The sequence below is a fragment of the Chryseobacterium sp. L12 genome, from assembly GCF_056133985.1.
This window is the reverse complement of the sequence record NZ_JBVYOF010000014.1, coordinates 1-57,671: the sequence shown is the minus strand read 5'-3', so window position 1 is coordinate 57,671 and position 57,671 is coordinate 1. Positions and strand designations below refer to the sequence as shown.

The window sequence follows — 57,671 nt, the reverse complement described above, 5'->3', positions numbered from 1 at the left end:
TGGTAAAGATGATTCTGAAATAATTAATGTGTATATAGATGGAGAAAGTAATGATTTACATCAATTAGGGGATGGAATTCAGGCATTATTTATTTTGATGTATAAAATTTATACTTGTGAGAACGATAGTCTAATTTTTATTGATGAACCAGAAATTAACCTTCACCCAGGAATGCAACGTCTATTCTTAGAACAAATTACCACAAACAAATTTTTAAAAGAAAAGAATCTAACGTATTTTATTTCTACGCATTCCAATCACTTTTTAGATTTGACCATTGAAAAAGATGACATTTCTATTTTCCTGTTTAATAAAGTTAATAAAGATAAATTTGTCGTTAAAAACGTTAATCATGGAGATAATTCTGCACTTCAATATTTAGGAGTTACTAATTCTTCAGTGTTTCTTGCAAACTGTTCAATTTGGGTTGAAGGAATTTCCGACCGCAATTATCTGAAAGCATTTTTGAAGGCATACTGTAGAGATAAAAAGATTACTTATCCCAAAGAAGATATTGAATTTGCTTTTATTGAATATGCTGGAAGTAATATTGACCACTATAATTTTGATGAAGAAGAATTGAAAGAAAAAATTAATGCTTTTTCAATTAATAATAAGATATTCTTGATTTCTGATTATGACGGTGAATACAAGGATAATAAACATCAAATTTATCAGCAGATAGCAGATGAAAATGAAAATTTTATTTATCAAACTACTAAAGATTATAAAGAAATAGAAAATGTATTACCGTTTAAAGTCTGGGATAAAATCTTAATTCATTTTTGTAACAAAAGAAAAGTAAAAACAAAAGAAGAAATTGAAAGAATTCAGAATCTAATATCGAATTCTCTAAAAAGGAAAAAGGAAGAAACTTATAAAGATTCATATATTGGAAAACTCTTGAAAAATATTAAAGCAAATGTTCCTGAATTAAATAAAATTTGGGATAAAGCTGAAGGAACTTTGATGAATAAGTCTGAAGTAAGTTATAAAGTTTTAGAATTGACAGAAAAAGAAGAAATCACTTGGGATGATTTTAAAGACAATGATAAAATTGTTTCTATTACTCATGAAATGTACAACTTCATCCAAAAATCCAATTATAAGTAAATCATTTTTTAATACGCCGCAAAATAAGTATATTTGCACGCTGAAAGCGAAAGGTGAAAACAGCCTTAAACTTTAAACCCAAACTTTGAATCTAACGTTATGAAATGTGGAATCGTAGGCTTACCGAATGTAGGTAAATCAACTCTTTTTAACTGCTTGAGCAATGCTAAAGCACAATCGGCGAATTATCCTTTCTGTACCATCGAGCCGAATTTAGGAACGGTTTCTGTACCGGATCATAGATTATTCGAGCTTGAAAAGCTGGTAAATCCTGAAAGAGTTTTGCCTGCCGTTGTAGAGATTGTAGATATTGCAGGTCTTGTAAAAGGAGCCAGTAAGGGGGAAGGTTTAGGAAATCAGTTTCTTGCCAATATTCGTGAGTGTGAGGCGATTATCCATGTTTTAAGATGTTTTGATAACGGAAATATTGTGCATGTTGAAGGCTCGGTAGATCCGTTAAGAGATAAAGAAATTATAGATATTGAACTTCAGCTGAAAGACATGGAAACAGTGGGAAAAGCTGTTGAAAAAGCAAAGAAGTTTATCAAATCCGGAAAAAAAGAAGATATTCTGACTTATGAAACACTTCAAAAGTTGCAAAAACATCTTGAAGACGGTAGAAATGCAAGAGAATTTGCAGTTGATGATCTGACAAAATCTATCATTGGCGATGTTCAGCTTTTGACCAACAAGCCGGTGTTGTATGTTTGTAATGTGGATGAAAATTCTATAAAAAACGGAAACGAGTGGGTTGGGAAGATTGAAGAAATGGCAAAAAATGAAGGTGCTGAAACTGTTGTTTTGGCAGCTCAGATTGAAGCCGATATCAACGAACTGGAAACCTATGAAGAAAGAGAAATTTTTCTTGACGAATTAGGTCTTACAGAACCCGGAGTTAATCGTTTGATAAGAAAAGCTTATGATTTGCTAAAGCTACAGACGTATTTTACGGCGGGTGTAAAAGAAGTAAGAGCCTGGACGATCGGGCAGGGTTGGACGGCTCCTCAAGCTGCAGGCGTTATTCATACCGATTTTGAAAAAGGTTTTATCCGTGCAGAAGTTATTAAGTATAATGATTACGTGAATTACGGTTCAGAAGCGAAAGTAAAAGAAGCCGGAAAACTTTCCGTAGAAGGTAAAGAATACATCGTGCAGGACGGCGATATTATGCATTTCAGATTTAATGTTTAAAAATATTAAAAGTTAGTTATATAATATTTTAAATACGCTTCCATGAATTTGGGAGCGTTTTTTTTAATGATTGTCCATAATTTATCATGACTGAAATATTTTGAGTTCTTGTTGAGTGAATCTAAGGTTCGATGAAGTCAAAAGCTTTTGCGAAATAAAGAATTGTTTATATATAAAAGAATCTTAGTGCCTTTTATGTTTAATAAAGAATTATGATTAATAAAGGATAATCAATTTTATTTTAAATTAAATCAAAATTCAAAAAATTTAGGCAATACCTTCATTTTAAGAAATACATAAATGTTATAGTTCTCGGATGAATTTACACCTGAATGTATGTGATTTTAAAAAGTAGAAGTATAATAATTGTGTTTACAAAGGTTTTAACAACTGTTTTTTAGTGCAGAACCGTATTTTAACTTATTATAATAAAATGAATGACTTATTTTAATAAAAAATTCATATTTTTGCAACCTAAAATTTTAATCGATAATGAACGTTACAGCTCAAAATCATGATGATGTAAGTGCATTGCTTACAGTTACATTAGAAAAATCTGACTACAAAGATAAAGTAGAAAAGCAATTGATTAACTATGCGAAAAACGCACAGGTTCCTGGTTTCAGAAAAGGAAAAGTGCCTTTGAGTATGGTAAGAAAGCAATATGAAGCAGGTATTGCATTTGAAGAGATCAACAAGCAGGTTTCTGATGCTTTGAACAATTATATCAACGAAAATAAGTTGAGATTGGTTGGTCAGCCGGTTCCGCAGCCTGTAAATGATTTTAATCATAATGCAGAGAAACTGGAAGTGGCTTTTGAAGTAGGTTTCGAGCCTGAATTTTCTATCGATCTTTCTAAATATGAAGCGCCACATTACAAAGTAGAAGCTTCTGAAAAAGAAATCAGCAAGAGTATTGAAAACATGCAGAAACGTTTTGCTGAGCAGGTTCCGCAAGACAAAATTACAAAAGACTCTTATGTTTCTTTAGAAATTACTCAGGTAGTTGAGGAAGGCGCAGAAGGAGAGCATAATCACGCTCCGAAAATGGCTACGATTACTGCTGAAAACAAAGCAGCTTTCAAGCTGGTGAAGTCATTGAAAATGGATGAGTCTGTAAAAGTTTCTAAAGAAACACTTACAGGTGATGAAACTTTAGCAAAAGAATTAGGATTTTCTAAAGAAGAAGCTGAACATTTACACCATGCTGAGGTTGAGGTAAAAGTAAAAGATTTTTATTCTTTGAACCTTGCAGAGCTTAATCAGGAATTGTTTGATAAAGTTTATGGTGAAGGAAACATCAAAACTGAAGAAGAGCTTAAAGAAAAAGTAAAATCTGAATTGGATGAATATTTTCAGCAAAATGCAGATGTACATTTTGTAAACAAAATTCTTGAGCAGGTTTCTGAAAAAGAAGAAGTAAAGCTTCCTGAAGATTTTCTGGTAAAATGGTTATTATTTTCTAATCAGAACATCCAGAATGAAGATCAGGCGAAAGAAATTCTTGCTGCTGAGAAAAACCAGTTAAAATATCAGATCATTGAAGGTAAACTGATGAGTGAGAACGAAATTCAGCTGGATTATGCTGATGTTTTGGCTCAGGCAGAGCAATTAGTGAAAAATCAATTGGCAATCTACGGAATTCATCATTTAGGAGATGAAGAAATTCAAAAATATGCTGTTGAAATGTTAAAAGATCAGGAGCAGGTAAGACAGATTTCTTCTGAAGTTGCGATGACTAAATTGAAAGATGTAATTCTTGAAAAAGCTACAAAAAAAGAAACTCAGATCTCTCATGACGAGTTTTTAGAAGAGTTGAAGAAATAATTTTTCTACATATATAATATTAGCCTCCGAAATTTTCGGAGGTTTTTTTGTTCTATGAAGCAGGTTTCAGCATATATCTTTTACACCTATGTGTGATTTTGAATGCAATGCATAATATTGATATTTTTTTGTATCTTACTGATTATAAAAAACTTCACATTATGATTAAACCTTTACTTATTTTTAATTCACAAAAAAACAATTTTACTTTTGCGGTCGAGCAATATAATTTGCTTATTTGTTTTTTCGTACTTCTTTTTACGTCAGGAAATACATTTGCTCAAAATTCTAAAGTTGTCCCTGAAAACTTTGTTACCGGTGCATTTTTAGGACCACTTGCCAACAGTACAAGAAGCAATCAGTTATTAATTGATGATTCACAGCTTACCACACTTTCGGGTAAATACATTACTTCAATTTCGTTTCGGCTGCCAACAACTGTATCAAATCCGTGGCCTGCAACTAATACTACGTTTTCGGATTATCAGATTTATCTGAGCAACAGTGTAGATCCGGCTAACAGACAGCTTAATTTTGCAGCCAATGTGGTTGGAACTCAAACCCAGGTTCGCTCAGGAAGCCTTGTAATTCCGGCGGGATCGTTAACTGCCGGAGGAAATCCTAATAATTTTACTTTTGACATCGTTTTTGATACTCCCTATCTGTATACCGGAACCAATCTTTTAATAGAAATTCGACATACAGGAAGTGACGGAAGTTCTGCTTCCACTCACGCTGCCGGAACTTCTTCTGCAGGATACGGAACACTTTTCAGTGCATGCTGGTTACAGTCAACAGGAAGTGTGGCTAATGCAAATTTTTCGTATGTTAAAATTAATGCCTTAGACGCACTTGGTGTTAAGTCTGTAGAATTTGATGATTCTTTATCAATTTATCCTAACCCGGCAAAAGATTTTGTGTACATAAAATCTTCCCGTGATGTGGTAGAGCTTAATGTCTTTAATATGGTGGGTCAAAAAATATATTCACAAAAAAATATTTCCGAAACTACACATCTTAATGTGAGCAGCTTTTCCAAAGGGAATTATATCTTACAAATGATAGACAGAGACGGGAACACAAAGACAACAAAATTCATCAAAGAATAACATTATTTCCATATTCTAATATTATTATCTGAAACCTTAGGATGTTCTTAAGGCTTTTTTGATGTTCAGATTGAGCTTATAAATCATTATTTCATATATTTACTCTTAAAATTTTAAAATGAAAAAGATAATCATTCCATTTTTCTGTGCAATATTGATGTCTTCAACTATGAGTGCAAAGTGTACAGAAACTGATATAACAGTTGTAAAAACAAAATATCAGCTTACACCACAACAGATTATAGATAAATATATTGAAGCGGTAGGCGGTAAATCTAAACTTGAATCTGTAAAATCTTCCGTCAGCGAGGATGTGATTTCTACACAGGGCGTAGAAATCAGCTCGGTTACTAAAAAGATGGGCAATAAATTTAAGTCTGTGCAGACCATTATGGGGAGAGAAATTGTAAGTGTATTTGATGGGGAAAAAGGATATTCTAATCAGACAGGACAAAGAATGGACTTTACCTCTGACAGGATTTTGGAACTGAAAAAGGGAAGAACAATTGATGCGCTGGGCTTTGAAGCTTCAAAATATACTGCAGCTTCAGAATCATCAGAAGGTAAAGACTATAATGTTTTGATTTCTAATGGAACTAAGCTTTACTTTGATAGTTCTACAGGTCTGCTTTACAAAACAGTTAATGCGCTAAGCAGTGCTGTAATCAAGAGTTATATCAGTGTTGATGGCATAAAGTTTCCCGAAGTAATTGAAGCAGAAGGCGGCGGTCAGAAAGTAGTTATTAAAACCAACAAAGTAACCCTGAACTCAGGAGTAAGTGAAACAGACTTTAAATGAAAATTATTAATTTAACATAATATAACCGGATTTATTCCGGTTTTTTTATTATATGAGGTACTTTAACTAATATTTAACTATAAACAAACCGTTAGTTTGTTTAAGATTGTTCTATTTTTGTCTGAAATTAATAAATGATGAAAAAATACCTTACAGTCTACATTAGAACATTCTGTTTCTGAATTTATCTCTCTTTATATAACAACTAAAATTACATATTCAATTTGAATATAATATTGTTATTATTTCTTCGTTAAGTGAATAGTATATTTAAACCATAAAATAAATAATAAACATCTATGAAAAAAATGTTTTTGTCTGCAGTCGCCATTGTAGTGATGTCGGCTAGTGCTTTTGCACAGAACATACCGATGGATCCCTCTGTGAGAACGGGTACTCTTTCCAACGGAATGAAGTTTTATATCAAAAAAAATGTAAAGCCTGAAAAAAAAGTAGAAATGCGTCTTGCTATAGATGCTGGTTCTATTTTGGAAGATGAGGATCAGCAAGGCCTGGCTCACTTCATGGAACACATGAATTTTAACGGAACTAAAAACTTTCCAGGAAACAAATTGGTTGATGCTTTAGAATCCATAGGAATTAAGTTTGGTCAGCATCTTAATGCCTATACCAGTTTTGACGAAACGGTTTATATGCTCCCCGTTCCTTTAGATAAGCCGGGTAATCTGGATACAGGTCTTAAAGTAATGGAAGACTGGGCTTTTAATGCGCTTCTTACCGACAAAGAGATCAACAAAGAAAGAGGAGTAGTTTTGGAAGAACTTCGTTTGGGATTAGGTGCAGATAAAAGAATGATGGATAAATGGCTGCCAAAAATGATGTATAATTCTGCATATGCAAAAAGGCTTCCAATAGGGAAAAAAGAAATTTTAGAAAAATTTAATCCAGATGTACTGAGAAGATTTCATAAAGATTGGTATCGTCCGGATCTAATGGCATTGGTAGTGGTAGGAGATATTAATGTAGATGAGATTGAGCAGAAGATAAAAGCTAATTTTGGTAAATATAAAAATCCTGCGTCTCCAAGAAAACGAAATGTTTTTGAAATTCCCAATCACAAGGAAACTTTAGTTTCTATTGAAAGTGATCCCGATGCTACAGGCTCAAGCGTTCAGTTTGTGATGAAAGACACTGAAAATTATACGCCGGATCTTACTGTGGAAGATTTTAATAAGAGTATTTTGGATAATGTAGTTACTACAATGATAAACAACCGCTACAATGATATGGTGGAATCTAATAATCCTCCGTTTACTTTTGGATATGTTTATCACGGCGGATCTTGGGGAAGAACCAAGGAGGCATTTCAAGGATATGCTATGACCAAAGAAGGGGGTCAGCTGGAAGCTTTGAAAGTTTTGCTGGAAGAGGTAGAAAGAGCCAACAGATTTGGATTTACTGCATCTGAATTGGAAAGAGCAAAAACCGAATTACTTTCAGGATATGAAGAATCTTACAACAACAGAGACAAAACCGAAAGCGGAAGATTGATTGGCGAATACGTAAGAAATTTCTTAGAAAAGGAATCTATTCCTGGTATTTCTTGGGAATACGAACAGTACAAAAAAGAACTGCCAAAAATTACTCTTGAACAAACCAATAATGTTTTGAAGAAGTATGTGAAAGAAGACAGTAGAGTTATTGTTATTACCGGACCTAAAAAAGAGACGATAAAATATCCTGCTGAGGCAGATGTTTTGAAAGTATTTTCTGATTTAAAAATGGCAAAAATAGAGCCTTATCAGGAAAAGGAAAGCATTAAAAATCTTGTGAATCCGTTTCAGTCAACTGGAAGTATTGCTAAAACAGAAACAGACAGCAAATTAGGAACTACAACTTTTACCCTAAGTAACGGAGCAAAAGTTACTTACAAGAAAACTGATTTTAAAGATGATGAAATTATGTTTTCTGCAAGAAGCTTAGGAGGAACTTCTCTTCTTTCTGATTCTGATGTTCTGAAAACACAGCACGCTTTCGCTGCTTTAACAGAAGCCGGGGTTAACGGATTTACACAAAACGATGTAACCAGATATTTGGCAGGAAAACAGGTTTATGTAAATCCTACAATCAGCAGTTTATTTGAAGGGTTCACAGGAAGATCCACCAAAAAAGATTTTGCAGCGATGATGGAGCTTTTGTATGCTTATTTCACGGGGCTTAATAATGATCCGGCAAGTTTCAATGCTTTCAGAACGAAGCAGTCTGCTTTCTTAGATAATATGCTTTCAAATCCTCAGTTCTATTTCATGAACGAGCATATGAAGTATATGAACCAGAAAAATCCAAGATTTACCAATATTATTCCTCTAAAAGAAGATTGGGATAATACAGATTATAACAAAGCATACAATATTTATAAAGAAAAATTTGGTAATGCCGGTAATTTCCATTTCTATTTTGTAGGAAATATTGATGAAGCGGAACTTAAACAATTAGTAACGCAATATATTGCAAGTCTGCCTACAAAAGGAACAAGCACAACATTTAAAGATGTTGGATACAGACAGTTGAAAGGAGAAATTAATAAGACTTACAAAAAAGGAAAGGATCCTAAAAGTATGGTTCAGATTACTTATTCAGGAGAAGCTCCTTACAATGAAAAAGAAGATCTTGCACTAAGAGCGTTAGGCGGAGTGGTAAAAATAAAATTAACTGAACAGTTGAGAGAAGAAGCAGGAGGTGTTTATACAACGAGTGCAAACGGCGGAATGGGCAGAATTCCTTATTCTTCATATTCTTTCAGTATGCAGTTTCCTTGTGGTCCTGAAAATGCGGATAAATTGACAAAGATTGCATTAGCTGAGCTGGATAAAATTGTTAAAAAAGGACCAGAACAAAAAGATCTCAACAAATATAAAGAAGGAGAGCTTAATGATTATAAGACCAGACTGAAAGAAAATAATTTCTGGTTGGGGCAGATCTCTCAGCCACAATTGGATGGAAGAGATAAATATGCTTTCCTAAACATGGAATCTGCTTTTGCCAATCTCACAACTGCAGATTTGCAGAATGTAGCTAAGAAATATTTAACTAAAGAAAAAGTGATTGCTACACTAATGCCTGAAGACGGATGGGAAAAAGCTTCAAAAAGCGAAGTTGCTGGAACGAAAATGGAAGCTGTTAAATAATTTTTGAATATTAGTAATTAATTATATCGAAAATCTTTGCAAACTTCAATAAGTTTTAACGACTTTACGAGTTGAGAAGTGAAAGTAAAGCATTTGTGAGTCTAGGACTCTTTGCAGGGTTTACATTAAAGTTTTTTATATAATTGAAAGTAATAATCTTAAATATTTAGCCCATTACTAAAAGCAAAAAACAGCCACTGAATTTTCAGTGGTTGTTTTTTTATGTAAAATATTTACCCTACTAATTTGGTAGACTAATTATTTTTTATATTTTTGCTAAGAATTAATGATTAAAAATGTAATTGAAGTGTAACCTAAAAATGTTTTAGTGATGATTATTCCAATTGTGCAGACAAAATCTGAAATAGCCAACAGTATCAAGAAGGATCTTATTCTTGAGGTAGAATTGAACGGAAAGATGAAATTTGATCAGATTCTGGATATTATAAATCAGAAAATGGGCATTTGTTACAGATTACTCAATGCAAATGTGGAGTATATTGACGGAAACAATTTCGGTTCATTTCAATTACGTATTTATGCAACTCATGAAGAATCTCAACAGGTTGAGTTTTTCCTTAATAAAAACAAGCTTTTAAATACCACGGTAGAGTATACCTGCCGAAAATATTCATAAATGTAAGTCCATATAGTTTGATAAGCGTTCCAATAATATTGGGCGCTTTTTTTTCATAAAAAGATTAATAATAAGCAAAAGTAAGAAAAACGATTAAGACCGTTGCTATACAGTGATTTGTAAAATTATAGTCTAAGAATGGAATGCTCTGTCTTACCGGTTTTGGACTTGAAATGACAAGGTTTGGTTACTAATTCGTTACTTGTTGATAGCTTGTAATTTTGTGGTAACTGATTATAATTCAGTGTTTTGCATTTGTTTTCATAATCCCTTGTAACTCAATGTAATTTAATTTTAATCATTAAACATTTGAGTTATGGAACAGACAAAAAAGTCAACGTTCAAACTACTTTTCTATTTGAAAAAGAATGAACTGAAAAAGAATGGAAATGCCCCCATTATGGCACGTATTACCATTGACGGAACAGCTAAAACTTTGGGAACAAAGCTAGAAATCAATCCAAATAATTGGAATTTGAAATTTGGGAGAGTTGAGGGAAAAAGTTCAGTTGCTTTAAACATCAATCAAAAGTTGGATAACATTCGTGGGCGCATCGACAAGATTTATGAAGATATGCTGAAACACGAAGGTTTTGCTACATCACAAAAAGTGAAACTGTCATTTTTAGGTGTCGGCGTAATGAATGATGCCATTTTAAAAGTTTTTAACGAACAGAATTCAGAATTTAAAAATTTAGTCGATAAGGGAGAACGTGCAGAAAGCACCTACTACAAATACAATATTGTTTATACTCACCTTTCAGATTTCATAAGCCAACGATTTCATAGAGACGATATGGCTTTCCGTGAGTTAACTGGCGACTTTATCAGAGAATTTGATTTTTATCTTCGATATGATAAACAATGTAGCCACAACACGGTTTGGGTTTACACGATGCCAGTTTTAAGCTTAATTGAACTGGCGATGAAAAAAGGTTTGATACGTAACAGTCCTTTTGAGGATTACGAAATCAGTATGGAAGAAACCGATAGAGGTTATCTTCTGAAAGAGAATGTTGAAAAATTAATGAAGTGCAAACCATCGCATCCTCGATATGAGCTGGTAAAAGATTTGTTTATTTTCAGTTGTTTTACAGGGTTATCGTATGTAGATATTAAAAAACTGACCGTTAGAAATATCCAATCTTTTTTTGATGGTCATCAATGGATTATCAGCAGAAGAAAGAAGTCTGATGTTGCATCCAATGTTCGCTTAATGGATATTCCAAAACGAATAATTGAAAAATACCAAGGCACCTCACGCAATGAATTTATTTTTCCGGTTCCTGGCAATACAACTTGCAATAATCACATTAAAATATTAATGGAAGATGCCGAGATTATTACTGAACAGAAAGTTACCTTTCATACTGCGAGACATACATTTGGAACAATGTTTTTGACCGAAGGTGTGCCTTTGGAAAGTCTTAGTAAAATGATGGGGCATAAAAATATTGCTACTACACAGATTTATGCCAAAATCACAAGCCAAAAAATTAGCAAGGATATGGATTTGGTTGCGCCTAAATTTCTTGCTATGGAAGAAGCTTTTTCAACAACTATTTAAACCATTTTTATTTTATCATTAGGCAGAACTTAACGGTTCTGCTTTTTTTTGGGCTTTAATTTTAAAAGCAAAAGCACATTTACTCTCCTCTGCATATCCCAACGCTGTAAAAGAGCTTTCTGCTTCTTTTGAAACAGAAAATTGAAAAATGCAATTCCCTTTCTCATCCCCTCGTCGATTTCATTTTTCAATTCCCTGTCGCAGGCTTTCTTAGCCTGTATTTAGTTCCAAAAAAAAATTATTAGAAAATGATTTTCCATAAGCAACCGGTAAAAAGGCAGCTAAGGTATAGCGGGCTGCCACCGCCCCTGTCCAACCAAAAGACTACGGCATAATGGCAAGGCAAAATGATGGCTTCGCCGAGTGGTAGTGTGTTGCCTTGCCACCCTTCGGGACTTATTCCGTTTCCTTTTGGTTTTTCGCTTAGCCCGCTAAGATTATCTGCTTTCTTTTTTCCGGTTTTTCTTTTGGAAAAATTATTTGAGAAGCGAAGCGAAACAAACCACTACGATTGCAGGAAACGAGAAAAGTGAACCTAACAAAAATGTACAACTTTTTAAAAATTATGGTTATGAACATCATTGGAAGACTGACAAAAGATGCGGAAGTACGCACATTGTCAAATGAAAAACAGGTAGTGAATTTTTCTGTAGCAACCAACGAAAGCTACAAAAACAAGCAAGGCGACCGCATAGAACAAACAACCTATTTCGATTGCGCTTATTGGATTTCTGCAAAGGTAGCCACACTACTCACCAAGGGTAAATTGGTTGAACTCACAGGCAGAGTAAGCACAAGAGCGTGGATAGGAAAAGACGGAGAAGCGCATTCTGGGTTAAACTTTCATACCTCGCAAATCAAACTGCACGGAGGTGGCAGGAAAACCGAAACCGTGCAAGTTACTGGAGAAGGAAAAACGGATGACCTTCCATTTTAATCAAGTATACAAATCATTTTTTAACATCAAAATTTTATCAAAATGGCACACAACATTAATTTCAACGAGAGAACAGGACGTTATTCATTTTTTAGCGTTCAGCAAAAAGCGTGGCACGGTTTAGGGCAAATCGTGGAGCAATTCCCAACCAGTGAAGAAGCGATTAAATACGCTGGATTAGACTATGAAGTCGTAAAATCCCCAATTTTCACTAAAAATTCGGGCATTATCGAAACTGCAAGCGGTATCGAAATAGGCAGTAGCGAATTGGAAGTACCTAATTATTTTGCCAACATACGAACCGATAACAATGCCGTTTTGGGTGTAGTTGGTAAAGATTATCACATTGTACAAAACCGTGAAGCTTTTAATTTCTTTGATGCTATTGTAGGCGGTGGCGAAGGTATTCTGTACGAAACCGCAGGCGCATTGGGCAACGGAGAACGTATTTTTATTACAGCTAAATTACCCGATTATATTCGTGTTGGCAATGGCGATGATGTTACGGAAAAGTATATTTTTCTAACCACTTCGCACGATGGTAGCGGAAGCATTACAGCCGCATTTACACCTATCCGTATTGTTTGTCAAAATACCTTAAATGCTTCATTGCGAAATATGACCAATGTAGTCCGCATCAAACACACATCGGGAGCAAAACAGCGTATCGAGAATGCCCACAAGATTATGGGATTGGCAAACACATTAAGCAATCAATTAGAGCGCATTTTCAACGATTGGGCAAAAGTAAAGGTAACAGACCAAGAAGTAAAAAAGCTAATTCAATTGGCACTTTGTCCGAACAAGGAAACTTTTGATTTGCTTAAAAAAGGTGCAGAAGATGAAATTTCAACCCTCTTTAAAAATACGGTTGATGATGCTTTTGCCTATGCAATGATAAGCGACACACAGCAAATGGAAACAACCAAAGGCACATTGTTCGGAGCGTACAACGCTGTTACAGGCTACTATCAGAATGTAAGAAATTACAAAAACGATGAAGCCAAATTGCAGAGTATTGTATTGGGCGGAACTGCCCAACTAAAATCGCAGAAAGCATTTGAATTGTGTACTGCATTTGCTTTAGACGGTGCGGAAATTTTAAATCTTAATTAATTAATAACAGGCTACCGCTTTAATCGGTGGTAGCCTACTAAAAATAAAAGTTATGGCAAATTGGTGCAATAATACGGTTGTTTTTGAGGGAAAACCTGAAGCAATCGAACAGATACAGCAGCTTTTCCAAATGATGAAAAGCAAAGAAGAAAAAGAAAAACAAGGGCAATTGCCCGATTTTGTTCCCGACACAAACGGCGGTTATTTCTTCAATATTTATTGGAATGAAAGCGATGAAGGCGTTTTTCAATATGAAACAAAATGGTCGCCTAATCTTGAAATTATTCAAAAGATAGCAAAACAGTACAAAGTAAATTTCATACAGGATTATGAAGAACTGGGCAATATGGTCTATGGCAGGGCAACATTTTCTGACGGGATTGTCACAGATATTTATTTGGAAGATGAAGATTTTGCCAATTATCATTATGACGAAGAAACCGACAATTATCATTTTGAAGGCGAAATTTATGAGAGTGATTATGAAATTTTGGAAACTCTTTTAGACCGAAAAATTTCCAAGAGCAATATTTAAAATTTACGATTAAATCGGTTCAGCAAAAAAGACACTTCCTTCCTTTGGTCGGAAATGTCTTTTTGCATTCAATAAAGATGCAACCCGTTTGATGAAAATGTTTGCTCCGCCATTTTATCAAACCAGTTGCGAGTTTTTTGCGTGGGATATTCGTTATCCCATTCTTTAATTTTGGATTGACTTCTTTTCTTTTCACATAGCGACCAAAGAAAAGAAGCAAAAGAACATCGCCAATTAAGCTTTGTCTATATTTCTATTTGATTAAATTTGAAATCTGTCAAAATAATTAAAATCGCAAATTCAAAGAATGATAGAAACTCAAATTTCAATAACCGTTAACCGAAAATCCGATATTGCTTTATTGGAGCAGAAAATTATCGAAAACCAGTTTCAATTTCCTGTTTACATTCGGGAATATGAATTTAGCTATCAAATAAATTTTACGAGCGATTATGAAGAATGGGAATTGGATACAGCAATTCTCAGTAGTTTTCCGGGCTATGAATTTACTACAGATTTGGAAAGAGGACGAAAGGAAATCAGAATTCAAATAAGCCGTTACCAGTCTGAATTGTCTACTGACGGTTGGGGAAGACGGATTGAAAACCCTTTGAACGAAACGAAATATCTTATAAAAACATCTATAAACAAAGCGGAAGATTTCAATCCTAAAATTAAAGTTTTGTTTGAAGACCAAGAGCAATTTTACCATATCAATATTGTAGATGGCATCAATACAGCTACCGATGAAAAAGGTTTCTTGTTGTTAGATGATTTTAAAACGAACAATGAAAGTAAAAGCGCAGAAATTTTGCCAGATAGACTTTATAAATCTCGCCAAGAAGCTTTCCAGTGGGGATTTGATAAAATATCCGATGTTGTGGAAAATGATTTTACTCTTTACCTTGAAAACAAAAAGAAAGAAATTAGAGAAATACAAAAGTTGCCCCGCAAAATTATCAGGGAATTTATAAAGGCGTGTAATAATTCTGATGAAGATAATATCGTAAAGCAACTTGATGAAGATATAATTTTCGAGGTACGCAAGCATTGGAAAACTATTTTTGAAACCAGAGGAATTCCAAAATTCAAAGAATACCTTAGTTCCTCCGAACAAGAATTAAGCGGTAAGGATTTTAAAATCAGGTCATTGTGGAGTTTTAAATTGCCTTATGTAATGATTGGCGTGAAATATTTTCCTGCTTCTACAGAACTAGAAAAACAACCTTTTCAAAAATTTGAACAGATGAATTTTGTATTAGAAAATAATAAAATTACCAGTATTATCTATGAAATTTAATTTGTTTAAAATCATCATTCGGTGGCGTTTTTAATAGCTTTTTTAAAAATATCTGCATCACTGCCAATTAATAAATAGCTTACAAAACCAATACCCAAAAGACTTTTCGCTACTTTTTCAGCATCAATATCGCTATGGGCAATCAGTTTTATTGTGGGATGAAGTGAAGTTAAATATTGTAGTTGCTCCAGTACATTTTTGTCGTAAAAATTGAGGTCAACAATGCAAACTTGCGGAAGTTTTTTTAATGCCGATAATTCATTTAAAGCATTTGGAAAAGTTTCAGACCGAAACAGAATTTCTATTCCTGAAGAAAGAAGTTCGTTGCAAATCAAATCTAAAATCGGGCTTTTATCATTGATAAAGGCAAGGGAAGTTTTTTGTTGTGCAGTACCAGTTTTCATATCATACCTTTTTAGGTTGATGTAGCCCTGCAAAAAAATAAAGCGCAGGCAACTACACTTACCGACATTGAGGCACTGGTATACCCGACAACGAATAAGCGAGCGCCCACGCCTATCACGTGAGCGTTCCTACTTATTTGTCCCGTTGTCTTAAAAATTACCAGTTTTCAATGTGGGACTTAAAGCAAAAACACTTTAAGTATTTCTATATTTTAGATAGCAAAGATACTAAAGTCGTTCTGATAGAAGCATAGCTAGAAGAAAATTTATTATAAACAATGTTTGCCTTTGGCTATATAGTTCTGTTCCAAGACAGTTAGAATATCACTTTCCTTGTAAATAATCTTGCCACCAATTTGTATAAATGGTAAAATATTATCATCGCGATATTGTTGTAAGGTTCTTTTGCTGATGTGAAGTATTCTGCACAAATCATCGCCTGAGAGATAAATTTCGCCATTCATTACAGGACGATAATTTTTTAGTATGACTTCGATATAGCTTCTCAACTGCATTATCATTTGCTGATGGGCAATTATTTCTTCGGTTTCATTCGTTAGTAAATCCATTTTCGTTGGTATTGTAAGATTGTCGAGCTTCAAGCAAAGCCTGCACATCCGAGAGTTTGTAATAGTTTTTGCGGTTTAATTTGGAATATGGCAATAGCCCTTTGTCCTTATAAGTCTGTAAAGTTCGTTTGGTAATGTTCATCATCAGACATACTTCCTGGTTATCGAGCCATTTTTCTGCTTTGAAAATCTGAATGTATTTTGTGGTAGCATTTTCTGTCAGTTCCAAAAGTGATTTTAACTCATTGTTTATTCTATCTAATGCAGATTTTTGTATTGCGATAACTTCCATAGCTTGCTTCATTTTTCTTTGGAAGTCGAATTTATAGAGGCTTATTATGGGATTAGGAAAGATTGTATTGGTTGGCTTTGAAAGGCTGTATTTGGCTTTGAAACAGCAATTTGATAGGAATTAATTTTGTAGATTTGGAGAAAATAAATCCTATTGATTATTATGCAAAATAGGCATTGTTTATATGTTGGTATTAATTGCAAGTGTAACAAAACAATACGTAATAAGAAACTATGAATAGAAAACTTACGACAAATTCAAGATTAGTCAATGAATTATTTGCTAATTATATCAGTACGTTTGCTGCATTCTGCGAATTATTAAATAACTCTATTCAAGCCAAGAGTAAAAATATTTGGATTGAAATTGACTATACTTTAGAAACTGAAATACATCCTCTTTTAATCAAAAAAATCTCTGTAAAAGATGACGGTAATGGAGTTCATATGTCTGACATTGAAAGGAAACTATTGGACATTGGAACGGCAAATAAAGATGGTGGTAAAGGAATTGGAAGATTTGCAAGTTTTCAAATCGGTCAAGAAATTGAAATTGAAACTATTGGATATTCACAAGAAGATAAGACATTTACTGAAACATATATCCCGTTATCATTCAATAGTTTTGGGAAAAACATCAATGTTTCTGAAATTGAATTAGCTACAAAAGAAAATATCTTAGAAGGAAATAATCATAATACTTTTTACAAGGTAACAATTTCCAGTTTGTACCCACATTCAACCACAGAAAATGAACCAAAAAAGAAAATTATTGACAAATTTCTTAAAGACAATCTTTCAGATGCAATTTTTGAGAGATACCCCTTAAAGATTTTTAATAAAGAAGTTACATTTCACATAAACGGTAAAGCTTTAAATCCTACTGATTTTGTAATAGATAATCCGATTAAAATAGCTAAAACTTATACAGACACAAAAGGTAAAGAACATAAAGTTCTTTTTGACTTTATGCAAATTAAGAAAATGGATAAAATCAAAGTCTTTTTAACAGCGCAAAATGCGGGTCTGAATACTATAGCGGGAAGTTTAGAATATGATGCAAGTTGGTTGAGCCCAAAAATTGGAGGATGGTTTATTTATGTGTCTTCCTCTACATTATCATCTGACATTTACAGAAATATAGATTTAGATGACTTAGACCCTGATTGGAGAAAAGTAAGAGAATTTATTAAAGATAAACTGAACACATTTTTTAAAGACAGAAATTTTGAATTTGACAATTTTTCCGACAATCTTAAAAATGATGATTTTTATCCATACAAAGAGAGGGCAAGCTCTAAATCAAAAGTTATCCTGTTTGATAAATTAGCCTATTTAGTAGAAGATAAATACCATATCTTAAAAGACAATAATCAGTTAAGAGAAATTATTTATCCCCTTATTGATAGAACAATATCAAATGGAGAATTAAATAACATTTTACGAAGTGTTCTAAAATTAAATAACAAAATGATATCTAAATTTTCCGATTTATTGGAAAAAACCGATTTAGATAATATTGTTGAGTTTTCAGATAAAGTTGCTTCAAAGATTGAAGATATTGAATTCCTCGAAAAATTGGTATATAGCGAAATATCAAAAAATGTAAAAGAGCGAAAAGAATTACATAAATTTTTAGAAAAAATGTTATGGGTTTTTGGAGAAGAATATTCAGAAAGCACTAAACTTTTGTCTGATAAGAATTTAGAAAAAAATTTAACTCAATTAAGACAAGACTGTTTAATGTTTAAGCCCTCAAAAGATGGAGATAATATTAATGTTATTGATGAAAAACCAGTAAAATCAATTACTGACCTTTTTATGTATAATGAAAGAGTTTTAGATGCTAAAAGAAGAGAAGTTTTAGTTGTTGAACTAAAAGCACCCAAAGTAAAAATAAGCCCTAAAGAAATAGAACAAGTAATGAAGTATGCCAGAGAAATTGAAAAACTTGACGCCTCAAGCTCCAATATTCATTATAAAATTTTGTTGATTAGCTCAAAAATAAATTCCGATGCTGAATTCCAAATAAAAGGTAATCAAAGAAATGAAGACAACCCCTATTTCTACTTCAGAAATGAAAATAAAAATATTGAAATATGGATTATGAAATGGTCTGATTTGTTAGAAAATGTAAAAAGGAAGCTAAAGTATATGTCAGCAATTTTAAATACTAAAGATATCGATGTTCAAGAAAAGGCAGAGAAAGACTTCGCAGATATTGAGTTTAATAAAGTGAGTTCCTCTTTAAAAAGAGTTGCGATGTAAAATGGAAACGAATACAATTATATTAAAAAAATCGGGTAACCGTTTCGTTATCCGATTTTAAAAGAATTATAGTGAGAATAATTATCAACGCTCTACAGGCTGTTCCGTTTTAACCTCAGTTTGTTTTTTCTCTTTCTTCATTTGCCAATGCGACCAAATAGAAAGTATGCCGATAATAATCAAAGCATAGGCAAGCCATTTGCCAATACGCTCTATAAAACGTGTAAATACTGATGCCTCAAAGCTGGAAAACCCTTCGGCTCCAACAGCATTACGCCTGTAAAATTTTCTGCGACTTATCCAATAAACAAGCCCTATTCCGATAACAAGCGGAATAATACCAAGTACTAACTGAGCCGTAACCGCATCCATAAAAATTCAAATTAGGTTATCTAAATTTAAGAAAAAAAATAATTTACGAAAAGTAAAAAAGCAAAAAACCGACCTTTAAAGTCGGTTTTTACATTCAATTACTATGCTGTTAATCACTGCTATTAAACTGAAAAGTCAGTTGCTTTTCATTCCCAAAACTATCCGAAATCCACACATCAAAAGATTGCGAAACGGCAGAGGCAGATGTGTAATACAACCTGAATTGCTCTGTTGGTAACAGATACAAATCGTTCGGCAAGTATGGCGTTTCATCATAATAACGTAGCGAACCTTGCCCATCAAATTGAAAATAGCGGAGATAGTATTGCGTGTTGCTGTAATTTCCTGTTCGTTGTATGGTAACACGTATTTCCACCGTTTGTCCATTGGCAACATCTTTCGGAACCGGCATTACTTTTACCTCAAAAGGAAAATTGTTCTGTATTTCGAGGTCGTCATCTTTCCTGCAAGATACCAAAGAAACCGAAGCTGTAAGGATTGCCAGCATTAGATATACCGGCAATAATCCTATTCTGAATTTATTGAATATTGTTATCATTTTTCTGTTTTTAAAAGTTAAACCTTAATCCCACACCAGCAGACGGACGGAACTGCTCTAAGTCTGTGCCCCAAAAGACTTTTGTACGTCCTTGCAACACTAATACAAACCGGTCTGACAAATACGTTTCAAAAGTTATTCTTCCGCCAGCTCCGTAGATGAAATTGTCTTCGCTCAAAATTTTTGCACCGTCATACAATATCGCTTCGCCACGGTTGATGCTTTCGTAACCGACCACGCCTGTTATTCCTAAATTAATCGTGATATTTTTTCGGGCATCGCCTAATAAAAATAAGCTGTAACCACCTTCTGCAGTAAACGTTTCCTGCGGTATGCGAACATTTTTGTAGTCGTGGTATTGGTGTGTATATTCCAAAGCCCAAAGCTGGTAATTACCGTTTTTACCGTTCACGGTCATTCCGATGTTGAGGTAATAATCATTGCCTATTTTATCTTTGGACAAAATACCTGCATTCAGTTCAATTCCTTTTTGCTTCGGGAGCATTCTTTGCGCTTGTGCAACCGTGATGCCTACTAAAACGAGCATTACGGTGTAGATATATTTTTTCATATCATTGTTTTAAAAGGTTATTAAAATTTCAGGTGCATATCATTTATCAATCGGGCTTTTATCAAATCCGAATTTTCTATCTGAAGCGTTTGATGTCTGCCACCGTTTTTCTCGAAAATTTCAATCAGTAAAATTTTGTCATCATCAATGGTAAACTGGTCTAGCAAAAACACGTTTTGCTCGATTGCCTTCCCGCCAATTTCATCCAAAGGTTTGTAGGTTCTAAGCGGTATCATTGGTCTTTCCTGCACTACGGTACGCTTTGCTATTTTTTTATCTACGACTTTGAAATTCACAAAATCTATCTGGAAAGGAACATTGGTACGGTTTCTCAATTCTGTATGGAAATAATATTTGCCGTTGTGAATGTAAATTCCTTTCAAAATAAACTGGATGCCGAAACTTTTAGCACCAATATGTTTTACAATGCGTTTGTCCATATTGTAAATGGTTTCCAAAAGCAAACCTGCCAATGACGGAGAATTATTACCCAATTCTTCAAAAAGTACATCGTTTCCATTCGCTTTATCCACTGCTTTTTGCATTGTTAAAAGGTCATAGCTTAATACTTCGGGATAAGAACTGTAATACACATTGAAACTGTAAAAACGACCATCATTTGTGATTACGGAAAAATTGGTTTCAGGCTCGAAAGCTCTTACCGATGCTTTTACACGCAGTACGTTTTCTGCATCTTCTGCTTTTCCTGCGATTAAGTATTCGCTACCCAAATCCACATAACGAATAGCGCTTGGGAAAATCAGATGCGAAGTTTTATCGTAAGTAACTTCCATTTTGTAAGGTTCTATCTTGCCGAGTTCAAGCGGTGTTCTGATGCTGTCTTGCGCATAAGAATGCACGGCCAAGCCCAATATCAGGGCAATAGCCCAAAAGGTTTTTATGTATTTTTTCATCTTATTTAATATTTATTTTTAATTGTGATGAAGCTTGTCTAGGACAGGTTTCATTTTTTATAAATTTTAATTGAACATTATTTTTTAGATACCAAAAAGACTTGATGTCCAGCTTTTAAAGTAACTTTTGGTGCTCTCACTTTTTTAGCGAAATAACCCGAAATACCCTGAACTGCGCTTTTGCTGAGGTCGGAAGCAATTTGTTGTCCCGTTGAAGAATTCATACTAAAGCTTGAACCGGTAGCGTTGCCCATATTGGCAACAATATCTGTAATGGCACTTCGTTCGGGAGAATTGGGTACGTTCAATCCTTGTTGTCCATCCAAATCATAAATGGTTATCTCAACAGGAATAATGTTACCTTCTAATTCTATGGAAGTTACTTTTAGCTGTAATCTGCCATTCTGAAATTTAGCATTTGCCGTTACAATAGTTCCTTTCGGAATAGTTCTTTGTGGTGTTTGTGCCGTTTCCAACAATCGTAAACGTACGCCAGTTTCGCCTGTTACCGTCTGTGCATCGTGTACACAGGCTTTGATACTATTTTTCGGTTGAACTACTTGTTCTTTAGACCCTGCGGTAAAAAATCCACGGTTTTTAATTTCGCTCCAGTCTGCGGAAAAGGCACTGTCTGATGGTTCTCGATACAAAGCAGAAACGGTATTTTTTCTTGCCGGTGCAAATGCTACAAAATGCTCTTTTTCTGATGCGGATGTTGTTTGGTTTGATGCATTGTCAGGAGCAGCATTTCCCGTATTTGTATTTTGAGGAAGATATTTTGCTGCCATTTGATAGGATTTTTCCATCAACGCCAATTGGTCATCAACTGTGGTAGCACGAGGAACATCTCTTTCCGCGAGCCTGTCTCTCAATTCGTCTACCTGCCTGCGAAGTTGCATCGTTTCTGAATTATCATTTTGATAAAATGAACCCAATGTATTTTGCGCATTTTGGTAACTATTGAGTGCAGGATTAGCAGATTTATCTTTACCCAAAACATTACTTTCCTCTTCTTGAGATAAGCTTTCTTCACTACTTTGCGTGCTGTCTGTATTCCAATAATCGGCAAGCGTAGTAAGGGCATTTCTTTTTGCCTGCTCTTGCTTTTCCAGCATTTCCTGTTCATACGCTTTTTGTTTGTCAGATTGCATTCCGGCATCAGTTGCTTGCGGAACGGCATCATTCAAACCGAGATTTTCGATTTCATCCTTATCCGAAGACGGTTTAAATATCAAATACATACAGCCGATAAAAACAATACCCATTAAAACAAATATGAGCGGCTTTTTGAGTTTATCCATTTTATTCTGATTGCCTTCGTGAAGCAAATCAGCGTTGTCTTTCGGGTTTCCTTCTGTTACCCGAACCACAGACTTTTTGTTATCATTTTCTTTCATAAAACTGATTTTTTAGAATTGTTGATACTGTGTCCCGCAATTTTGCAGGACTTTCATCTTTTTTGAGGACAGGATTTTCGATATGCTCGATGACCATACCGTTTTCGGACTTTGAAGTGTCGTACCAAACTTTGCCAATCACAAATGCTGTTAACACCAGATAGCCTATAAAAAAATAAAGGGTATATTGATGTTGTTTTCGCATTGGTAATTTCTGCCAGCGTTCATCGACCTTGTCAAAGTATCTGTCCAGATTTGCTCTTATTTTTTTCATAACCTTTGGTTTTTATTTTTCGATGACTTCTACATCTTTATTTTCGATGACTGCAAACTTTTCGATATTGAAGCCTTGCGGATTATTATCCGAGCGAACCGAGTTTACAAGGAAGCAGGAAGTTATCAGATTACGTCTGGTTACATTGCTGGAACGGATGATGAATTGCTTGGCATACGTTTGAACCGCATAAGGATGTCTGTCGAAGTTGCACACCACGCTGTCTACTTCTATGCGCTGTTGCACATTTCCCGAAATGATACGGTTGTAGTAGCCTTTTTCCGATAGGTCATTGTAATAATCAAAGGCACTTTTATCGGCAAGGTTGAATGCCCTTTTCATATTGCTTTCGATTGCATTTTTATCGGGAGCCAACGTGAAAAACAATTCGTGAAAACGCCTGACGTGTTCTCTTGCTTCCACAGGGCGATTGATACTTGCGTCTTGCGATAAGGCAAGCATCAAAGATTTACCCTTATCCAATACATATATTTTCTGGCGTTGCTCTTCTGCAAAGCGATAGGACTGCCATACGGCAAATCCTACCACGCCAATGCAGAGAACGGCAAACATAATGGCATACAATCGTATCTGCCGAAAGCTGTTTTCTATATTTCTTAGCGTTTTAAATTCCATTTTTTTATTGATTATGGGTTAAATTATTTGAGTAATTGACCGCTAATGTTTCCTACGGTAGAACCGGCTCCTGCTCCTGCGAGATTTCCAGCTTTCATTGCCGTTTGGTTTACATTTCGTGTAAAGTTTCCTGCCCCACCGGCTTGGATAATCCATCCTGTAACTGTTGGAATAGTAAAATATCCCACAATACCGATAATCATAAAAATGATGTAAACAGTATTGGAAGTATCAGGAATGAAAGTTGGGTCGGACAACATTTCTATATCCCGTTCCAAAATCAACGATTGTATTCTTGCCAGCATAGAACTGAATAAATCTGAAACTGGTAACCATAGATAAACACTAACGTATCTTGTAATCCATTGCGTAAGTGTGGATTGAAAACCATCCCAGACAGAAATCGCAAAAGCGATGGGTCCGAGTATTGATAGCACAATCAGGAAAAATGTCCTTATGGTATCTATAACCAATGCGGCTGCCTGAAAAAGGACTTCCAACAAATTGCGGAACCAGTCTTTGATAGCTTTTTCTATCTGATATGCCTGCCTGTCCATATACATTCCCGCCATTGTTCCAATGTCGGATGGCGACCATCCCAATTCGTCCAGCTTTTTGTCAAACTCTTCATCCGATACCATAAAAGCGGTTTCAGGATTTCTGACCATCGCTTCATATTCCAATTGGTCTTTTTGCTGTTGCAGTTTGTTGAGGTCAAGCACTTGGTTTTCAAGAATTGAGTGCGTTCCTGTAACAACAGGACTTAAAACCGCATTGATGGTTCCCAACACGATAGTTGGGAAAAACATAATGCAAAGTCCCAAAGCGAACGGTCGCAACAATGGAAACACATCTATGGGTTCGGCACGGCTCAATGCCTGCCAAACTTTTAGTGCTACATAAAACAAAGCACCCAATCCTGCGAGACCTTTTGCTACTGCTGCCATATCTGCCGCAAGCGGCATCATATCATCGTATAGCGAACGAAGAACTTCGTGAAGATTATTCCATTCCATAGCTTACCAGTATTTTTGGTTGGGAGTTCCATAAAGGTCAAGCACTCTTTTGGCATCGTTTTTCTTCTTTGCTCTGAGATAGCTTACAGATATGTTTTTGTTGGTGTAGTAGCGAACCAAGCTGTGATAGTCTTTTACTTCTTTGTACACACGGTCTATTACTTCCATACGTTCCTTGTCATTCAGGGATAGACTGGATGCAGATACAATCTGTTTTAGTTCTTTCAAAAGTTCAGTACTTTCATTCAAAAGTGCGGAATATCCATTGCCAATGGCTACCAATTCTTGTGGTGTGAAATTCGGGTCGTTCATCATTTTGCCGAAATTCTGAACATACATTTCCGAAACATCGCCCACTAAAAGAACCGTCTGCTGAACTTTACGAGCATCTTTAACCAAATTGTTTACTGCCTTTAGCTTATCGTAATATTCCTTACCCTGCTCATACACTTTCTTTACTTCATTGAAGTTTTTAATCACGTTGCTTACCGTGGAAGAAGTCTGCACGATTTCATTCGCACTGTTAAGAATTCCTGAAGCCAGATTTGCAGGGTCTGTTACTACAAATTGTGCTTTTGCTGACGGTGCTACGGCTAACATTAGTGCCGTACACACCAAATACATTAATTTTTTCATTTTTTTAAATTTTTAAAATGTTATAGATTATTGATTTACTTTATCACGTCGCTGCATTGCGATGTGCTTGATGGCGAGTTCTACATTGTCATCCAATTCAGAAGCGAGTTGCATCACTTCTAATTTTTCGGTTTCTTCGGTGGTGTAAGCGAGATACTCCTCTAGGCTAACTTCGGTGGCATAAACTGCCGAGTGCGTACCACCTAATCCTATCCAAACCTCTTTGTACAGACGGCTGATGTCATTGTTCATATTGATAGAAAGTACTTGCCCTTTCTCTTTATCCGTCAGTCCCAACATTGCCTGTATATCATCGAACTTGTTCATATACTTGCGTTGGTCTAAAAGGATTTTACAGTCTGAATTATTGATGATACTTTCTTTCACGATAGGCGATTGAATGATGTCATCAACTTCCTGCGTAACGACGATGGCTTCTCCGAAGAATTTACGGACGGTTTTAAACAAATACTTGATGTATTCTGCCATTCCTTCTTTGGCAATCGCTTTCCACGCTTCTTCAATCAGTATGAGTTTTCGAATACCTTTAAGTCTTCTCATTTTATTAATGAAAACTTCCATAATAATGATGGTTACCACGGGAAAGAGGATTTTATGGTCTTTAATCGCATCAATTTCAAACACGATAAAACGTTTTGTAAGAAGGTCTAACTGTTTGTCAGAATTGAGCAAATAATCATATTCGCCACCTTTGTAATAAGGTTCCAACACGTTGAGAAAATTGGCAATATCAAAGTCTTTTTCCCTGACTTCTTTTCTTTCTAATACCTTGCGGTAATCGCCTTTTACATATTCGTAAAAACCGTTGAAAGACGGGAAATCATCAGTGGTTTTTATCCGTTCGATATATCCGCTTACGGCATTAGAAAGGGCAACTTCTTCCGAACGAGTTGGTGGTTCATCATCACGTTTCCAAAGGGTCAGTATCAAAGTCTTGATACTTTCACGCTTCTCAATGTCAAAAACGCCATCATCTGTGTAGAAAGGATTAAATGCAATCGGATTATCTTCGGTATAAGTGAAATAAACGCCGTCTTCGCCTTTGGTTTTACCTTTGATAAGTTCGCATAAACCTTGATAAGAATTACCCGTATCCACCAGCAAAACGTGAGCGCCTTGCTCGTAATACTGCCGTACCATATGGTTTGTAAAGAAGGATTTTCCGCTTCCCGAAGGACCGAGGATAAACTTGTTACGGTTGGTAATAATTCCACGTTTCATAGGTAAATCCGAAATATCCAAATGAATAGGTTTGCCGGTCAATCGGTCAGCCATTTTTATCCCGAATGGCGAAGGCGAATTGTGGTAATTGGTTTCTTCCGTAAAAAAGCACAATGCTGGTTCAATGAAGGTGTAAAAACTTTCCTCACTCGGAAAATCGGCAGCGTTGCCCGGCATTCCTGCCCAATACAAAGTAGCTACATCAGTAGTGTTATGGCGTGGTTTACATTCCATCAATGCCAAGGCACTTCCGCAATCATTTTTCAACTGCTTTAGTTCAGCTGGGTCATCTGACCACGCCATAATATTGAAATGCGCACGAATAGAAGCCAGCCCGAAACTGTGAGCCTCGTTCAGATATTTTTCTATCCATTCTTTGTTAATTTGATTGGCACGGCTGTACCTTGCCAAAGAGTGCATATTCCTTGCAGATTTCTCAAACTTTTGCAGGTTGTCTTCACTGTTATCCAAAAACAAATATTGGTTGTAGATATGATTGCAGCTGAGCATCAAACCTACTGGGGCAGCAAAAGACAGTCGGCAATCACTTCGGTCGGTAGATAATTTTTCGTAACGGGTATCAGTTGAAACTGCTCCTGGCAAATCATCGGTGTCCGACAAAGTATGAAGGCTTAATCTTTTATTACCGATACGAACCTCTTCGGAACCGAGAGCGATGTCCTGCATTGGCGTACCTACTTCTCTTGAAAGTGTTAGATACTGTTCTAACAAGCCTTGCTTTTCATCTGTTCCGATGATGTCATCTTCAGTTAGGCGTTGCAGGCTTACAAATCCGCTATCGTTTACAATCCTCTCAAACTGTGAAACTGCTTCCATAAATCGGTGTATCGCTTCTTTATCCCTAATTTCTTTCGGGATAAGAGAACCTTTGCAAAGCGAGCTGAAGTTGCTTTGCATACGCATTCTTTCCTTGCTCGTTTTGGTAAGGAACAAATAGCAATAGTGATTTAAAAAAGGTCTTTCGTTGAAATGCCGTTGATAGGATTTTGCCAAAAAACTTTGGTTTTCTTCTGTCAAATCTGGCGCATAATTTTCCTTGATATACCAATCCTGTTTGTGAACCACCGTGAAATCTGGTAAGGTTTTAATCGCCTTGTGCCAAGCGGAATGAATGGCTTCGTATTCTGCCGCTGCTACCGTGAAGAGTTCCGGCAATCGCACTTCAAAACAGGCAGTAATGTCTGCATCTTTTGAAAGGATGCAGTTGTTTTCTACTGCTAACAAAGGAAATTTGTTTTCCAATGTGGTTGTTTTTGCTACATTTCTCATACGATATTTTGTTTAGGATTGAATTTCAGATAGCGGTGCACGAGCTTGCGGCAGATGATGTATTTGGGATGTCTTTTTTTTGCCCCGATTTTCATTAATCCGTGTTCGCCGTATTTTCTGTTGAGCGAAAAGGTTTGCCACACTATCAGCGAAGAACCGCCCGCACCAAGAAACAGACAGAAGTAAGTGTTTACACCTGCCATATACAGTATCATTACGAGAATAAGCGTACCCAGTAATCCGCCTGCGAAAATGAACAGATACTGTGCTTTCAGCCCTTTAAATTCCACCGTTCTTCCGATGCCTTTGTTGATATTGTAATTCATAAGGCTTGGGATTATAGGAAGAATGAACGCAGGATAGTAGCCGCCACAATCAAGAAGATACACGCACCAAACCACGAAGCTGCCGTTTTGCTTGTGTCGGGGTCGCCCGAACTAAACTTGTTGTACACTTTAACGCCGCCTATTAACCCTACGACTGCACCGATAGCGTAAATCAATTGAGTTGCGGGGTCGAAATAAGAAGTTACCATTTGCGTAGCCTCGTTGATGCCGCCCACACCGTTTCCCTGTGCGAACGCACCAATTCCTGACAGCATAGCCACGGCTGCCAGCAAAACTTTTTTTCTTTGTTTTTCCATAATTGAAACACATTAATTTGTTACTGTTTTCCCGCACCTTGCGGACTTTCGGGACAAAGGTGTTTCAGAAATTAAAGCGTTGTAAGAAAGTGGCAATGAGAGGAATTGTTTGGCGGTGGGTGGCATCCAAAACGTAGAAAAGTATTATATTAGTTGTTTTGAAAATCTTAATTTAAAAACGCAAATTTTAAATGTACATATCTAAAGTCAGCCTTGTCAATTATAGAAATTTTGTTAATGCATATTTCAATTTCAATAAAGGAATAAACACCGTTATAGGTGAAAATGGTTCAGGAAAAACCAACGTTTTTAAAGCAATCAGATTGCTTTTGGAAGATGCTTCTCTTCAGTTTGCCTATAAACTAACTGAGGGTGATTTTAATAGAACTTTAGACAAAGGAAGATGGAAAGGTCATTGGATTATAATCAGCATAGAATTTGATGAACTGAATGATGAAGAAGCCATTCAATCATTATTCATACACGGAACCGGTATTGCCGAAGCGGACTATGTAGAAAAAGCTACTTACAATCTTTTTTTTCGCCCAAAAGCAGACATCAGACAAAAACTTTCTGAGTTAGCGGAAGGCGACAAAGCAGGATTACAAGCTATCCTTGATGATATTAACATTTTAGATAACTATGAAACGTTTTTTACAGGGAAAAGTACAGCGGATTTTAACGACCCTGATGTGTATAAAGAACTTGTAGGTGATTTTGAAAATGTCATTTTTCCTTCTGCTATTGATGCGTCAAAATTTGGTTCCAAAATTCCTCATCAGCTATCTGTTGCAAAAGAAGTTTCATTTACTTTTATACAGGCACTAAGAGATGTTGTAAGTGATTTCCATAATAACAGAACCAATCCGTTACTCACCCTTTTAAAAAATAAAAGTGGCGAAATAAAAGATGCTGATTACCAGCCTATCAGCGATTTAGTAAAAGAATTGAATGAAAGCATTGAAGCACTTCCAGATGTACAGACTATCCGTGATGATATTAAAACAACAATTCAAGATGCTGTTGGGCTTACCTATTCTCCCTCATCATTATCTATAAAATCTAGTGTTCCTGATGAAGCGGAAAAACTGCTCCAATCCTTGAAATTATTTATTGGAGAACCAGGAGAAGAATATGAAGGCGGTATCCACGAGTTAAGCTTGGGAGGTGCTAATCTTATTTTCCTGACCTTAAAACTTTTGGAATTTAAATATCGAAAATCAAAAGATACATTCGCAAATTTCTTAATTATAGAGGAGCCAGAGGCTCATATTCATAATCACATTCAAAAAACATTATTCGACAAATTAGATTATGGTGATACTCAAATCATATATTCAACCCATTCTACGCAAATATCTGAAGTCAGTAATGTAGAAAACATAAACATCTTAGCTAAAAAACTAAATTATGCAGAGGTTTATCAGCCTTCTACAGACTTGGGGGCAGAAAACATCAATCAGGTACAACGTTACTTGGATGCGGTAAGAACCAACTTGCTCTTTGCTAAAGGTGTGATTTTGGTAGAAGGCGATGCCGAAGAAATTCTAATCCCAATTATAGTAAAGAAAGTTTTGGGGATAAGCTTGGACGAGTTGGGAATAAGTTTGATAAACATTAGAAGCACTGGGTTTGAAAATGTTGCGCAACTTTTCCATAATGACAGGATACAACGTAAATGTGCTATCCTCACAGATTTAGATGATGCTATCTGCGATACTACTGAAAATGCTGGCGACAGTGATGCTTTGAAAAAGTATAAGAAAAAAGTAGCCGGTTCTAAGCAAAAAGGGCTGGAAAGAAAAACAAAATTAGATGCATTTGAAGCAGGTAATACGTGGGTCAAAGCATTTTATGCGAAGCACACTTTTGAAGTAGATTTTATTTCAGAAGGAAACGCTTGGGAAGTGGAGAGGATTATTAAAAAAGTCTATATTGACCCAGCAACACGTACGCAAGCAAAAACGGATATCGAAAGTGCCGATGTGGCTATTTATGGTAAGCGGGTGCTTACAATGGCAAAACAGGAAGGAAAAGGTTGGTTTGCAATTATGCTAGGCAAACATATTTCTTATAAAACTGAAATCCCAGCTTACATTCTTGATGCTATCCTTTTTGCAAAAGAAACCTATTCTTCAAACATAGTTGCAGACATTATCCAATATAGAATGAATAAACATTTTGAAGCTGATAATGCCCTCGATTTTACAAGTTGTAAAGCGGAACTTTTGAAATATAGAAATGGAACAAATAAATTGGAAGACTTAGCTTTTGACTTTGACCTTGTACTGCCAGACGACCAAATTTTAATACTAATAGATAAACTGAAGTAGTTATGTTTATTTGGGAAAAAGACAGTATCAATAAAGAACAGGAAGATGCAATTCTTGAAGATAATAGCGTACTTCTTATTGCTTGTCCCGGAAGCGGTAAAACGAGAACCCTTACATTCAAAATTGCTTATGAGTTAAGCAGGTTGAAATCAGACAAGGAATTCGTTATAGCCATAACCTACACTAATAGAGCTTCCGATGAGATAAAGGAGCGGGTTGAGTTATTAGGTGTCGATACGTCACAATTATGGATTGGCACTATCCATTCTTTTTGTATGGAATGGATTTTAAAGCCATATCATTTGTATTCTGAACGATTGAAGAACGGCTTTAAGGTTATCAATTCTTTTGACAGCGAAAAGATATTGACCGAATTATGCAAACCCTATAAAGAAGAAAAAATAACCTATTATGATTGTGGCATCCTTGCCAAAACTGATAATTTCTATTTGACCTGTTTAGACACAAAAAAACATAATTCGTTACAAAAAATTCTTGGGGAATATTTTGCAATCCTTGAAAAAAACCGACAGATTGATTTTGAACAAATTTTGTTTTACGCTTATGAAATACTCAAATCAAAACCAGTTGTAGCAAATATTCTATCCAAATTATTCCCTTTTATTTTAATTGATGAGTATCAGGATACTAAGGAAATACAGTATCACATCATATCCAAAATATTAAGCGTTAACAAAGGCAATTCAAAAACACTTATTGTTGGCGACCCAAACCAATCTATTTACGACTCGCTGGGAGGTTACCCAATGCCTAAAGATGAATTAGAAAAATTATTAGGATTTGAATTGACCCCATTAAGCTTAGATAAAAACTATAGGTCATCGTCGGCTATTATCAACTATTTTGATTATTATAAAACTTTCGACACTCCAATTGTTGCATTTGGTAATGGAAAAGATTATCCAAGTATAATTACATTTAATTCAGTTGTCTCAGTTGATGATTTAATTGAAGAATTAGCTCAGTTAATTTTGTACAATGTAGAAACAGCCGGAATTAGCCCAAACGAAATATGCATCACTGCTCCACAATGGGTACATATCGCAAGCATTACAAGAAAACTTATCATCAGACTTCCTGATTTCAGTTTTGACGGACCAGGAATGGCTCCTTTTTCTCGGGATATTGATAATTTTTGGTTCAAGGTTTCAAGAGTTGCATTGACGGAACCATCTCCTTTTATGTATGTAAGAAGGCTAAGGTGGAGTAAAGAAATATTAAATGAACTGGATAGTGCAGGTGTTGATGTTTCAAATGTAAGTAGTAAAGAATTTTTAAGAATTTGTAATTCTTTTGAGATAAACGAGACAGATGGTTTAACTTATTTAAAAAGTTTCTTTAATCAGATTTGTGAAAAGTTAAAAATTGTACTGCCCAATTTTCCCTTGTTAGATGAACATTTCAATTCATTTTTTGCAAGTTCTGAAAGTAGAATTCAGAGATTGATTGATGAAGGAAATCCATATATTGGGGATATTGAAAATTTCAGAAAAGTATTCAGACAGCGAGATGGAATTACTGTTTCCACAATACACGGAACTAAAGGTGAAGAATACGATGCAGTTATTGGCTTTGGCTTATTGGACGGTTATGTTCCTCATTTTAATGATAATAATGGTATTGAAAATTCAAAGAAACTCTTGTATGTATTAGCTTCGAGAGCAAGAAAAAATTTACATCTTATTTCTGAAAAATATAGAAATGTTCATAAGTTTTATGCGCCAGATGGAAAGCCCCCAACCTCACATTTGCTTGAATATACTTATGATTATTCTTTCCAAAAATTTGAAGGGATGGATTGAGCCATTAAAAAAATAAATTACGATGCCATTAAAAATAAATGTACCCTACAGCGATAAAGACAGTGCCAAATCAAAAGGCGCTTTTTGGGATGTAGAACAAAAAACTTGGTTTGTTCCTGACCATAAGGATATTAATGATTTCCAGCACTGGATAGACAAATCAAAAGTATCGGTTATTATAAAATCGCCCGTATCAATTGCTTTAAATAGTAGTGATTGCTATAAATGTGCAAACAAAACTGCTGTCATTTCCTTAGCTTCAAATAATTTTTATTATTTGAATACCGACGAAAATGAGGATGAAAAATGGTTTCGAGCCGATGGATTGTCTTTTTTTAGTATGCCAGTATTCATCGAAAATGAAATTGCAGGTAAAATCAAAAGATTATTTCCAAATTATAAAATTGCATATTCTAAAACAGCGGAAAGTAGTTATTGGGCTAATCATTGTGAACATTGTGGAGCCTTGCAAGGCGATTTTTTTCTACATTCAGAACCGGGCGGCGCTTTCTTTCCTTTAGAAATAGAAGAATATGAACAATTAACTTTCATTACTGTTCCGTCAAAATTTGATGTAGAAATAGATGCTGATTATTCTTGGTTAAGCAATGCTGATGTCATTCCTAAATATGCCAAATCAGTATCCTACGAAGAATTTTTAGAGCAGCAAAAATAAAAAGGGAGTTTGCTCACACAAATTCCCCAATATCAAAATCACTCACATCACTTTTCCGCAAAGTGGAAGAACCGGCATCCGTCTCAGAAGTGAGAGTACTGTCCAAAAGCTCGGCAATTCTTCTGGAAGCACCATCTATTGAACTTTCCAGCAAACTAAATAATTCGGTTCCCTGTAATCTTTGAACTATATCTACCGCTGTTTCCTTTTGGGCTGGTTCCAATTCTTCTTTTTGGAGCAACATCCCCACGGAGCTTAGTTCTTCAAAGGTAACCCCTTGGGCAAAACCGTCATCGCCATCGGATATTCCGTACCTGTTCCATTCCTCTTCCTCTTCATCCAAATCAGGTATATTTCTGAAAACTTCGTCCAGCTCTTCCTGCGGAATTTGAATACCTACGTTTTCATTTTCGTCGTATTCTATGTCTAAATTATCAGGATTTATTTCGTCTTCCTCAATTTGGCGTTCATTGGCAGTGTTTGGCATCGAAAGGCTTCTTACTGGCTTAGGCAGACCCATAATATCAGGAAGATTTGGATTGATTTTTTCTTGTGTCGGTTTTTGTTTCGACTTTTTATTGATGATGATTTTATCTTGTACAAGCAAGAAAATTACAATCAGCAAGCATATTACAATTACTATTTCCATAATTAAATGTTTTAAAAAATGGGTTTATATTTCTCATTAAAATCGTCTATAATGGCTTTCTCAAATACTTCAAAATGATGCTCCAAAATATTATCAAGGTAAGCATACAGCGGTATTTCATCTTTTCCTATAACCTGTATAATGCGGGATAATCGTTCGTGATATTCCTGCCGGATGTAGATGCTTTTATCTCCACGCTTTGTCATCGAATGCGTTTTCAAAAAATGGTCGCCATAACTTCCATCAAGAATTTTCTTTGTTCGGTTCTTTTCCTTTTGGGCAGGTTTATTTCTTGAAAATTCTTCTTGTTTTACAGCCTCATTTTCCATTTTTTCAATGGGTTCAGGAGGAAGCTGTATTCCGTCTTTTTTTACGCCATCCACCATCAAGTTCATCATCATTTCCTCGTTAATATCGGGCGTAGCTTTTCTTTTATTATCTTTCTCCATAAGGCTATAATTGAATGATTTTTAAAAACTCCTCGATGAATAAATTCAATTGACAAGCTTTCATCAATCGTTCATCCGGCGGCATTACTGTGGAACGGAAAACTGTTTTGCTATCCGCTTCACTTTCTTTGCGGAAACGTGTACTGTTCTTGATTTGGCTTTGCATCAAACTCAATCCTAATTGCTCAATCAATTGATTGTAAACAGCATACAATGGCGTACTTTCTCTTCCGTCCACTTGGTTCCAAAAAAGATGAATGGTTTCTATGGAGGTTTCTCCTTTTTTCATAATCACATCCTGCAAAAGTTGTGTAAAAATGAGTGTACTCTCCATTACTACACGGTCTGCTGCGATGGGCGTAAAAATGTGATGCATTCCCGCCAATGCATTCAGAATTCCTGGCGTGTTCACAGTTCCTGGCAAGTCAAAAAATACCACATCCACAGGAGTGGTAGAAGTATTTACAAATTCTTGAGCCGCTTCCAATACACTATCCGCTTTGTGCTGCATAATCGGATAGGCTTTTTTGTTGATGGTGGTAAATTGTTTGTACGCCAGCTTTTTTAAAGTTTCATTTTCCATAACCATTGCCAAATCTCTTGTCTTCATTTTCATCAGACTGTGTTGTGGAAAATCCGCATCAAATACAGCTACATTGTAGCCCAATCTATAGTGCATCGTACTTGCAACGAGCGTTGTAAATGTACTTTTGCCAACGCCACCTTTTTGAGAAGAAAATGCAATAAACAGAGGTTTCTTTTTTGTGTCCATATTTTAAAAATTTAAAGTTTTCGTATTCTTGTTTTCAGGCTTGCTTGCAGGATAACCGGCAGTCTTTCTTTATTGAATTCGTGATTTCCTACTGGTCTGCAAGACAGCACTCATTATTGTTTGCTATCAGTCAGGATAGCCATCATTCTAGCGTTCCTATAATCCTGCATTCACGAAAGCAATCTTGATTACAAGCCGTCACGCTATCATTCTTTCATCCTTGCAATCCTGCCGTCAAGATTGCTGGATTATCTGCATTCCGGAATGCTATCAATCTATCATCCCTGATGGAGTTCCTGCCAACATTCAAAAGCAAAGAAATCATCATTTTCAATCAATTTTATGGCTTTGGCGGTGTTTGGCACTCAAAGGCAATGTTTGTCTTGGTAATGTCTTGCAATACTCTCATAAGCAGATCTTTACTTTGTAAAATGATTTTTATTAACAGATTTATGCAAAGTATCTCTCAAAAATGGACACTAAACAGAACGGCATCGAGCCGTTTTTCCCTGTTAAATTTAATCCGTCCCGAAGGGCGGATTTTTGTGTTCATCAGAACACGGCAAGTTGTGTTTTGAGGCACTCGAAACCGAGTTCGTGCCTCAAAACAACTTGCCCTGCCGGGAGCTGAAAAAACCACTCCGAAGTCGAGGTTTTGTATGAATTTAAAATGGATTAGTGATGAATGAGAATAATAAAAGAAAACAAAATAAAGGCGGACGGAAGGCAAAAATCGACCCAAGCATCCACCGCCACGTTTTTCGTCTTACTGATGAAGAAAATGCCAAACTTTTATCGCTTTTTGAAACATCGGGAATGCCCAATAAAGCAAAGTTTATCATTTCTCTGTTGTTTGGTAACGAGATGAAATCAGTTAAAATAGATAAAGGCACGGTTGATTTTTATATGAGATTGACTTCGTTTCATAGTCAATTTCGTTCTGTGGGTGTCAATTACAACCAAATAGTGAAGCTTTTGTATAAGAATTTTTCCGAGAAAAAAGCCGCAGCGTTTCTATACAAATTAGAAAAACAAACGGCTGAAATGGCAATGTTGTGTCAAAAAATCATTCAGATTAGCGAAGAATTTGAAACAAAGTATCTGAAAAAACAGCCTTAGAAATGATAGCAAAAATTGGCAGAAGCGGAAATCTATATGGAGCATTGGCGTACAATCAACTGAAAGTGGAGAATGAGAACGGACAGATTTTGTTCACCAATAAGATGATTGAAACCGCTAATGGTCATTATTCCGTTTCGCAATTGGCTCAATCTTTTGCACCTTATCTCATAGCGAACCGCAATACCGAGAAACACACCTTGCATATTTCGCTCAATCCTGACCCGAGAGATGAGGTAAGTGATGACAAGTTTCGAGAAATGGCGGAAGAATATATGCGTGAAATGGGCTATGGCGAACAGCCTTTTGTGATTTTCAAACATACCGATATTGACCGCAGCCATATCCATATTGTTTCGGTTTGCGTGGATGAAGAAGGTAAAAAGATTTCTGATAAATTCGAGAAAATGCGGTCTATGAATGTGTGCCGGGAACTCGAAAGGAAACACGGATTGATAGCTGCTACAGATAAAGAACATAAGCTGAATGACAAGATTTTTAGTCCCATAAATTACAAAGCAGGCGATGTAAAAAGTCAGATAGCTTCAGTTATTCGCCATTTGCCAAACTATTATCAATACCAAACTTTGGGAGAATACAACGCCTTGCTTTCTTTGTTTAACATTACCACCGAAAAGGTAGAAGGAGAATTGCAAGGGCAGTTGCAGAAGGGTTTATTGTACATTCCCTTAAATGAAAAAGGAGAAAAAGCAGGTCATCCGTTCAAGGCATCTTTGTTTGGGAAAAGTGCTGGACTTCCAGCTTTGGAATTGCATTTTGAGCAAAGTAAAATTGCATTAAAAAATAATCCTGTTCAAAAAACTTTAAAATCTGCTATAAACATTGCTTTACAATCAACAACTGATGAATTGAGTTTTAAGAAACAATTAACCGAACAAGGAATTAATGTAGTGGTGCGCAGAAATGATGTAGGACGAATTTACGGAATAACTTTTATAGACCATAATTCTAAGACAATTTGGAATGGTTCACGATTGGGAAAAGAACTTTCTGCTAATACTTTTAACGATTATTGGAATAACAACATCAAACCGGAAATTAAAGAACCAGTTCAATCACAAATAAAAGCTTCTAAGTCAAACGATGCGGAAAATTTACCTGTGGAAAAACCTCATCATTTCTTCGATTTTTTAAATACTGAAAAACACGAAGATGGTTTGGTCGAAGCATTGGGCGGCTTATTGCCTGAAATACAAGGAGAAGATTATGAAGAACAAGATTTTGCAAATAAAATGAAGAAGAAAAGGAAACGCCATAGAGGACAGCAATAGCAATCCGCCAAACAATGCCATTCGCAGACATTGACTACCACATTTTAAAAACCAATATTTACAACTTTTAAATTCACGCCCGAACATTAAAACTAAAATAATGCAGGGAGAAGACGATTTAAGAGGTCTTGCCAAAATAATGGCATTTATGCGGGCAGTAAGTATCCTTTTGGTACTGATGCACCTTTATTGGTTCTGCTACGGTTTCTTTTTGGAACGTGGCTGGACGCTGGAAATAATCAACAAAATCTTAGGCAATTTTGACCGAACAGCCGGTTTGTTTTCGCACAATTTATACACCAAAATTTTTGCTTTGGTACTGTTGGCATTAAGCTGTTTGGGAACAAAAGGCGTTAAAAATGAGAAGATAACTTGGTCTAAAATATATGTAGCTTTGTCGATTGGAATTATTTTGTTTTTTCTGAATTTTCCTTTGTTGAAACTACCTTTATTAACTGCCACATTTCTGTATATTTTTACCACTGCTTTAGGTTATATTGCTTTGATGGTAGCAGGAGTTTGGATGAGCCGTTTACTCCGTACCAATTTAATGGAAGATGTTTTCAACAATGAGAATGAGAGTTTTCAGCAGGAAACTAAATTGATGGAAAACGAGTATTCTGTCAATCTTCCTACAAAGTTTTATTATAAGGGCAAATGGAATAATGGCTGGATAAATATTGTCAATCCTTTCCGGGCGACTATTGTTTTGGGAACACCCGGTTCTGGAAAATCTTATGCGATTGTAAATAATTATATAAAGCAACAAATTGAAAAAGGGTTTTCAATGTACATCTACGATTTTAAATTTGATGACCTTTCTACCATTGCATACAATCATTTATTAAAACATCGGGATAAATACAAAGTTCAGCCAAAATTTTATGTGATAAATTTTGACGACCCACGAAAAAGCCACCGTTGCAATCCGCTCAATCCTGATTTTATGACGGATATTTCTGATGCCTACGAAGCTGCTTATACCATAATGCTAAACCTCAACCGAAGTTGGATACAGAAACAAGGCGATTTTTTTGTAGAAAGTCCGATAATTTTGTTAGCTGCCATTATTTGGTATTTGAAAATTTACGATGACGGAAAATATTGCACATTTCCGCACGCTATTGAATTGCTGAACAAAAAATATTCAGATGTTTTCACGATTTTAACTTCATATCCCGATTTGGAAAACTATTTATCTCCTTTTATGGATGCGTGGCAAGGTGGCGCACAAGACCAATTGCAAGGACAAATTGCATCGGCAAAAATCCCTTTATCAAGAATGATTTCTCCGCAGTTGTATTGGGTTATGACTGGCGATGATTTTTCTTTGGATATTAATAATCCTGAAGAACCTAAAATTTTATGTGTAGGTAATAATCCCGACCGACAGAATATTTATTCCGCAGCGTTGGGATTATACAATTCAAGGATTGTAAAGCTAATCAACAAAAAAGGGCAATTAAAAAGTTCGGTTATCATAGACGAATTGCCAACTATTTACTTTAGAGGATTGGATAATTTGATTGCAACTGCAAGAAGTAATAAAGTGGCTGTTTGTTTAGGTTTTCAAGATTTTTCACAATTGACGAGAGATTATGGCGACAAGGAAAGCAAGGTTATTCAGAATACGGTTGGTAATATTTTCAGCGGACAAGTGGTGGGAGAAACTGCAAAAAGCCTTTCGGAACGTTTCGGAAAGGTGTTGCAGAAAAGACAAAGTTTAACCATCAACCGAAGCGACAAATCAACTTCCATTTCTACGCAATTGGACAGTTTAATCCCAGCTTCAAAAATTTCAACTTTAACACAAGGGATGTTTGTTGGTGCAGTTTCGGATAACTTCGATGAGCGAATTGAACAGAAAATCTTTCACGCTGAAATTGTGGTGGACAATGAAAGTGTAGCATCAGAAACCAAAGCGTACCAAAAGATACCACAAATATTATCTTTCGTAAACCAGCAGGGCGAAGATGAAATGAAAAAACAGATTGAAGGGAATTACCGACAAATAAAGATGGACATTTTGAATATTGTAGAAAATGAATTGGAAAGAATTAAGAACGACCCAGATTTACAACATTTATTACAGCAGGCATAAAATGTTCTTACAACTACTTCAGTAAGCAGACAAATTTAAAAATGGTTGGTTAGGGAGTTATTATTAAATTTATTATGGTTCTTAAATTCTTTTTTTTGCTTTCTTTTGTTACCAACAAAACTTATTTGTATATCTTTGTCAAAATGTTGCGTAGATACACTGCCATATTATTCTTAATTGTTGCCCAAATAATGATTTTGGGGCACGGCATTGTATCGCACCATCACCACCTTGAAATTGTTAATGACGAACATCATAACGGCAAAAACAATGGCGAAACACCCTTAGAGATTGCATTTTCGGGTTTTATACACGCTGGTGAAAACATATCCTTTACAAATTCAAGCGAAACTAAAATTGTCATTTCCAAGGACGACGTAAAATCTATTAAGGCTCTGCCTATTCATTTTACTGCGCCCGTTGAATATATAGTTGACTATCAGAAAAATACTTTTCCACCAGATAGGCATATTATTTATCTACCACCGCTCCACGGAGCCTATTCCCTTCGGGGTCCCCCTTCATTCATTGTTGCTTAACTTTCAATCCTCGAAAGTTAAAATTTGACGTATGCCCATTTTTTCGGGCAAATTATTTATTTCTTACTATCAAATTTTTTAAACAATGAAAAAATCATTCATTATAGCGGCTTTTGCTGCCCTTACCTTAGTTGCCTGCAATACCAACGAGAAAAAATCTTCAGATAATACTGATCAAGTGACACCTGTGGAAACAGCAAATCAAGATAGCATTGATAAAGCACACGGGCATTCCCACGATCCTTCCGGTAATCATACTGCACCTGCTGCAAAAGCAGATAGTTCAACTGTAGCTCCTTTAAAGCAGGACAGTATTGATAAAGCACACGGACATAAGCATTAATTAATTTTTTAAGCAAAGTCTTATAATCATTGTAGCAAAGCCTGCGACTGTTTGGTATTGCGTACCCTTGTACGCAGTACTGCCAGGCTTTTATTGCCTAACTAAAAAATTAATTTCAAATGCAGTATGTAAAAATTGTTTTATCAATAGCCTTATTGCTATTGGTTTCAGGGTCGGCGTATGCTCACGGAGTAGATGAGGATACCCAAACTTTTTTAAGTGGAAATTCAGGCGTTGCTTTTGTACCGTTCCTGTATATAGGGGCAAAACATATGCTTACAGGTTACGACCACTTATTATTTCTTGTGGGCGTTATCTTTTTTCTTTATCGTCCAAAAGAAGTGCTTTTGTATGTGAGTTTTTTTACCATTGGTCATAGTATTACCCTTTTATTAGGTGTACTGGCAGATATGGCTATCAACGCTTACCTCATCGATGCTATTATAGCACTTTCAATCGTTTACAAAGGTTTTGATAATTTAGGTGGCTTTCAAAAATTCCTTGGTCGCCAGCCTAATACAAAAGCGGCTGTCTTAATCTTTGGACTTTTTCACGGTTTCGGTTTAGCCAGTAAATTACAGGAATTGAGTTTTGACCGAACAGGATTATTGACCAACCTGCTTGGTTTCAATATCGGTGTAGAGATAGGTCAATTCATCGCCTTAGCTCTTGTATTATTTGTTATCACCCTTTGGAGAAAATCACCGAGCTTTTTCAAATTCTCTACAGTTACCAATATGTTGCTTATGGCAGCGGGCTTTTTATTATTCGGCTACCAGTTAGTCGGTTATTTTAACTCTTAACAATTATCAAAATGTCAGAAATAGCACATAAAGTTTTAGATAAAAAATCTATCATAAAGCAGGTAATCATTGCTTTAATTATTGGAACCACCCTTCTCGTAAGTGCAGTATTACCAGCTGAATATGGTATAGACCCCTTAGGAATAGGAAAGGCAACCGGTTTCAGCAAGTTATATGTACCAGAAGGAAGTACAGAAAATCTAAGTTCAGAACCGCACAAGATATTGAAAATGGAAAATGTAGGTTCGCCGGCGGATGTGGCAAAGCCTGATGCCGCAAACAACCCTGCGCCTGCTACACAATTGGCAGAACGTACAGATGATGTAAGCGTAGTTATTCCTGCCGGTAAAGGATTGGAGTACAAAGTAAATATGTTGAAATACGGACAATTAAAATATGAGTGGATTACCGATAAAGGTGAACTGTACTTTGATTTTCACGGAGAGGTAAAAAACAACAGCAACTACTTTGAAAGCTACACCATTGCTTATTCAAACAATATGGCAGGTTCATTTCTTGCTCCGTTTGAAGGTCCGCAAGGATGGTATTTCAAAAACAATTCAAATGAGGACATTACTGTCAAAATCAAAATGAAAGGACAGTATCTCCTTAAACAATAACCATTCAAACAAGATTATGATATGTTAAACAACATCATTCATTTTTCAATAAAAAATAAGTTGGTAATAGGATTATTTACCCTGGCATTAATTTGCTGGGGTTCCTATTCCGTTACCAAACTTCCTATTGATGCAACGCCCGATATTACAGACAATCAGGTAATGGTAATCACAGTATCGCCCACATTGGCAGCGCAGGAAGTAGAACAGCTCGTAACCTTTCCGGTAGAGCAAACAATGGTAAGTATTCCCGGCATAAAAGATATGCGTTCTTTTTCTCGCTTTGGTCTTTCCATAGTTACAATTGTCTTTGAAGAAAAAGTAGACATTTATTGGGGAAGACAACAAGTTCAGGAGCGGTTGACCTTGGCTGCTAAAAACATACCCGAAGGTGTCGGTGTTCCTGAAATGGCACCGCTTACCACAGGTTTAGGCGAAATTTACCAATACGTCATCCATCCTAAAAAAGGATATGAAGACAAATACGATGCTACCGAATTAAGAACTATTCAGGATTGGATTATTAAAAGACAACTTTTAGGAACACCGGGAGTAGCAGAAGTAAGCGGGTTTGGCGGATTTGTAAAACAGTATGAAATAGCCATAGAGCCAGACAGGCTCGCCAGCCAAAACATCAATATATCCGATATTTTCACCGCTTTAGAAAAGAATAATCAAAACACTGGTGGTGCTTATATCGATAAAGGCCCAAATGCTTTCTTTATTCGAAGCGAAGGTTTGGTAAAGAATATTGAGGAAATTAAAAAAATCGTAGTTAAAAACGAAGGGGGCATTCCTGTTTTGTTAAGGGATGTGGCAGATGTCCGTTTCGGAAATGGGGCAAGATATGGGGCAGCAACAAGAAATGCGCAGGGAGAAACCGTTACCGGAATTGTGATGATGCTAAAAGGTGCCAACTCTTCTGAAGTAATTACCAATGTAAAAGCAAAGATTGAAGAAATTCAAAAAAGTTTGCCCGAAGGTGTAGAGATAGAGCCGTTTCTTGACAGGAAAAAATTAGTAGATGGCGCCATATCAACAGTATCAACCAACTTGGTAGAAGGTGCTTTAATTGTAATTTTTGTTTTGATACTTTTCCTTGGTAATCTGCGTGGCGGTCTTGTGGTAGCCTCGGTTATTCCATTGGCAATGCTGTTTGCCATAGCGATGATGAACCTTTTTGGCGTATCCGGAAACCTAATGAGCCTTGGTGCCATCGATTTTGGAATTATTGTCGACGGAACGGTAATCATTGTAGAAGCAGTACTACACCGAATAACAACCAGCAAAAACCGGTACGGCGGAGTAGAAAAACTTACACAAGAACAAATGGATGAAGAAGTGTTTCAGTCTTCAACCAAAATTCGTTCGGCAGCAGCATTTGGAGAAATCATCATTCTTATTGTTTACCTACCGTTACTGGCATTGGTAGGTGTAGAAGGCAAGATGTTTACACCAATGGCGCAAACCGTTTCATTTGCTATTATGGGCGCATTCCTATTGTCATTCACTTATGTTCCGATGATGTCTGCATTAGTCCTCAGCAAAAAGACCACGCACAAAGACAACTTTTCGGATAAAATGATGAGAGCCATTCAAAGAGTGTACAGCCCCATCATTGAAGGAGCAATGAAACGAAAGCTGTTGGTAATATCTATTGCCGTGGCAATGTTTGTTATAACCCTTTTTGCATTCAACAGAATGGGCGGAGAATTTATACCCCAATTAGATGAGGGTGACTTTGCAGTAGAAACAAGAGTTCCCGTGGGCAGTTCCATTAACCAGATGATAGATGTATCCCAAAAAGCGCAAGATATTTTACTGAAAAATTATCCCGAAGTAAAGCAGGTAGTGAATAAGATAGGTTCGGGAGAAATCCCTACAGACCCAATGCCGATTGAAGCCGGTGATATGGTCGTTGTTTTAAAACCTAAAAAAGAATGGACAAGCGCAGCAGATAGAGAAGAATTGATTGATAAAATGCAACAATCACTTGCTGTTATTCCCAATGCTACTTTCAGCTTTCAACAGCCTATACAAATGCGTTTTAATGAGTTGCTAACCGGAGCTAAGCAAGATGTTGTCTTGAAAATTTATGGAGAAGACCTGGATGTACTTTCAGATTTGGCTTCTGATGTAGGAAAGAAAATAAAATCCGTTGAAGGTGTAGAAGATTTGTATGTTGAAGAAATCACAGGATTGCCACAAATAAGCATCCAATTCGACAGAGATAAAATAGCACAATACGGTATGAACGTAGAAGATGTAAACAGTGCCATTGAAACAGGATTTGCGGGAAAAACTGCAGGCTTGCTGTACGAAGGAGAAAGAAGATTTGATGTAGTGGTAAGATTAGACAGCGCATCAAGAGCCGACATTACAGATGTACAAAACCTATTTGTAAGTACACCAACAGGACAGCAGATACCTTTAAGCGAAGTCGCCAATATTTCCTATAAACCGGGTCCTGTACAAATACAGAGAGATAATGCCAAAAGACGTATTACGCTTGGTTTCAATGTTCGTAACCGCGATGTAAAAAGCATTGTGAATGATATACAGGACATCGTTGCAGCCAAAGTAAAAATGCCGGCAGGTTATCATATTACTTACGGCGGACAGTTCAAAAATCTGGAAGAAGCCAATGCAAGACTTGCCGTAGCCTTACCGGTAGCGCTATTGCTTATTTTGCTATTGCTCTATTTTACATTCCGTTCTGTGAAGCAAGGTTTGCTGATTTTTACAGCTATTCCGCTTTCAGCTATAGGTGGTGTATTTGCATTGCTGATAAGAGATATGCCTTTTAGTATTTCTGCTGGTGTAGGATTTATTGCGCTATTTGGCGTAGCGGTATTGAACGGTATTGTACTCATTGCAGAATTTAACCGATTGGCAAAAGAAGGCGTTACCGATATTTATGAGCGAGTGCGCATTGGCACAAAAGTGAGGTTAAGACCCGTATTAATGACGGCAATGGTGGCATCATTAGGTTTTCTTCCGATGGCTATTTCTTCCTCATCAGGTGCAGAAGTACAACGTCCTTTAGCAACCGTGGTTATTGGCGGGCTGATAACTGCAACAGCGCTTACCTTACTGGTGCTTCCGGTGCTCTATATCTATTTTACAAAATCAACATTCAAAATGAAAAAGAATAAAACATTACCAACGGCAATATTGCTCTTAGGTTTTTTATGCTTTTCATCTACACTGAAAGCGCAGGTATCTTCTGGAACAAACACAAGAGTATTGACCTTACAGCAATCTATTGATGAAGCCGTAAAAAACAACAACAGCATAAGGATTGCCGAATACAACATCAATGTTCAAAAAGCTTTGAAAAAAGGAAGCGTAACCATTCCAAAAACTGAGCTTTCTTACACACAGGGCGTTGTAAGCAACCCAACCATTAATGATAATCTCATTAACGTGACCCAACGCTTTGACTTTCCTACACTGTACAGCAACCAGTCAAAACTGGCACAAGAAAAGATAATCAGCACAGAAAAATACAAAGCCGTTTCGGAAAATGAATTGATAGAAAATGTGAAGCTGGCGTATTTGCAATACCAGTATGTTCTGGAAAAAGGAAAACTCATTGCAGCGTTAGACAGTATTTACAGCAATCTGAGCAAAGCAAGTGATGCAAGATACAGAACGGGAGAAAGTACCAATCTTGAAAAAATGACCTCTTCCGTTCAGTTAAAACAAATTCAAAATGAACTTGAAAAAAACAATGCCGATGTGAAAATTGCCAAACAACAATTGCAAACTTTACTGAATACCACAGATGATATCAGCATTGCAGAAACCAACCTTACGGCTAAAGAATTACTATTAACTATCGAAAACTTTTCTGCAAATAACAATCCCATTATTGGATACCTGCAACAAGAAGTAAACGTAAGCCAGCAGGAAATACAGGTTGAAAAGAGTAAAATGTTGCCCGAAATTATTTTGGGTTATAGCGCTCAGACTTATAAAGGAATGCAGACCATCAATGGTATTGACAGGACTTATACCGGAAAAGACAGGTTTAGCTTTTTTCAAATTGGTATTGGCATTCCATTGTTTCCGGGAGGTTATAAATCAAAAATTAATGCAGCAAAAATTAACCGGGAAATTGCAGCAACACAGGTGGAGCTGAATAAAACCAACCTCAATGGTCAGTTAAAAGAATTGGAACAGCAATATGCCAAACTTCAGAATGAGCTGAATTATTATCAGCAACAAGCTCTGCCACAAGCCAATTTAATCATCAGCAATTCCGAAAAAAGTTTTAAAAGCGGTGAGGTTTCCTATGCCCAGCATTTGCAAAATTTAACGCTGGCAAATAACATTCGTACCGCTTACGTAGAAAGCCTGTACAATTTCAATAAGGCAATTATCGCCATTGAAACACTTTCCGGCAATAAATAATCATTAAAAAAATTAGAAAAATGAATAGTTCGTTCAAAAAATACATTCCCTTTTTACTAATCGTAGTAATTACGGTGTTATCCTGTAAAGACCAAAAAGAAACAGCTACAGAACAGGCAGTTACAGAGAACAAAACCGATACTGCATCCCAAGTAAAACAAATAACATTTACGCCAGACCAGTACAAATTATCGGATATACAAACGGGTACTATAGAACTGCGAAACCTAAGCAATATCATCAAACTAACGGGTGCAATTGAAGCCGAACCCAACAGTGTAGCCACCGTATCTGCACCTTTAGGCGGTTACATCAAATCAGCAGGTTTATTACCCGGGCAATTTGTAAAAAAAGGGCAACAATTAGCCACACTCGAAAACCCTGAATTTATTTCCATACAACAGGAGTATTTAGAAAGCATTGGCAGGTTAGAATACCTATCGCAGGAATACAAAAGACAACAGGATTTAAGAAATGAGGATATAAATGCAGCAAAAACCTACCAGCAGGTAAGTTCCGACTTCAAAGTAATGAAAGCCCGCATCTCAGGATTAGAGCAGCAAATGGCTTTGATTGGCATCAGTACTGCTTCTCTTAAAAGGAGCAATAAAATTTCGAGAACAGCGGGCATTTATGCACCCATATCAGGTTACATAAAAAACAGCAATACCAATATCGGAAAATACGCATCGCCTACCGATATCCTATTTGAAATTACAGGTACCAATGACCTACATCTTGCTTTAAATGCCTTTGAGAAAGATTTAGGCAAAATTCAGGTAGGGCAAACCGTTAGGTTTTCACTATCCAATGAAAATGATTACAAGCACACCGGAAAAGTATTTTTGGTTGGGCAGGCTGCAGACGATAAAAAGATGATACCCGTACATTGCCATTTTACTAAAGATGTAAAACTACTGCCGGGAATGTATGTAAAAGCGTGGGTAGAAACCGGAACAGATGAAAAAAATGCAGTGCCGAATGATGCACTTGTACAGTTAGAAGGAGTGGATTATATTATTGCGCAGACCAATGAAGGCAAAAACGGTTATACTTTTCAATTAATACAAGTTGCCAAAGGCATAGAACAAGAAGGTTACACGGGCATAGAATTACCATCAACAGCAAATCCTCAACAAATAAAAATAGTTACCAAAAATGCGTACACTATTTTATCAGCGATTAAAAATGCCGAAGAAGAGGAATAGTTAAGATTTGCCCCAAATAGAAGTTAAAATATGTCCCTATTTATATTACAAAACATTATCCACTATACGCTGCATTTTTTCTTTCCAGGGTTAGTTGCTTTTGTATTTTTTAAAAAGGAATGGAAAACGGTTTGGATAATTTTATTATCAACGATGCTTGTTGACATTGACCATCTGTTTGCCGAACCAATATTTGATCCAAACAGATGCAGTGTAGGATTTCACTTTCTGCATTCATATTACGCTATAGTGCTGTATGTTTTGTTGTTCCTATTTGGAAACAAAATAATAAGAATTATTGCCCTTGGTTTATTGCTGCATATGGTAGCCGATTTTCAGGACTGTTTGTGGTAGTGAACGATTAATAACAAAAATTTTAAGAAATGCTTTTAAACAAAAAAATATCTATTTCATACTTTGTTAAGCAAGTAAAATGGCAAATATTCTTTGTAGTTACCTTTGCTCTAACCATTGGTTTTCTGCATTTAACCCCTGTACTGGCAGATATTGCAATACCATTTAGCATATTGGCTCTTTTAGGAACTATTGTTTCTATTTTACTTGCCTTTAGAACCTCACAGTCTTATGAAAGATGGTGGGAGGCGAGGATTGTTTGGGGAGCTATCGTTAATGACTCTCGAATACTTACAAGGCAATTGAACCAATTTCTATCGACTAAAGAAAAAGAAGAAATTAAAATCTTTGCTCAACGGCAAATTGTATGGGTGTATGCTCTGGGCGAAACCTTGAGGAAAGTAGGATTTTCTTCAAAAGTCGAAGCGTATATTAATTTTCATAAAATTAGTGCTGTCAATATTCCAAACGCTATTCTTGATGAGCATTCTAAACAAATGGGTTTTTTAGCAGAACAAAGAAAAATTTCGGAGTTTCAGCAACTGCAACTAAACGAAACAATTACTAAGCTATGTGATAGTATGGGGAAATGTGAACGCATAAAAAACACGGTATTCCCAAGAGCGTACAGCCTGCTATTACATACATTAATCTACGTTTTTACCATCTTGGTGCCATTCGGATTAGAGCATTCGCAGTTTACTATACAAATTATACTGTCAATACTTATTCCTATAATGTTTATTGCCATAGAAAAAACCGCCATAATGATGCAAGACCCATTTGAGAATACACCTGTTGATACTCCGATGACATCGCTGGCTTTAACCATAGAAATCAATATCAAGCAAATGATTGGTGAAGACGAAATACCCCAAAAGAAAGACAATGAGCTTTATTTTGAAATGTAGTGGTACTTAAGTTTTTATTATCAAACCTGTGTATCTGTCGTACAGAAATCAAAATTAAATAGACAATGAATAAAATAATTAAACCAATTATAGAACCCTTCAAATCTCTGAGGAATGCTACTTTTGCAAAGCTATATTTCGCCCAAATCGCAAGCCTTTTGGGTGATGCTTTTACTTGGCTCGGTTTGGCTTTGCTTACCTACCAAATGAGCCCTAAAAACGCAGCGGCAATATTAGCATCAGCCCTTACTTTAAGGGTAACAGCCTATATTCTCTTTTCGCCTTTTGCAGGTGTTGTATCAGAAAGATTTCAACGAAAGCAGATACTGCTCGTTACACAGGTGGCAAGAATGACAATCGTATGTGCGTTACCATTCGTTAATGCCGAATGGCAATTATATGGGTTGATATTTGCCTTGAATGTATTTGCAGCATTTTTTACACCAACTTATAGGGCAATTATTCCACAGATAGTTGAAAAAGAAATTTACAGAGAAGCCAATGGTTTATCAATGGCAACATTTCAGTTATTGAGTGTTTTCGGACCCGCACTGGCAGGGATTTTCGCAGTATGGATGGGTGCTACACAAATATTTTTCATAAATGGTGCAACTCTTTTCGTTGCTATACTTATAATACTTACTATTCCCAAAGGAACATTGCAAAAAGGTGTAAATAATGAGAATACAGCATCTAAAAATACGTGGAATGAAGTATTAAAAGGCATTCGATTACTATTCGGTAACAAAATTGTTCGTTTCGCTTTAAGCATCGAGTTTATATCAGCTATTGCAGGAGCTATCATCTTAGTAAATACAATAGGTTTGGTTAAAAATTCCTTGAAATTGGATGACCAACATTACGGTTGGATAATGTCAATTTTTGGCGTGGGTGCAGCTATTACCGCATTCTTATTGGGAAGTTTAGACAAATCGAAAAGTAGAAGTGTATCCCTAATAAGCGGTGCAATGTTACTAGGTATAGCCATTAGTTTTGCTAATTTTTTACCATACAACGGAGTAATGTTTTTATGGGTTTTGGCAGGTATCGGTCAAACATTAGCAGATATGCCGTCCGAAACCCTAATCGGCGAAAATATTGAAGCCAAAGACCACGGCAAAGTATATGGTGCTCATTTCGCATTTTCCCATTTATGGTGGGCAATAGCCTATCCCATTGCAGGATTTTTAGGTACACAGTTTCCCGGTCGGGAGTTTTTGTATGGCGGTATTGCCACAATTATTTTAGCGATTGCAGCTATTCTGCTGATTAGAAAACCACAGGTAAAACAATAAAAATGGCTTAATGAAAATAATTAGGACATTTATTAATTAGCCCAGATATTAATCCCAAAAGATAAATATATGACTAAATTCTTCAATGAAACGTTGCATAAACTAGAAACTGAAATCACAGAAATTGAAGCGGAAAGCTGTTTTCAAAAAGTTGAAGCAATCATCAACCTTATTGTAAATTCTTTGTCCGAATTAAAGGAGTATGTCCTGAAAAATGAATTCCAAGATAAAGAGGAAGAAATCCGCTTTTTCAAATATCAGAAACCTGTAATTGTTGCCAAGCTTATTTTTTACAACGCCATCTATAAAATCGAAACCAAAAGACCCTACGGTGCAAAACTCATTAAAAAATACTTAAATATAGAATTAAGGAAATTGAAAAGATTTTTTGAAAGTAATCTTGAATTTTATAAATACTATCGAACCAACAATACCTACATTGATGAAAAAATTTTTGTACGTGGCAAATATGATATTAAGCTAAGTTTAGATACTTTTTATTTTCAGGCAGACCATACCTTTTCGACTTCTCACGATTATAAAGTTGCAAAAATTATTGCCAATGACCAGCTTCAAATTTACATCGAAAACCAACTTCATAAAGCAACAAACGAAGAAAAATCAACCGATTTGCCCACACTAAATTGGACTGCCAGTAAAACGGCGTTGATAGAACTAATTTATGCTTTGCATTCCCAAGCTGTTTTTGAAGGTGGAAACATAGATCTAAAAGTGATAGCCAAAACATTTGGACAAACTTTTAATATAGATTTAGGCGATTTTTACCACACTTACATCGAACTGAAAAGCCGCAAAATCAACCGTACAAAATTCCTTGATAACCTTAAAGAAAGTCTTCTGAAAAAAATGGACGAACAAGACGAAATGTAAACGGTTTGATATTTTTAAACACCTCTTGAAAGATGAATGCTTTTATTCTTTAAAGCACTTTCGGGATTGGCTGTTTTTAGCGTTTGTTTTTCAATTTTTTCTTTCTCTTCGCCTTTATTTTCGGGGTTTATTGATAATTGTATCTTCCGTTCAACCGAAGCCAATTCAGTTTTCAGTTCACTCAATCTGTCTTCTTTTGCCCAAGTCCCATTTATCACTTCCTGAAGCACAGGTAAATCTTTTTGTATTTCTACGATTTTCTTTTTCTCTTGGTCGATGTAGCTTGGTAATTTTTCCAATGCGTTTAGGAAATTCATTGCAGCCAGCTTTTCATCTTTAGCAATTAAACCGTTGTTGTAGGTATATTTAATGTTTCCTTCGCCCTGAACCAAAAATCGGTTTACCCGAATATCCAAACCTTCTTTTTCAGACATTTCGGTTTTTACCAACAACGTAAATCCGTACAAATTTCCAATCTCTTCGTACTGACCGCCAGTTCGGGATTTATCTGCAAGTTGATTGAGCTTGATGCCGATTTGTTTTATATCTGCATTAAGTGGTAAACCGTCTAACTGTACAGGATTTGCAATAGTTCCATCCGAATGTTTTTGAATGCGTTGTTTTAAATTTCCCCAATCGAGGTTCATTCTGTTGAAACGAGATTGTGCGCTTTCCAATAACACTGTATAATCTTGCAATTTGTATTTGGCACTAGATTTAGAACGGTTGAAAGCTTGTTTTTCGCTTTCCAAACCTGCAATTTGTTTTTCTAATTTGGCTTTATCCAACAGGTCTGTATTTCCTGAAAGTATCGCCACATATTCCGAAAAATTCATTCCCGATTTTTCATCCATACTTCCTTCGTCAATCGTTCGTTTGCCCAGGTTATTGTTTTTTAATTGGTCAATAAAAAGTTGTTTGTTGTAAAGCAGATTGAACTTATAACTATCCAATGATTTTTCTACTGCATAGATAATTACATCCACTTTGTTGTTGGCAAAGAACTTGGCGATTTCATTGCCTTTGCGAACAGCTCTGCCATCACGTTGAGCAAGGTCGCTTGGTCGCCACGGCGTATCAAGATGATGAACAGCAACGGCTCTTTTCTGCGCATTCACGCCTGTTCCAAGCATACTTGTAGAACCGAAAAGTACACGAATTTTGCCTTCGTTCATTCCTTTAATAAGTTCCTTACGTTGCTTATCATTTTTGGCTTCTTGTATAAAACGGATTTCGTGAGCAGATACACCGTGGTCTTCCACAAGTTTGCGTTTGATTTCAGAATACACATTCCATTCGCCAGGTTTATAAGTTCCCAAATCAGAAAAAACGAACTGCGTTCCTTTCTGTGCATTGTATTGGTTGTAATATTTAGCAATAGTTGCTGCACAATGCGAAGCCTTGCTATCGGGATGGTCTTCGTATTTCCCACTTACCATTCGCATATCCAACGACATTTTGCGGGCGTAGTCTGTAGCAATGAGCATTTTTGCTTTTTCTTCACTTTGCGACAACGGTGGTCTTCCCAGCAACTCGGCATTTCCTGTTTTTGCAAAATCCATTAATTTTTGAATAAATGCAGACTGGTCTGGAGTAGGCGGAATAGTATATAAAATCTCATTCTTATCCGGTCGGTCAATTCCTATATCTTTTGCCGTTCTGTAATCTGTAATTTCAGAATAGAATTGCGCCAATTCCGGCACTTTTATAAAATATCGAAAACGTTCTTTTGCAACAATATTATTGGCAACTGAAAATTCATAATCGGTCGTTTTTCTTGCGTAAATAGCTGCCCAAGCATCAAAAGAATGAATGCCCTGTTTTTCCATTGCTCTTGGTCGCAGGTATTTAAACAAAAGGTACAACTCCGTCAAAGAATTGCTGATAGTTGTTCCCGAAAGAAAAGTGGCTCCCATATCCGCATTGATGCGCTCCTGAATGGTGCGGATAGCAAAGAGCAGGTTCATTGCCTTTTGGCTTCCGTCCACATTTCCCAATCCTGCAACCCTTGAATGCCTTGTATTAAACATCAGATTTTTGAATTGATGGCTTTCGTCCACAAACAAATGGTCAATGCCCATCATCTTAAAATCAACCACATCATCTTTGCGATTATCAATATCGTGTTGCAGAGTTTTTAGTTTTACTTCAAGGTTTTCTTTTCGTTTGATTACTCCGGCAAGCATTCCTCTGGTAACTTCTTTGCCCTGCGATTGCAACGCATCGAGGTTTCGTTCTACGCTATCTAACTCAATTTGTAGAATTTCTTTTTGCATTTCGGACGATTGCGGTATCATCCCGAATTGGTCGTGCGTGAGGATGACGCAATCCCAATCGTTGTTTTTAATATCGCCAAAAATCCTCAGACGTTTTTGAGGTGTAAAATCTTCTTTGCCCGGAAACAGAATTTTAGCGTGAGGATAAGCAGTGCGGTAGGCTTCAGCAATTTCGTGAACATTACTTTTCAGCCCGATAATCATTGGTTTATGGGCTAATCCCAAACGTTTAATTTCCTGTGCTGCGGTACACATTACCAATGTTTTTCCTGCACCAACTTCGTGGTCGCAAATAGCACCGTTGTTCAGTTTTATCATCCAAACAGTGTCTTTTTGGCTCGAATATAAGTCTTCAATGCCTAAAGCCTTACGGTCTAATCCCGGAAAGTCCTGATGGCTTCCGTCATAATTTGGTCGAACGAAACAATTGAAAGTATCATTGTATTGGTCGGTCAGCCTGTTTTTAAACTCATCATTTTGGGCGTGAAGCCATTCCGAAAAAGCAGTACGGATTTCATCAATTTTGGTATTCGCCATTTGGATGGCTTCCATATCCCGTACTTTAACCTCTTGTCCCTCTACTGTAATTTTTTTAGTAATGTCGGGCGTGGTGTTAACGAGAGCGTGTTTTAGCAATGCAATTCCATCAAACGTTCTGCTTTCTGATTTGACGGCATATTTCTCCCATATATGCAAATTCCCTCGATTACATTTTACAGAATAATCATCAGAGCTTTCGGAATAATGGATAACTACATCTGTATCGAACAAGTGCGAAGCAAAACGAGCATAAATTCCTGTTGGCATCCAACGTTCACCGAGGTTAAAATCGAGTTCTTCAAACTCAATTCTTCTTGGTCGGGCTTCTTCCAAAACGGTAAGGCTTGCTTTAGCTTCGGTATCATCGGGATTGCGTTCGAGATACGATTTGACTTCTTGGGCTTTCTCCACTACGTTGCCAGCAATCCATCGTTCGGATATTTCATATTCCTTTTGTAATGGATTGTAGAAAATGCGACCGTGTAAGGCTTCTTTCAAAGCATCGTCAGCCATACCGCTGATTTCAGACATATAATTCAAATCCACGCTACCATATTTATTCAATGAAGCCGCTAAAGCTTCTTCGGGATTATCCGTTGCTATGGTTATGGTAGAAAAACTTACTGGACGGCTGAATATATCCGCTTTGTGCACCACACCGCCAACAACACGCTCCAAATAAGGAATTTCCTTACCGGAACTATCCGTTTTTATAAGTTTGATATTATCCGCACTATTGAGATTGCCATACTTTTTGATAAAAACATCGTATAATTGGTTAAGGTTTTCTCTTTCTCCTTTTTGTTCGGTATGAAATTTTGCCTCTTTATTGTAAAGTTCTTGGTAAACATCACGGACGGCAATGTATGCTTCGGCTCTTGCGTTCTGTAAAGTGGGCAATCGCAAAGGATGGAAAACTGCTTTACCATTTGAATTGTCTACATCTTGCAAATGACCGACCCAACCATTATCCACAACAAGGCAATCGTTTCGGTGGAATGATTGAAGTTCGCCGCTAAATATTACAGGTTCAGGAATATTTTCGGGAACTGCTGGTTGAGTAACTTGGTCATTTCCGTCTAAACTTGAAAACAGGTCACCAATAACTTCCTGTTTTTTGCTATAGTTTGATGTAATTACATTCTCAGAACTATTAGCAACAGAAGGTATATAAGATTGTTGCACACTACTGAATAGGTTGGCTTGGCGACCGTTGGTACGGCTGCTTTTTTTAGCGTTTTGCCTTTTGGTTGGTGTAGTCGTTTTAGGAGGAACAATTACCGTTACAGGTTCATTCACATTTTCAAATAAGTCGAAAATGCTTAACTGTTTTAATTCTTGAGCGCTTCCCTGAGTGATGACGGTTTCGATATTTGGAGAAGTTATTTTTGGCTCAATTGGAATTTGGATAATAGGTTCATTGTTGCGTTCGCCTCTGTACAAGCCTAAATTCAGGTGCTTGCCAAAATCTTCGGAAAGCATTTGTTTGAGGTCTTTGGCAATTCCATCAAATCCGTCCTTATGTGTATAAATGAGTGCTGGTTTTCCGTAAGGGTCGGTATCAAGTTTTTGGTTGGTATAAACAATTCTCGAGTTGTCTTGAAAGTAAGCGTTACCAATTGTATTAAATTCCGTTGGTTTGCTTTGACAAAAAAGTTCTTCAATTTCAGTAAGTTTCTCCTTTGCTGTATTTTTTTGAAGGATAATCAAATCACTGCCAACTTCAGTACCTGCATATTCGGTAAACAAATTGTTGGGCAATCTGACCACCGAAACCAAATTGTTATCCTCCATTAATGCCCTGCGAATAGGCTCATTCTTCGGGCTATTTAAAATCCCTTGAGAAGTAATGTAAACCAACAAACCGCCTTCACGAAGCATATCAGCACCTTTCAGAAAGAAGTAATTATGTATGCTTCGAGCTGCCTGTACTTTTGCGCTGTCTTTGTTGCGGGAATAGGAAAGGTCGAAAACGGAAGTATCTCCAAACGGTATGTTGCTGGCGATTACATCATAGCTGTTTTGTTCCTTTTCGGGAATTTCCTCAAAGCCACTTACACGGATATTGCTTTCGGGATAAAGCTGCTTTAAAATCTTGCCTGTGAGCAAATCCTTTTCATAGGCGGTAACACTGGCTTTTTGATTTTCCGAAAAGGATTGTACGAATGAGCCGATACCTGCGGAGGGGTCGAGAAATTTATCAATGTTCAGACCGCTATCACGCAAGGTTGTGGAAATAGTATCTATGACCTGTGGCGGTGTATAAAAAGCCGTCAGTACAGAGCTCTTCATACTGTCCACATACCTGTGGTATTGCTTTTCGTCTTCTGAATTTTCTTTGAGCAGTTGGTGGAGTTCCTGCGTAATCGGGAAAAGGTCGTGTTCTGTCTTTCTCCAATTGTTGATGTCTATTTCGTTTGCTATGGGGTTCAACACGAATTTAAGACCGCCAAATCCGCTATAACGCATCATTGACAGTCTTTCGCCTACAGTGGCTTGCCGTTTCTCCTTTTCCAGTTTAAAAGCAATTCGCAGGGCATCAATGTTCTGTTGGAGATGTTGCTTTTTACTGAAGCCCATTTTCCTCTATCCATATTGCGATGGTTCCGGTTATTTCGGTATAGAGCAGGTCAAACTCATAACCGTATGCGAAGTCATCGGTTAGTTCATAGCCGGAGAAAACAGGCTCACAAATGGGAAACATTTTAAGGGCGAACGGTCGCAGTTCCTCGTCTGCCATTAGGGTATCGAACTCATTGCATACGACTTGAAAAACCGTATCGAATTTGGAGAAGTGCAAGCCCTCAAAAAGAATGTAATTGGCTATTTCGTTGCATTGCTCAATGGCGTTTCCCGAACTAAAAGCACCCTCGTAGGCATTGGCAGCCCACGAAGAACGTTGCTCAATAAATTTTTGGTCGTTTGCCTTTTCGGGGAAGCTGGTGTTTAATAATTCTTGCAGTCGTAACCTGAAATACGATAAGTCTTTTTGCTGTGTATCCATACTATAATTTTTGTTTAGAATTTTGCTTGAAGCCTAAAATTATAGCAGTAGATAAGCCCCTTTGCAGAAGTGGCAGGGTTTGGCTTTGAGAGGTAGGGTTTTACCACTTAGTAAATTGAAATAGAAACTTGAAAAGAATTAAGATTTGAATATTTTTTCATAAACTACTTTTGTGTTTAAATTTATTATCGTAATATTGCGATGTAAAAATGTAAACTAATGGGACTTACCAAATCAGAAATATTTACAGACCAACAGAATAAGCTGGCTTCTCGATTTAAAGTTTTGGCACATCCTGCAAGGATTGCTATACTTCAATATATCATCAATCAAGATGTCTGCATCTGTAACGATTTGGTTGAGGAATTAGGGTTGGCACAGGCAACCATTTCACAACATCTAAAGGAATTAAAAAACATCGGTATCGTTCAGGGAACCATTGAGGGAAAATCTGTTTGCTATTGTATTGATGAAAAAGTATGGAATGAAATTCAAGAGGAATTTAATGCGTTTTTCAATCAGGAGGTAAAAGTAACCAAGTGCTGCTCATAGCATTTTTTTAATATTTAACATCGTTATATTGCAATATAACATTTATTGTACTACTTAAAATTCAGTTAATATGAAACTATCAAAAATCAAAGAAATCTTACCAGCATTAGAGAATGTTGAATTTCAATTAGAGAACGGAACATTTGTACCGGAACACTTCCACGTTACAGAAATAGGTGTTGTTACAAAACACTTCATTGATTGTGGTGGAACGATTAGAAATGAAAAAGTTGTCAATTTCCAATTATGGAATGCTGACGATTACGAACATAGATTGAAACCATGAAAACTATTAAATCTAATCAAACTGTCAGAAGAAAAATTGGGTATTGAAGAGATTTA

50 protein-coding genes and 1 pseudogene (1 of these 51 running past the window's edge) are annotated in these 57,671 nt (G+C 36.3%); 31 read left to right on the top strand and 20 right to left on the bottom strand.

The window, feature by feature from the left end; translation table 11 throughout:
* The 12 genes from AC0NBN_RS09045 to AC0NBN_RS08990 all read left to right on the top strand — a co-directional run.
* Positions 1 to 1,114, top strand: the 3' portion of a protein-coding gene (locus tag AC0NBN_RS09045) for an ATP-binding protein (RefSeq protein ID WP_160812380.1). 830 nt of this gene lie to the left of the window's left edge; 1,114 of the gene's 1,944 nt are visible here — the last part of the coding sequence; its start codon lies off the left edge, out of view; its stop codon occupies positions 1,112 to 1,114.
* 99 nt (positions 1,115 to 1,213) lie between these two features.
* Positions 1,214 to 2,305, top strand: a complete 1,092-nt coding sequence (gene ychF / locus AC0NBN_RS09040; RefSeq protein ID WP_143884602.1) for a redox-regulated ATPase YchF — start codon at positions 1,214 to 1,216, stop codon at positions 2,303 to 2,305.
* A 492-nt stretch (positions 2,306 to 2,797) separates the two neighbouring features.
* Entirely contained in the window at positions 2,798 to 4,132 is a 1,335-nt protein-coding gene (locus AC0NBN_RS09035) for a trigger factor (protein WP_160812379.1), read from the top strand.
* A gap of 161 nt (positions 4,133 to 4,293) precedes the next feature.
* Positions 4,294 to 5,241 carry a T9SS type A sorting domain-containing protein gene (locus tag AC0NBN_RS09030; protein ID WP_160812378.1) on the top strand — a complete coding sequence of 316 codons (948 nt, stop codon included), beginning with the start codon at positions 4,294 to 4,296 and terminating at the stop codon, positions 5,239 to 5,241.
* Between the two features lie 118 nt (positions 5,242 to 5,359).
* Positions 5,360 to 6,040, top strand: coding sequence for a hypothetical protein (locus tag AC0NBN_RS09025; protein ID WP_160812377.1), 681 nt, complete (start codon positions 5,360 to 5,362; stop codon positions 6,038 to 6,040).
* Positions 6,041 to 6,339: 299 nt separating this feature from the next.
* Complete coding sequence (locus tag AC0NBN_RS09020) at positions 6,340 to 9,189, top strand: insulinase family protein (RefSeq protein ID WP_160812376.1); 2,850 nt, start codon at positions 6,340 to 6,342, stop codon at positions 9,187 to 9,189.
* A 331-nt stretch (positions 9,190 to 9,520) separates the two neighbouring features.
* Complete coding sequence (locus tag AC0NBN_RS09015; RefSeq protein ID WP_143884597.1) at positions 9,521 to 9,826, top strand: NIL domain-containing protein; 306 nt, start codon at positions 9,521 to 9,523, stop codon at positions 9,824 to 9,826.
* A 316-nt stretch (positions 9,827 to 10,142) separates the two neighbouring features.
* A complete protein-coding gene (locus AC0NBN_RS09010) occupies positions 10,143 to 11,393 on the top strand; it encodes a site-specific integrase (protein ID WP_074229951.1) in 1,251 nt (416 codons plus the stop codon).
* Positions 11,394 to 11,964: 571 nt separating this feature from the next.
* Positions 11,965 to 12,330, top strand: a complete 366-nt coding sequence (locus AC0NBN_RS09005; RefSeq protein ID WP_074230271.1) for a single-stranded DNA-binding protein — start codon at positions 11,965 to 11,967, stop codon at positions 12,328 to 12,330.
* Positions 12,331 to 12,372: 42 nt separating this feature from the next.
* Positions 12,373 to 13,446, top strand: a complete 1,074-nt coding sequence (locus AC0NBN_RS09000; protein WP_074229952.1) for a DUF932 domain-containing protein — start codon at positions 12,373 to 12,375, stop codon at positions 13,444 to 13,446.
* 52 nt (positions 13,447 to 13,498) lie between these two features.
* On the top strand, positions 13,499 to 13,981 hold the full coding sequence (locus tag AC0NBN_RS08995; RefSeq protein ID WP_074229953.1) for a DUF1281 family ferredoxin-like fold protein: 483 nt from the start codon (positions 13,499 to 13,501) through the stop codon (positions 13,979 to 13,981).
* 307 nt (positions 13,982 to 14,288) lie between these two features.
* Positions 14,289 to 15,281 (top strand): hypothetical protein, encoded by a 993-nt coding sequence (locus tag AC0NBN_RS08990; RefSeq protein WP_074229954.1) that lies wholly within the window; start codon positions 14,289 to 14,291, stop codon positions 15,279 to 15,281.
* A 14-nt stretch (positions 15,282 to 15,295) separates the two neighbouring features.
* On the opposite strand, the gene AC0NBN_RS08985 is transcribed toward AC0NBN_RS08990, so the two are convergent.
* The 3 genes from AC0NBN_RS08985 to AC0NBN_RS08975 all read right to left on the bottom strand — a co-directional run bounded on the left by AC0NBN_RS08985 (position 15,296) and on the right by AC0NBN_RS08975 (position 16,546).
* Entirely contained in the window at positions 15,296 to 15,685 is a 390-nt protein-coding gene (locus AC0NBN_RS08985) for a response regulator transcription factor (protein WP_074229955.1), read from the bottom strand.
* 269 nt (positions 15,686 to 15,954) lie between these two features.
* Positions 15,955 to 16,254 (bottom strand): helix-turn-helix domain-containing protein, encoded by a 300-nt coding sequence (locus AC0NBN_RS08980; RefSeq protein WP_074229956.1) that lies wholly within the window; start codon positions 16,252 to 16,254, stop codon positions 15,955 to 15,957.
* On the bottom strand, positions 16,235 to 16,546 hold the full coding sequence (locus AC0NBN_RS08975) for a helix-turn-helix domain-containing protein (protein ID WP_074230272.1): 312 nt from the start codon (positions 16,544 to 16,546) through the stop codon (positions 16,235 to 16,237). The genes AC0NBN_RS08980 and AC0NBN_RS08975 overlap by 20 nt, the downstream gene beginning before the upstream one ends.
* A gap of 233 nt (positions 16,547 to 16,779) precedes the next feature.
* Here AC0NBN_RS08975 and AC0NBN_RS08970 point away from each other — a divergent pair, with 233 nt between their 5' ends.
* The gene (locus tag AC0NBN_RS08970) at positions 16,780 to 18,813 is read left to right on the top strand and encodes an ATP-binding protein (protein ID WP_074229957.1); all 2,034 of its coding nucleotides are present in this window, start codon (positions 16,780 to 16,782) and stop codon (positions 18,811 to 18,813) included.
* Between the two features lie 84 nt (positions 18,814 to 18,897).
* Here the strand turns inward: AC0NBN_RS08970 and AC0NBN_RS08965 are convergent, their stop codons facing one another.
* From AC0NBN_RS08965 to AC0NBN_RS08910, 12 genes are all read right to left on the bottom strand, one after another.
* Entirely contained in the window at positions 18,898 to 19,185 is a 288-nt protein-coding gene (locus tag AC0NBN_RS08965) for a molybdenum ABC transporter permease (RefSeq protein ID WP_074229958.1), read from the bottom strand.
* A 109-nt stretch (positions 19,186 to 19,294) separates the two neighbouring features.
* Positions 19,295 to 19,744, bottom strand: a complete 450-nt coding sequence (locus AC0NBN_RS08960; protein ID WP_074229959.1) for a DUF3872 domain-containing protein — start codon at positions 19,742 to 19,744, stop codon at positions 19,295 to 19,297.
* Positions 19,745 to 19,754: 10 nt separating this feature from the next.
* Positions 19,755 to 20,315 (bottom strand): conjugal transfer protein TraO, encoded by a 561-nt coding sequence (locus tag AC0NBN_RS08955; RefSeq protein ID WP_074229960.1) that lies wholly within the window; start codon positions 20,313 to 20,315, stop codon positions 19,755 to 19,757.
* Between the two features lie 20 nt (positions 20,316 to 20,335).
* The gene (gene traN, locus AC0NBN_RS08950) at positions 20,336 to 21,229 is read right to left on the bottom strand and encodes a conjugative transposon protein TraN (RefSeq protein WP_074229961.1); all 894 of its coding nucleotides are present in this window, start codon (positions 21,227 to 21,229) and stop codon (positions 20,336 to 20,338) included.
* A gap of 77 nt (positions 21,230 to 21,306) precedes the next feature.
* Positions 21,307 to 22,626 carry a conjugative transposon protein TraM gene (gene traM, locus AC0NBN_RS08945; RefSeq protein WP_074229962.1) on the bottom strand — a complete coding sequence of 440 codons (1,320 nt, stop codon included), beginning with the start codon at positions 22,624 to 22,626 and terminating at the stop codon, positions 21,307 to 21,309.
* On the bottom strand, positions 22,613 to 22,900 hold the full coding sequence (locus AC0NBN_RS08940) for a nitrogen regulatory IIA protein (RefSeq protein WP_074229963.1): 288 nt from the start codon (positions 22,898 to 22,900) through the stop codon (positions 22,613 to 22,615). Before AC0NBN_RS08940 ends, traM begins: the two co-directional genes overlap by 14 nt.
* A gap of 12 nt (positions 22,901 to 22,912) precedes the next feature.
* Positions 22,913 to 23,536 (bottom strand): conjugative transposon protein TraK, encoded by a 624-nt coding sequence (gene traK / locus AC0NBN_RS08935; RefSeq protein ID WP_074229964.1) that lies wholly within the window; start codon positions 23,534 to 23,536, stop codon positions 22,913 to 22,915.
* 23 nt (positions 23,537 to 23,559) lie between these two features.
* On the bottom strand, positions 23,560 to 24,552 hold the full coding sequence (traJ, locus tag AC0NBN_RS08930) for a conjugative transposon protein TraJ (protein WP_074229965.1): 993 nt from the start codon (positions 24,550 to 24,552) through the stop codon (positions 23,560 to 23,562).
* Positions 24,553 to 24,555: 3 nt separating this feature from the next.
* The gene (locus AC0NBN_RS08925; RefSeq protein WP_074229966.1) at positions 24,556 to 25,188 is read right to left on the bottom strand and encodes a DUF4141 domain-containing protein; all 633 of its coding nucleotides are present in this window, start codon (positions 25,186 to 25,188) and stop codon (positions 24,556 to 24,558) included.
* 27 nt (positions 25,189 to 25,215) lie between these two features.
* Positions 25,216 to 27,720, bottom strand: coding sequence for a TraG family conjugative transposon ATPase (locus AC0NBN_RS08920; RefSeq protein WP_078674562.1), 2,505 nt, complete (start codon positions 27,718 to 27,720; stop codon positions 25,216 to 25,218).
* The gene (locus AC0NBN_RS08915; RefSeq protein ID WP_160812375.1) at positions 27,717 to 28,046 is read right to left on the bottom strand and encodes a DUF4133 domain-containing protein; all 330 of its coding nucleotides are present in this window, start codon (positions 28,044 to 28,046) and stop codon (positions 27,717 to 27,719) included. The genes AC0NBN_RS08920 and AC0NBN_RS08915 overlap by 4 nt, the downstream gene beginning before the upstream one ends.
* An 11-nt stretch (positions 28,047 to 28,057) precedes the next feature.
* A complete protein-coding gene (locus AC0NBN_RS08910; protein WP_074229969.1) occupies positions 28,058 to 28,363 on the bottom strand; it encodes a DUF4134 domain-containing protein in 306 nt (101 codons plus the stop codon).
* 191 nt (positions 28,364 to 28,554) lie between these two features.
* Between AC0NBN_RS08910 and AC0NBN_RS08905 the strand changes: the two genes are divergently transcribed.
* The 3 genes from AC0NBN_RS08905 to AC0NBN_RS08895 are packed head-to-tail and all read left to right on the top strand — an operon-like array spanning position 28,555 to position 33,195.
* Positions 28,555 to 30,696, top strand: coding sequence for an ATP-dependent nuclease (locus AC0NBN_RS08905; protein ID WP_074229970.1), 2,142 nt, complete (start codon positions 28,555 to 28,557; stop codon positions 30,694 to 30,696).
* Between the two features lie 2 nt (positions 30,697 to 30,698).
* On the top strand, positions 30,699 to 32,519 hold the full coding sequence (locus AC0NBN_RS08900) for a UvrD-helicase domain-containing protein (protein WP_074229971.1): 1,821 nt from the start codon (positions 30,699 to 30,701) through the stop codon (positions 32,517 to 32,519).
* A gap of 22 nt (positions 32,520 to 32,541) precedes the next feature.
* Positions 32,542 to 33,195, top strand: a complete 654-nt coding sequence (locus AC0NBN_RS08895; protein WP_074229972.1) for a DUF5710 domain-containing protein — start codon at positions 32,542 to 32,544, stop codon at positions 33,193 to 33,195.
* 13 nt (positions 33,196 to 33,208) lie between these two features.
* On the opposite strand, the gene AC0NBN_RS08890 is transcribed toward AC0NBN_RS08895, so the two are convergent.
* Genes AC0NBN_RS08890 through AC0NBN_RS08880 form a run of 3 tightly spaced genes read right to left on the bottom strand, consistent with a single transcriptional unit; the run spans position 33,209 to position 35,065 of the window.
* Positions 33,209 to 33,844 carry a conjugal transfer protein TraD gene (locus AC0NBN_RS08890; protein ID WP_074229973.1) on the bottom strand — a complete coding sequence of 212 codons (636 nt, stop codon included), beginning with the start codon at positions 33,842 to 33,844 and terminating at the stop codon, positions 33,209 to 33,211.
* 11 nt (positions 33,845 to 33,855) lie between these two features.
* A complete protein-coding gene (locus tag AC0NBN_RS08885) occupies positions 33,856 to 34,293 on the bottom strand; it encodes a DUF3408 domain-containing protein (RefSeq protein WP_078674560.1) in 438 nt (145 codons plus the stop codon).
* A 4-nt stretch (positions 34,294 to 34,297) separates the two neighbouring features.
* On the bottom strand, positions 34,298 to 35,065 hold the full coding sequence (locus tag AC0NBN_RS08880; RefSeq protein ID WP_074229975.1) for a ParA family protein: 768 nt from the start codon (positions 35,063 to 35,065) through the stop codon (positions 34,298 to 34,300).
* Positions 35,066 to 35,746: 681 nt separating this feature from the next.
* Between AC0NBN_RS08880 and mobA the strand changes: the two genes are divergently transcribed.
* The 13 genes from mobA (at position 35,747) to AC0NBN_RS08815 (ending at position 50,957) form a co-directional block, all read left to right on the top strand.
* Positions 35,747 to 36,184 (top strand): conjugal transfer protein MobA, encoded by a 438-nt coding sequence (mobA, locus tag AC0NBN_RS08875; RefSeq protein WP_050378358.1) that lies wholly within the window; start codon positions 35,747 to 35,749, stop codon positions 36,182 to 36,184.
* Between the two features lie 2 nt (positions 36,185 to 36,186).
* The gene (gene mobB, locus AC0NBN_RS08870; protein ID WP_050378357.1) at positions 36,187 to 37,476 is read left to right on the top strand and encodes a conjugal transfer protein MobB; all 1,290 of its coding nucleotides are present in this window, start codon (positions 36,187 to 36,189) and stop codon (positions 37,474 to 37,476) included.
* A 100-nt stretch (positions 37,477 to 37,576) separates the two neighbouring features.
* The gene (mobC, locus tag AC0NBN_RS08865; protein WP_074229978.1) at positions 37,577 to 39,577 is read left to right on the top strand and encodes a conjugal transfer protein MobC; all 2,001 of its coding nucleotides are present in this window, start codon (positions 37,577 to 37,579) and stop codon (positions 39,575 to 39,577) included.
* A gap of 143 nt (positions 39,578 to 39,720) precedes the next feature.
* Entirely contained in the window at positions 39,721 to 40,116 is a 396-nt protein-coding gene (locus tag AC0NBN_RS08860; RefSeq protein ID WP_074229979.1) for a hypothetical protein, read from the top strand.
* Positions 40,117 to 40,201: 85 nt separating this feature from the next.
* Complete coding sequence (locus tag AC0NBN_RS08855; protein WP_074229980.1) at positions 40,202 to 40,459, top strand: hypothetical protein; 258 nt, start codon at positions 40,202 to 40,204, stop codon at positions 40,457 to 40,459.
* 119 nt (positions 40,460 to 40,578) lie between these two features.
* A complete protein-coding gene (locus tag AC0NBN_RS08850; RefSeq protein ID WP_074229981.1) occupies positions 40,579 to 41,262 on the top strand; it encodes a HupE/UreJ family protein in 684 nt (227 codons plus the stop codon).
* A gap of 11 nt (positions 41,263 to 41,273) precedes the next feature.
* Positions 41,274 to 41,882, top strand: coding sequence for a hypothetical protein (locus AC0NBN_RS08845; RefSeq protein WP_074229982.1), 609 nt, complete (start codon positions 41,274 to 41,276; stop codon positions 41,880 to 41,882).
* Positions 41,883 to 41,903: 21 nt separating this feature from the next.
* Positions 41,904 to 46,298 (top strand): CusA/CzcA family heavy metal efflux RND transporter, encoded by a 4,395-nt coding sequence (locus AC0NBN_RS08840; protein ID WP_078674559.1) that lies wholly within the window; start codon positions 41,904 to 41,906, stop codon positions 46,296 to 46,298.
* A 20-nt stretch (positions 46,299 to 46,318) separates the two neighbouring features.
* Positions 46,319 to 47,506, top strand: coding sequence for an efflux RND transporter periplasmic adaptor subunit (locus AC0NBN_RS08835; RefSeq protein ID WP_074229984.1), 1,188 nt, complete (start codon positions 46,319 to 46,321; stop codon positions 47,504 to 47,506).
* 30 nt (positions 47,507 to 47,536) lie between these two features.
* Positions 47,537 to 47,860 carry a DUF6122 family protein gene (locus AC0NBN_RS08830; protein WP_074229985.1) on the top strand — a complete coding sequence of 108 codons (324 nt, stop codon included), beginning with the start codon at positions 47,537 to 47,539 and terminating at the stop codon, positions 47,858 to 47,860.
* 29 nt (positions 47,861 to 47,889) lie between these two features.
* Complete coding sequence (locus AC0NBN_RS08825; RefSeq protein WP_074229986.1) at positions 47,890 to 48,771, top strand: bestrophin family protein; 882 nt, start codon at positions 47,890 to 47,892, stop codon at positions 48,769 to 48,771.
* A 65-nt stretch (positions 48,772 to 48,836) separates the two neighbouring features.
* A complete protein-coding gene (locus AC0NBN_RS08820; RefSeq protein ID WP_074229987.1) occupies positions 48,837 to 50,066 on the top strand; it encodes an MFS transporter in 1,230 nt (409 codons plus the stop codon).
* Positions 50,067 to 50,135: 69 nt separating this feature from the next.
* The gene (locus AC0NBN_RS08815; RefSeq protein ID WP_074229988.1) at positions 50,136 to 50,957 is read left to right on the top strand and encodes an RteC domain-containing protein; all 822 of its coding nucleotides are present in this window, start codon (positions 50,136 to 50,138) and stop codon (positions 50,955 to 50,957) included.
* Between the two features lie 14 nt (positions 50,958 to 50,971).
* Here the strand turns inward: AC0NBN_RS08815 and AC0NBN_RS08810 are convergent, their stop codons facing one another.
* Together AC0NBN_RS08810 and AC0NBN_RS08805 are read right to left on the bottom strand one after the other, a co-directional pair.
* Entirely contained in the window at positions 50,972 to 56,353 is a 5,382-nt protein-coding gene (locus AC0NBN_RS08810) for an N-6 DNA methylase (RefSeq protein WP_160812374.1), read from the bottom strand.
* Complete coding sequence (locus AC0NBN_RS08805; protein WP_103913870.1) at positions 56,340 to 56,777, bottom strand: DUF1896 domain-containing protein; 438 nt, start codon at positions 56,775 to 56,777, stop codon at positions 56,340 to 56,342. The genes AC0NBN_RS08810 and AC0NBN_RS08805 overlap by 14 nt, the downstream gene beginning before the upstream one ends.
* Positions 56,778 to 56,996: 219 nt before the next feature.
* On the opposite strand from AC0NBN_RS08805, the gene AC0NBN_RS08800 reads away from it, so the two are divergent.
* Both AC0NBN_RS08800 and AC0NBN_RS08795 read left to right on the top strand, forming a co-directional pair.
* Positions 56,997 to 57,329, top strand: a complete 333-nt coding sequence (locus AC0NBN_RS08800; RefSeq protein ID WP_103913871.1) for an ArsR/SmtB family transcription factor — start codon at positions 56,997 to 56,999, stop codon at positions 57,327 to 57,329.
* Positions 57,330 to 57,399: 70 nt separating this feature from the next.
* Positions 57,400 to 57,612: pseudogene (locus AC0NBN_RS08795) on the top strand (DUF6428 family protein); the annotation flags it as partial.
* Between the last annotated feature and the right edge of the window lie 59 nt (positions 57,613 to 57,671).

Bases quoted from the DNA above. Each gene is read 5' to 3' on its own strand.
- AC0NBN_RS08920 (WP_078674562.1), bottom strand. From the start codon at position 27,720: ATGAGAAATGTAGCAAAAACAACCACATTGGAAAACAAATTTCCTTTG.
- AC0NBN_RS08850 (WP_074229981.1), top strand. From the start codon at position 40,579: ATGCAGTATGTAAAAATTGTTTTATCAATAGCCTTATTGCTATTGGTT.
- AC0NBN_RS09035 (WP_160812379.1), top strand. From the start codon at position 2,798: ATGAACGTTACAGCTCAAAATCATGATGATGTAAGTGCATTGCTTACA.
- AC0NBN_RS08955 (WP_074229960.1), bottom strand. From the start codon at position 20,315: ATGAAAAAATATATCTACACCGTAATGCTCGTTTTAGTAGGCATCACG.
- AC0NBN_RS08890 (WP_074229973.1), bottom strand. From the start codon at position 33,844: ATGGAAATAGTAATTGTAATATGCTTGCTGATTGTAATTTTCTTGCTT.
- AC0NBN_RS09030 (WP_160812378.1), top strand. From the start codon at position 4,294: ATGATTAAACCTTTACTTATTTTTAATTCACAAAAAAACAATTTTACT.
- AC0NBN_RS08845 (WP_074229982.1), top strand. From the start codon at position 41,274: ATGTCAGAAATAGCACATAAAGTTTTAGATAAAAAATCTATCATAAAG.
- AC0NBN_RS08840 (WP_078674559.1), top strand. From the start codon at position 41,904: ATGTTAAACAACATCATTCATTTTTCAATAAAAAATAAGTTGGTAATA.
- AC0NBN_RS08975 (WP_074230272.1), bottom strand. From the start codon at position 16,546: ATGGAAGTTATCGCAATACAAAAATCTGCATTAGATAGAATAAACAAT.
- AC0NBN_RS08810 (WP_160812374.1), bottom strand. From the start codon at position 56,353: ATGGGCTTCAGTAAAAAGCAACATCTCCAACAGAACATTGATGCCCTG.
- AC0NBN_RS08835 (WP_074229984.1), top strand. From the start codon at position 46,319: ATGAATAGTTCGTTCAAAAAATACATTCCCTTTTTACTAATCGTAGTA.
- ychF (WP_143884602.1), top strand. From the start codon at position 1,214: ATGAAATGTGGAATCGTAGGCTTACCGAATGTAGGTAAATCAACTCTT.
- AC0NBN_RS08860 (WP_074229979.1), top strand. From the start codon at position 39,721: ATGTTGCGTAGATACACTGCCATATTATTCTTAATTGTTGCCCAAATA.
- AC0NBN_RS08900 (WP_074229971.1), top strand. From the start codon at position 30,699: ATGTTTATTTGGGAAAAAGACAGTATCAATAAAGAACAGGAAGATGCA.
- AC0NBN_RS08910 (WP_074229969.1), bottom strand. From the start codon at position 28,363: ATGGAAAAACAAAGAAAAAAAGTTTTGCTGGCAGCCGTGGCTATGCTG.
- AC0NBN_RS08980 (WP_074229956.1), bottom strand. From the start codon at position 16,254: ATGGATTTACTAACGAATGAAACCGAAGAAATAATTGCCCATCAGCAA.
- AC0NBN_RS09005 (WP_074230271.1), top strand. From the start codon at position 11,965: ATGAACATCATTGGAAGACTGACAAAAGATGCGGAAGTACGCACATTG.
- AC0NBN_RS08940 (WP_074229963.1), bottom strand. From the start codon at position 22,900: ATGAAAAAAATAAGAGCAAATCTGGACAGATACTTTGACAAGGTCGAT.
- mobB (WP_050378357.1), top strand. From the start codon at position 36,187: ATGATAGCAAAAATTGGCAGAAGCGGAAATCTATATGGAGCATTGGCG.
- traN (WP_074229961.1), bottom strand. From the start codon at position 21,229: ATGAAAAAATACATAAAAACCTTTTGGGCTATTGCCCTGATATTGGGC.
- AC0NBN_RS08905 (WP_074229970.1), top strand. From the start codon at position 28,555: ATGTACATATCTAAAGTCAGCCTTGTCAATTATAGAAATTTTGTTAAT.
- AC0NBN_RS08855 (WP_074229980.1), top strand. From the start codon at position 40,202: ATGAAAAAATCATTCATTATAGCGGCTTTTGCTGCCCTTACCTTAGTT.
- AC0NBN_RS08805 (WP_103913870.1), bottom strand. From the start codon at position 56,777: ATGGATACACAGCAAAAAGACTTATCGTATTTCAGGTTACGACTGCAA.
- AC0NBN_RS09015 (WP_143884597.1), top strand. From the start codon at position 9,521: ATGATTATTCCAATTGTGCAGACAAAATCTGAAATAGCCAACAGTATC.
- AC0NBN_RS08970 (WP_074229957.1), top strand. From the start codon at position 16,780: ATGAATAGAAAACTTACGACAAATTCAAGATTAGTCAATGAATTATTT.
- AC0NBN_RS09025 (WP_160812377.1), top strand. From the start codon at position 5,360: ATGAAAAAGATAATCATTCCATTTTTCTGTGCAATATTGATGTCTTCA.
- AC0NBN_RS08990 (WP_074229954.1), top strand. From the start codon at position 14,289: ATGATAGAAACTCAAATTTCAATAACCGTTAACCGAAAATCCGATATT.
- AC0NBN_RS08895 (WP_074229972.1), top strand. From the start codon at position 32,542: ATGCCATTAAAAATAAATGTACCCTACAGCGATAAAGACAGTGCCAAA.
- AC0NBN_RS08820 (WP_074229987.1), top strand. From the start codon at position 48,837: ATGAATAAAATAATTAAACCAATTATAGAACCCTTCAAATCTCTGAGG.
- AC0NBN_RS08800 (WP_103913871.1), top strand. From the start codon at position 56,997: ATGGGACTTACCAAATCAGAAATATTTACAGACCAACAGAATAAGCTG.
- AC0NBN_RS08825 (WP_074229986.1), top strand. From the start codon at position 47,890: ATGCTTTTAAACAAAAAAATATCTATTTCATACTTTGTTAAGCAAGTA.
- traK (WP_074229964.1), bottom strand. From the start codon at position 23,536: ATGGAATTTAAAACGCTAAGAAATATAGAAAACAGCTTTCGGCAGATA.
- traM (WP_074229962.1), bottom strand. From the start codon at position 22,626: ATGAAAGAAAATGATAACAAAAAGTCTGTGGTTCGGGTAACAGAAGGA.
- AC0NBN_RS09020 (WP_160812376.1), top strand. From the start codon at position 6,340: ATGAAAAAAATGTTTTTGTCTGCAGTCGCCATTGTAGTGATGTCGGCT.
- AC0NBN_RS08960 (WP_074229959.1), bottom strand. From the start codon at position 19,744: ATGATAACAATATTCAATAAATTCAGAATAGGATTATTGCCGGTATAT.
- traJ (WP_074229965.1), bottom strand. From the start codon at position 24,552: ATGGAATGGAATAATCTTCACGAAGTTCTTCGTTCGCTATACGATGAT.
- AC0NBN_RS09010 (WP_074229951.1), top strand. From the start codon at position 10,143: ATGGAACAGACAAAAAAGTCAACGTTCAAACTACTTTTCTATTTGAAA.
- mobA (WP_050378358.1), top strand. From the start codon at position 35,747: ATGAATGAGAATAATAAAAGAAAACAAAATAAAGGCGGACGGAAGGCA.
- AC0NBN_RS09000 (WP_074229952.1), top strand. From the start codon at position 12,373: ATGGCACACAACATTAATTTCAACGAGAGAACAGGACGTTATTCATTT.
- AC0NBN_RS08880 (WP_074229975.1), bottom strand. From the start codon at position 35,065: ATGGACACAAAAAAGAAACCTCTGTTTATTGCATTTTCTTCTCAAAAA.
- AC0NBN_RS08830 (WP_074229985.1), top strand. From the start codon at position 47,537: ATGTCCCTATTTATATTACAAAACATTATCCACTATACGCTGCATTTT.
- AC0NBN_RS08995 (WP_074229953.1), top strand. From the start codon at position 13,499: ATGGCAAATTGGTGCAATAATACGGTTGTTTTTGAGGGAAAACCTGAA.
- AC0NBN_RS08985 (WP_074229955.1), bottom strand. From the start codon at position 15,685: ATGAAAACTGGTACTGCACAACAAAAAACTTCCCTTGCCTTTATCAAT.
- AC0NBN_RS08965 (WP_074229958.1), bottom strand. From the start codon at position 19,185: ATGGATGCGGTTACGGCTCAGTTAGTACTTGGTATTATTCCGCTTGTT.
- AC0NBN_RS08885 (WP_078674560.1), bottom strand. From the start codon at position 34,293: ATGGAGAAAGATAATAAAAGAAAAGCTACGCCCGATATTAACGAGGAA.
- mobC (WP_074229978.1), top strand. From the start codon at position 37,577: ATGCAGGGAGAAGACGATTTAAGAGGTCTTGCCAAAATAATGGCATTT.
- AC0NBN_RS08925 (WP_074229966.1), bottom strand. From the start codon at position 25,188: ATGAAAAAATTAATGTATTTGGTGTGTACGGCACTAATGTTAGCCGTA.
- AC0NBN_RS08815 (WP_074229988.1), top strand. From the start codon at position 50,136: ATGACTAAATTCTTCAATGAAACGTTGCATAAACTAGAAACTGAAATC.
- AC0NBN_RS08915 (WP_160812375.1), bottom strand. From the start codon at position 28,046: ATGAATTACAATATCAACAAAGGCATCGGAAGAACGGTGGAATTTAAA.